The organism is Streptomyces sp. STAM6 (assembly GCF_054963715.1).
Window position 1 is genome coordinate 57480 of sequence record NZ_JBUEFZ010000016.1, and the last position, 57671, is coordinate 115150.

Consider the following 57671-nt stretch of genomic DNA (forward strand, 5'->3'; position numbering starts at 1 on the left):
CGCGGCGGGCGGGTAGCCGGCGCCGACGGCGAGGGGTGAGGACAGGAGTGTCTCGACGCCGACCTCCAGGGACCTGCCGGAGGGTTCGGTGAGGTGGACGGTGGCGCTGACGGGGTGGCGGGTGCCGGAGCGGTAGGTGATGTCGGTCCGGGGCCAGCCGAGCTGGGTGTCGTGCTGCCCGGGGCGGACCAGCAGTGCCTCGTTGAGGGTGCGGTGGCCGTCGGCGTCCTCCTGGGCGATCACCATGAGGAACCGGTCGTCGAAGCGCATGGGGATCCAGAGCCAGTGAAAGCCCTCGGGACGCTCCTCGGCGGCGCGACCCGGCTCCTCGCCGGGGAGGGGGCGTACGCCCCAGCTGCGGTCGCGGGTGCCGGTCCACTCCCCTGCCGTCACGGGTATGTCCCGGCCGGCGGCGCGGACGGTCCCGGAGCAGTGCCCGGCCTGGACGAAGCGGCGCCCTTCGAGGACGAGGCGGCCGCCGCGGCGCTGGATGTGGTGGGGTTCCCAGACGGCGGGGAAGTCCGCGGTCCAGGTCAGGTCGTAGGAGAGCGAGCCGGGGTCGGCCGGGTCGGGGTCGCAGCGCAGGGTGAAGCGGCGCAGCGGCTGGTCGACGGTGATGTGCAGCGGCCCGACGGAGAGGTTGAGGCGATCGTCGCCGAGGGCGTCGGAGGCACGGACGGCGTGCAGTACGTCTCCGGTGCGGAGGGTGGCGTAGGCGTCGATCACGCCGGTGTTGGGGTAGACACCGAGGCCGGCGACGAGGAGGGCGCGGCCGTGGTGGTCGAGGACGTGGAAGATGCAGCGGTCGTAGGCGTTGCGGTCGCCGCTGACGTGGTGCTTCATGGACAGCGGCGCCTGGTGCACCGGGTACTCGTCGAGCGGGACCGGCCGGTCGTCGGACACGCCTGACCTCCTCTTCGGCAAGGGAGGTTGACGGTACGTCAGAAATCATGCGGCGGAAAGACGCGTGCGACCGGTGGCTCCGGGGTGAGGGCGGCCGGGGAAGCCGCGAACTGGCGCCCGAATCCGCCGGGGGGTGACCAGGCGGGCCCGCCCGGCGTTGGCCTGGCATGACCTCGTTGTACCCGATGAGCGGCCATGGCCTCGGCTACCCGCTTCCGAGCACCGAAGAATCGGTTCCGCACGGGGCCGACCCGCCCATCTACCTCGCCCTGGTACGGCATTGGGCGAGCAGTGGCCGGACCGTGCCGGGCCGCCGTGACCATGAGTGGGCCAGGCTCACGGCGGCACCGGTGTGGACGCTCCCGGGCGAGGTCAGCGGCTCTCGGGGCCCGCTACGTGGCGGGCGATGACCATCCGCTGGATCTGGTTGGTGCCTTCGACGATCTGCAGCACCTTCGCCTCGCGCATGTAGCGCTCGACGGGGAAATCGGCGGTGTAGCCGTAGCCGCCGAGCACCTGGACCGCGTCGGTGGTGACCTTCATCGCCGCGTCCGTGCAGAACAGCTTGGCCATCGCGGCCTGCTTGGAGAAGGGCAGACCCCGGTCGCGCAGCCGTGCCGCGGAGAGGTAGAGCGCCCGGCCGGCCTCGACCTGCGTGGCCATGTCGGCGAGCATGAAGCGCAGGCCCTGGAAGTCGGAGATGGGGCGGCCGAACTGCTGCCGGCCCTCGGCGTACGCGACCGCCTCGTCGAGCGCCGCCTGGGCGACGCCGACGGCGCAGGCCGCGATCCCGAGGCGGCCGGAGTCCAGCGCGGACAGCGCGATCGAGAAGCCCTGCCCCTCGTCGCCCAGACGACGCGAGTCCGGGACACGCACTCCGTCGAAGTGGACCTGGGCCGTGGGCGAGCCCTTCATGCCCATCTTCTTCTCGGGCACGGCGGCGGACAGCCCCTCGGCGTCGCCGGGGACGAGGAACGCGGTGATGCCGCGGGCGCCCTCGGGGCCGGTCCGGGCGAGCACCGTGTAGAAGTCGGCGACACCGCCGTGGGTGATCCAGGCCTTGGTGCCGGTGATGATCCAGTCGTCGCCGTCCCGGACGGCCTTGGTGCGCAGGGACGCGGCGTCGGAGCCGGAGGAGGGCTCCGAGAGGCAGTACGCGCCGAGGAGCCCGCCGCCGAGCATGGCGGGCAGATGCTCGGCCCGCTGCTGCTTGCTGCCGTAGCCGGCCAGCGCGTGGCAGGACAGCGAGTGGACACTGACGCCGAGGCCGACGGTCAGGCGGGCGGCCGCGAGCTCTTCGAGCACCTGGAGGTAGACCTCGTAGGGCTGGTCCCCGCCGCCGAAGTCGGAGCCGTACGGCAGGCCGAGCAGGCCGGCTTCGGAGAGCAGGGAGAAGACCTCGCGGGGGAAGCGGCCGGTCTCCTCCTCCTCGGCCGCATGGGGAGCGATCTCCCGCTGGACGATGTCGCGCACCAGGGCGACGAGATCCCTGGACTCCTCGGTGGGCAGCTGACGTTCCACCGGCTGCGGGGCGCGGTCGGGCATGGGGGCGCTCTCCTCCCTGTCGGGCGCTACGGCGGTCGCGCGCGAAGGGTTGGGCGGCGCCGCCGGGTCTCACTGCTTCGCCGATGCTGCCTTCCCGGATCACGGAAAGAGCCTGACCAGCGGCTGTGGCGGGTTGAGTATGCCCGATCGGCGGGCTCCCGTCACGGGGTGGAGGAGATCGTTCCGCTTGACCCCTTCCGGGAGCCGATTGGTCCGCACCATTGACGCACTGGTCTAGTCCTCCTACGGTTCACACCTACGACGCGTACATGCCACGTCGGTCCCGCGGTTCCCCCCACCTGTTCCGCCCCCACGAGGAGACACGCATGCTCGCACCCTTCCGCCGGCGCGCCCGCGTCCGGACGATGATCGCCGCCACCGCCGGGCCGCGCTGACAGCCGGTCTGCTGGGTTTCGCCGGCCCCGCCGCCTCCGCCGGGGAGAGCGCCCGCACCGCCCCGGCGCACTCCGCAGCGGCGACTCCCGCGGCAGCCAGCTCCAAGGTCGTCGGCTACTTCACCAACTGGGTTGTGTACGACCGCAATTACCACGCCAGGGCCTCGCCCCCGGCACGTACGAGCAGGGCATCGACGACTACAAGGTGCTGAAGACCACGTGCCCGGCCAACGGCACGGTCGCCGGCACCGCGTACGCGCACTGCGGCAACCAATGGTGGAGCTACGACACCCCCGCCACCATCGCCGGGAAGATGGCCTACAAGAACCGGCAGGGCCTCGGCGGCACCTTCTTCTGGGAGCTGAGCGGCGACACCGCGGGCGGTGAACTGATCAAGGCGATCGGCTGACTCCTCCCCTACGGCGCCCCGCCGGTCCGTCCCGGTGTCCGGTCTCGCCGCACTCGGCCCGCGGCGGGCGCAGCCCCGGCCGGCACCGCCGGGGGTGGGCCGGGCACTCCGGGACCTGCTCCTCGATCGCGGCGAGCGTGCCGCGCAGCATCCGCACCAGCAGCGCGCAGACCGTCTCGCGCTCCGGTCCCGGCTGCCCCAGCCGGTCGAGCGTGGATGTCCTCGAGGCCGCTCAGCCGGCCGATCAGCCCGGGCCTGACCAGCGGCGGGACCACGCGGCGGCGTACGCGCCCTCGGCGATGGTGGCGACCAGCGCCTCGCGCACGGTGTGCCGGATCGCCTGGCGCACGGTGTGCCGGATCGCCTGGCGCACGGTGTGCCGGATCGCCTGCACCTCGGGGTCGAACCCGAGGCGCCCGTGACGACGGTGCGGTACGCCGCCTGATGGGTCTCGGCGTAGCGCAGACAGCCGTCGCCCGTCCGCCGGACGCGCTCGCGGGCCGGCAGCGCGACGCATGATCCGGGCAGTACGGCAGAGCCGCCCGGACAGCGGTCAGAGCAGGCCGACCTTGGTGACCAGCATGGCGATGACGACGACGAGCACCCAGCCCAGGACGTGCTCCAGCACCTGGGGCCCGTCGTCGGGGCCTCCGGTCCGAACGCGGGGGGCGGCAGCGGCGGCGGTCGTCGTCATGGTGTCTCGCTCTGTCGTCGTGCTCGGTCGTCTGGCGCGAGCGGCGTGCTGTGGACGTTCCCCCCGGTGACCAGACCACAGTGCCAGTGCGGACCGCCCCCGGGGTAGAGACGTTCATCACGCCTCAGCGGATGCCGACGGCCTCCAGAGCCAGGCGCTGGGCGGCGGTGGGCAGGGCCGGCCAGTAGAGGTAGCAGACGCCCCCACTGCCCGCCACGATCTTCCCGGAGGCGTCGTACCGCTTGGTCCGCAGCCAGATGTTCTCCCACTCGCGGCGCCGGTAGACCCGGCGTACCGCGGTGTTGCTCGGGGATGCGGGGTCGTTCGCGATCACTTCACCGCCCGCCGTGAACCCGATGACGGTCATCAGATGGCCCGCGGTGCCGTACCCCGCGCCGGTCAGCTCCTCCTTCAGGAACGACTGGGACGTGATCGCCGGGATGCCCGCGCGGACGAGGGTCTCCAGCTCGGTCAGGGACCGCAGCCGGGTGACCACCGCGCTGATGTCGTCGTACGTGGCGGCGTAGGCCGCGTTGAAGGACCAGTTGCCGCAGCCCTCGTACTGGTGGTCGTAGGTGAAGCGGGCGGCGTGGCAGACCTGGGGGTCCGCGAAGTCCGGGTTCACCCAGGCCAGGTCGGCGGCGGTGGGCCTGCGGCCCCAGTACTCGAGGATCATCTGGGACGAGGTGGGGCTGCACCACGCCTCCCCGCCGCCGGCGTACTCGGGGTACTGCCCGATGTGCGTGTGCTGCGAGTAGCGGGGTACGACCAGCTCCCGGGCGGGACCGGGCTCGGAGGCGGGGACCGTGAAGCGGTCCGGGACGTCGGACACCATCGCGCCGAGCCGCCACACCGTCGGGGTGAGCCGGGTGCCGGGCCTGCGGTACAGGGTCAGCCGCAGCCGGTAGCCGTCCAGCCGCAGCCCGCTCGCGGGCTCGTCGACGGCCAGCGTGTCCGTCCACACCGAGCTCTTGCCGTCGCTCTGGCCGTCGACCGACGTCCGGCGGATGTCCGCGTCACCGGCCGCCCAGCGGGCCATGACGTACCAGGGGGTCTCGGTGCCGTCCGAGTACCGGCCCTTCAGCTCGACCGTGAGCCAGGTACCGGCCGGGGTGGCGGCGTTCCACGAGGCGATGGCCTCGGTGGCCGGCACGGTGCCGGCGTGCTCGGGGGAGGTCCAGGTCGCGTACTCCCAGGTGGCCCCGCGGCCGGTGTGCGGGTCGGTGTGGTCGACGGTTCCCACCGGGGCGTCGATCACCAGGGCGGGCCGGCGGCCGGCGACGGCCCGGACCCCGGCGGAGGTGCCGGAGCGCCAGTCGGCGTACGAGGTCCAGAACCGGTTGTCGACCCCGCCCGCCGCGGCCGCCCGCGGCACGGAGGGCAGCCGGGGCGCGGCGGTGGCGGGTGCGGACGCGCCCGGCGCGGAGGAGGCGGCGGCGCCGGCGACGGCGAGCGCGGCCGCCAGGACGGTTCTGCGCGGGGTGGAATCGGGCATGACGGAGACTCCCTGTCGGGTGCACGGACGGGTGCGGCGGGTGCGGCGACAGCGCGCCCCACTATCCCGGTTCGGCGACCGGCCCGGCCAGCGACACGGCACGCGAGGCGGGACCAATGTGGGTCGGGTCCACGGCCGTGACCACCGGCTTTGCCGCGCCCCCCGCTTTGTAGGGTGGCGGCATGGACCTCCTCGCCCGCCGGGCAGCCGAACTGCGCGCCGTCCCGCCCTCCTGCGGGCCGGTGCGGCTGATCGCGGTCGACGGCCACGCGGGGTCGGGCAAGTCCACGTTCGCCGAGCGGCTCGCGGCGGCGCTCGGCGGAGCCCCGGTGCTGCACCTCGACGACATCGCCAGCCACGACGAGCTCTTCGGCTGGACCGACCGGCTGCTGGCCGAGGTCCTCGGTCCGATGAGCCGCGGCGAGGTGGCGCGCTTTCACCCGTACGACTGGAATCTGCGGCGCTTCGGCCCGGCCCGGCCGCTGCCGCCGGCCCCGGTCGTAGTAATCGAGGGTGTGGGCGCCGGACGCCGTGCGGTGCGGCCCCTCCTGGCACGTCTGCTGTGGATGGACCGCGGCCGTGAGGAGTCCTGGCGGCGGGGCCGGGACCGGGACGGACCTGCGCAGTCCGCGTTCTGGGACGGATGGACGGTGGCGGAGACACGCCATTTCTCGGCGGACCCCTCCCGACCCTTCGCCGACGTATTGGTGCGGGAGTGTCCCGAGGGGTACGAGTGGCTGGAGGGGCCTCGGGGGAACGCAGGCTCGAACCAGATCATCACTCACCGTGACCAGCTCTCACCACCGTACTGAGCAGTCGGGAATCAGCCGCTCAGACTGCCTCAACTTCGCTTGACCGACGGGGCGTACAGGTCTTACGTTTCCAATGTGCGGCTTTCCGGAGCCGCCGCAGACGCGAAGCCCCCGGTTGTTCCCCCGTGATCGGGGGCTTCGTCCTGTCCTTCGCGCCCCCTGTGCGCCCCTCCTCGCGCGCCGTTCACACCACGCGCGCTCACCGTGGGTCACCACCCTCGCCACACTCCCGCGCCCTTAGGCGCGCCCTCCCCGCGCGGGTACGATGCACTTCGGTTGCGGTCAAATCCCGTTTATCAGTGGGCGATTGGGAATGCTTCCGACGGGCGACCGCCCGGCGGGACAGGAACGGGGACGGCTTGTGGGGGACCCGATGGACATCGGCACGCAGGGCGTACACGCCCCGGCCGACCTCGCATGGGTGCGCGGCGTGGACGCCTACACGATGGGCGCCTATCCCCAGGCGGAGGAGGAGTTCCGCACAGCCGTGCGGATCGATCCCGCCATGGCCGACGGCTGGCTGGGGCTGCACGCCCTGCGGGTCGACACGACCACCGCGCTGCTGCGCATGTACCGCAACCGGGACCGGTTCGGCGAGCAGCGCACCCGCCACCGCCGGACCCTGAATTCCTGGTACTGGCTCGGCTGGTGGGTCCAGCCGGTCCTGGAGAGCCCCCGCGACCTGCTGCTCGCGCACGCCTCGCACTGGCTCGACGGACGCCACGTACCGGAGCTGGACCGCGCGCTGGCCGACCTGCCGCCCGTGGACACCGACCCCCAGGTGCGCTTCCTGCACGCCTGTCGGGCGTATCTCGTCAAGGACTGGGACCAGCTCGTCCGCCACACCGAACCGCTGGTGAACGATCCGCTGCTCGGCATCGAGGCGGGTCTGTTCGGCGGGATGGCCCGCGTCCGGCTGGAGATGTACGGCCAGGCCGAGCCGCTGCTGGCGGCGGCCCTCATGCGCTGCCGCAGCGAGCAGCCCCAGCGCAAGGAGCTGCGCTACTGGCTGGCCCGGGCGCACGAGGGGACGGGCCGCAGCGCCGCGGCGCTCCCGCTGTACCGGGCGGTGCACCGGGTCGACCCGGCGTTCATGGACACGGCCGCCCGGCTCGCGGCCATCGCCGAGTACGACGGCTTCGACGGCCCGGACGAAACCGGCGACCTGGCCCCGGTCTCCCTGGCCGGTATGGGGCAGGACACCGTGCCCGCCGGCCGGGACGGCACCGAACCGGCCGACGGCCCCGACGTGCCCGCCGGGGACACGCTGCGGTTCGGCGGCGGTGGCGATCCGCAGTCCTCGCCCATGCCCGCCCCTCCCCCGCTGCCGGTGTACGGCGTACGGGAGAAGGCACTCGTGCCCGGTCAGCCTCCGCCGCCGGCCTTCCCCGCGAGCGCCACCGATCCCGCGCTGCTCGCCGACGCGCTCGGCGAGCTGGAGCGCATGGTCGGCCTGGAGCCGGTGAAGCGGCAGGTCAAGGCGCTCTCGGCGCAGCTGGAGATGGCCCGGCTGCGGGCTGGGCAGGGTCTTCCCGTTCAGCCGCCGAAACGTCACTTTGTCTTCTCCGGCCCCTCCGGCACCGGGAAGACCACTGTGGCACGCATCCTCGGCCGGGTGTTCTATGCGCTCGGGCTGCTCGGCGGCGATCATCTGGTCGAGGCGCAGCGCTCGGACCTGGTCGGGGAGTTCCTGGGACAGACCGCCGTCAAGGCCAATGAGCTGATCGACTCGGCACTGGGCGGGGTGCTCTTCGTCGACGAGGCGTACTCGCTGTCGAACTCGGGATACACCAAGGGCGACGCGTACGGCGACGAGGCCCTGCAGGTGCTGCTCAAGCGTGCCGAGGACAACCGCGACCATTTGGTCGTGATCCTGGCCGGCTACCCGGAGGGCATGGACCGGCTGCTCGCCGCCAACCCCGGTCTGTCGTCGCGTTTCACCACCCGCGTGGACTTCCCGTCGTACCGCCCGTTGGAGCTCACCGCGATCGGCGAGGTGCTCGCCGCGGCCAACGACGACGTCTGGGACGCGGAGACGCTCGAGGAGCTGCGCTCGATCAGCGGCCATGTGGTCGCCCAGGGCTGGATCGACGAGCTGGGCAACGGCCGCTTCCTGCGGACGCTGTACGAGAAGTCGTGCGCGTACCGTGACCTGCGCCTCTCCGGCTACAGCGGCACACCGACCCGCGACGACCTGGCCACGCTGCGGCTGCCGGATCTGATGCAGGCGTACGGCGAGGTGCTGTCGGGCCGCGGTCCGGTGGACCGCGGCCCGCAGGAGCCTCCGGGGTCCTGAGCGGGCCTACTGCCCGGCCAGGACCTGCTCCGCCGGGGCGGGGCGCGGCTCGGTCAGCAGCGCCGCGGGCGGGGCGGGCGTACGGTGCGCCGGGTCGCGCACCTCACCGACCAGCATCTCCAGCACGTCCTCCAGTGCCACCAGGCCGAGCACCCGGCCGGACGCGTCCGCGACCTGGGCCAGGTGGGTGGCCGCCCGGCGCATCACGGTGAGCGCGTCGTCGAGCGGCAGCTCCGCCCGGAGCGTCGCCATCGGGCGCCAGATGTGCTGCGGCACGGCCCGGGACGCGTCCTCCAGGTCCAGCACGTCCTTGACGTGCAGGAAGCCCATGAAAGCCCCGCCTCCGTCCGCGCACACCGGGAAGCGCGAGTATCCGGTGCGCACGGTCAGCTCCTCGACCTGGGCCGGAGTCACCGACGGGGGCACGGTCACCAGGGACGTGCGCGGGATGAGGACGTCCGTCACCGGACGGCTGCCCAGCTCCAGGGCGTCCTCCAGCCGCTCCTGCTCGGCCGGGTCCAGCAACCCGGCCAGCCCGGCGTCCTCGACCAGCCGGCCCAGCTGGGTGCTGGTGAAGACCGCCTCCACCTCGTCCTTGGGCTCCACCCGGAAGGCCTTCAGTACCAGCTTGGCGCAGGCCCCGAGCGCCGCGGTCACCGGACGGCACAGCCGGGCGAAACCGACCAGGGCGGGGCTGAGCCACAGCGCCGTCCTCTCCGGCGCCGCCATGGCCAGGTTCTTCGGCAGCATCTCGCCGACGACCAGGTGCAGGAAGACCACGACGGCCAGGGCGATGACATAGCCGAGCGGATGGATCAGTCCCTCGGGCAGGTGCACGGCGTGGAAGACCGGCTCCAGCAGATGTGCCACGGTCGGTTCGGCGACCGCGCCGAGGGTCAGGGAGCAGACGGTGATGCCGAACTGGGCGGCGGCCATCATCTGCGGCAGGTTCTCCAGGCCGTGGAGGACCTGGCGGGCCCGCTTGGAGCCCTCCGCGACCAGCGGTTCGATCTGGCTGCGGCGCACGGAGACGAGGGCGAACTCGGCGCCGACGAAGAATCCGTTCCCGAGCACCAGCAGGGCCGCGAACAGCAGTTGGAGCACGCTCATCGCACGGCCTCCACCACCGCGTCGGCGGTGCGGACCAACCGGACGCGCTCGGCGCGGTAGCGGTCCACCTGGCGTACGGAAAGGCGCCAGCCGGGCAGCTCCGCCCGGTCGCCCGCGGCCGGGATACGGCCCAGCAGATCGGCGACGAGCCCGGCGACGGTCTCGTACGGACCGTCCGGGACCTCCAGACCTATCCGGTGGAGGGTGTGGACACGGCAGCTGCCGTCCGCCTCCCAGGCCGGGTTGCCGTCCTCCGCCGTGACGGCGGCCAGCTCGGGCAGGTCGTCGCCCTCGTCGTCGTGCTCGTCGCGGACCTCGCCGACGAGTTCCTCGACGATGTCCTCCAGGGTGACGACACCGGCCGTGCCGCCGTATTCGTCGACCACGACCGCGATCGGCTGCTCGCTGCGCAGCCGCTCCAGGAGCGCCTGGGCCGGGAGCGTCTCCGGCACGAGCAGCGGCGGAACGGCCACGTGGCCCACGGGCGTGCGCATCCGCTCGCGGGCGGGCACGGCCAGTGCGTCCTTCAGGTGGACCATGCCGACGATCTCGTCGATGCGCTCGCGGTAGACGGGGAAGCGCGAAAGGCCCGTCGCGCGGGTCAGATTGAGCACATCGGCCGCGGTCGCGTCGGACTGCAGCGCGCTCACCTTCACCCGGGGGGTCATCAGGTGCTGGGCCGTGAGCCCGCCGAGCGAGAGCGTGCGGACGAAGAGGTCGGCCGTGTCCTGCTCCAGGGCGCCGGCCCGGGCCGAGTGGCGCGCCAGCGAGACGAGCTCACCGGGCGTACGGGCGGAGGCCAGCTCCTCGGTCGGCTCGACGCCCAGCAGCCGCACCAGCCGGTTGGCGACCGCGTTGAGCAGCGAGATCACCGGCCGGAAGAGGGAGGAGAACAGGTGCTGCGGGCCGGCGACGAACCGTGCGACCTGCAGCGGCCGGGACACGGCCCAGTTCTTCGGGACGAGCTCGCCGATCACCATCTGGACCGCGGAGGCGGCCAGCATGCCGATCGCCACCGCGACGCCGGGGACCGCCCCTTCGGGCAGTCCGGTGGCGGTGAGCGGACCGTCGAGGAGCCGCGCGAGGGCGGGCTCGGCGAGCATGCCGACGACGAGCGAGGTGATGGTGATGCCGAGCTGGGTGCCGGAGAGCTGGAAGGAGAGCTCGCGCAGGGCCTTGACGACGGTGCGGGACCGCCGGTCGCCGTCCGCGGCGGCGCGCTCGGCGTCCGCCCGCTCCACGGTGACGAGGCCGAACTCGGCCGCCACGAAGAACCCGTTGGCGAGGATCAGGAGGAATGCCGCGGCGAGCAGCAGAAGGGGGATGGTCATGCCGCCGCCTCGCGGGAGGGGGCGGCGCAGGTACTACCGGACGATCCGTCCATTGCTGGAGGGAGTCACTCCTCGGGTCGCAGGTGCCCCGCCGGCGAAGTGGTGCTGCCGTACGCGCGAGGCGGTGGCGCACTCGGCGCCACCGCCTCAAGAGTAATCACGCCAGGGGCGGCTGTGGCAGGGGACGCCCTCCGTTTGGGGGCTTTGGTGGTGTTTCAGCCCAGGTCCGGGCCGGTGCCGCGGGCCTCCGCCAGGGCCCGCAGGGCGCGGGCGTCGCGGATGGCCTGCTGCTTGCCGATACCGGGCTGGATGCCCAGGGCAGGCATGCTGGTGCCGTCGCTGAGGTCGAGGAAGACCCAGGGGTCGCCCTCGCGCAGGTTCACCCGCAGGATCTCGGCCCAGGCCAGCCGGCGTGTCCGGGTGAGGTTGACGACGGTGACGCCGGCGTTGTCAGCGACCACCTTGGGGCGGCTGAGCAGCGCCAGGACGCCGAAGAAGAGCGCCGCGGTGAAGATGAAGCTCGCGCGCTCGCCCGGGCCGAGCTTCTCCAGGGCGAGCGCGACGGCCGTGATGGTCGCGAACATCAGCGTGCCCACGGTCAGCAGGACCGCCCTGGTGCGGGTGGGCCGGAAGGTGACCGGGAGCACGGGGAGTTGGGTGTCGGACATAACCGGTGTTTCAGCGTCCTTCAGAGGCGGCAGGCGTGGATCTCCGTCGTGAGGATCGCACGCGCGCCGAGGTCGTACAGGTCGTCCATGATCCGCTGGGCTTCGCGGGCGGGCACCATGGCCCGGACGGCGACCCAGCCCTCGTGGTGCAGCGGGGAGACGGTCGGCGACTCCAGGCCGGGGGTGAGCGCGACGGCCCGCTCCAGGTGCTCGACCCGGCAGTCGTAGTCCATCATCACGTAGGAGCGGGCGACCAGGACGCCCTGGAGGCGGCGCAGGAACTGCTGGATCTTGGGGTCGTCGGTGGGGGCGCCGGTGCGGCGGATGACGACGGCCTCGGACTTGAGGATCGGCTCGCCGATGACCTCCAGGCCGGCGTTGCGCAGCGAGGTGCCGGTCTCCACGACGTCGGCGATGACCTGGGCGACGCCCAGCTCGATCGCCGTCTCGACGGCGCCGTCGAGGTGGACGACCGAGGCGTCGATCCCCTGGTCGGCGAGGTGCTTGGCGACGATGCCCTCGTAGGAGGTGGCGATCGTCATGCCGCCGAATCCGGCGGGGCCGCTCGCGGTGCCGGGCTTGGTGGCGTAGCGGAAGGTGGAGCGGGCGAAGCCGAGCTGGAGGATCTCCTCGGCGTTGGCGCCGGAGTCCAGCAGCAGGTCACGGCCGGTGATGCCGATGTCGAGCCGGCCGGCGCTGACATAGATGGCGATGTCGCGGGGGCGGAGGTAGAAGAACTCGACCTCGTTCTCCGGGTCGACCATCACCAGCTCTTTGGACTCCTTGCGCTGCTGGTAGCCGGCCTCATGGAGCATCGCCGACGCAGGTCCGGACAGTGAACCCTTGTTGGGGACGGCGATGCGCAGCATGGGGCGGGCTTCCTTTGCTCTGGAGAGTGTGTCTGGCTTCGGACGTTCGGTGGGCTCAGAGGTGGGCGTAGACGTCGTCGAGAGAGATCCCGCGGGCCACCATCATCACCTGGACGTGGTACAGCAGCTGCGAGATCTCCTCGGCGGCGGCTTCCTTGCCCTCGTACTCGGCGGCCATCCAGACCTCGGCGGCCTCCTCGACGACCTTCTTGCCGATGGCATGGACGCCCTTGTCCACCAGCTCGGCGGTGCGGGAGGTGGCGGGGTCGCCGGTCTTGGCCTTGAGCTCCAGCTCGGCGAAGAGCTCTTCGAAGGTTTTGTTCGCCATGATGGACCTAAGAGTACGGGGTGTGAGAAGGCGGGCGCGCAGCGCCTCCATCGAGGGGTGGTGGGGCGGGAACTCAGCGCCAGGGTTCGCTGACGGTGCGCAGTGTGGCCGCGGTGGCGACGGCAGCCGTGACCGCTTCGTGGCCCTTGTCCTCGCTGGAGCCCTCCAGACCGGCGCGGTCCAGGGCCTGCTCCTCGTTGTCGCAGGTCAGCACGCCGAAGCCGACGGGGACGCCGGTGTCGACGGAGACCTGGACGAGGCCCTGGGTGACGCCCTGGCACACGTAGTCGAAGTGGGGCGTGCCGCCCCGGATGACGACGCCGAGCGCGACCACCGCGTCGTAGCCCCGGCCGGCGAGGACCTTGGCGACGACGGGCAGCTCGAAGCTGCCGGGGACGCGCAGCAGGGTGGGCTCGTCGATGCCCAGCTCGTGCAGGGCGCGCAGGGCGCCGTCGACGAGTCCGTCCATGATCTTCTCGTGCCACTGTGCCGCGACCACCGCGACCCGGAGGTCGCCGCAGTTCTTCACGCTCAGTTCGGGTGCGCCCTTGCCGCTCACGTACGTCTCTCCTCGTGGTTACCGCTGATCGGTTGTTACTGGTTGGTGCAGGTCGACGCGGAGGCGTCGAGCCAGGGCAGGTCGTGGCCCATGCGGTCGCGCTTGGTGCGCAGGTACCGCAGATTGTGCTCGCCGGCCTGGACCGGCATGGGCTCGCGTCCGCTCACGGTCAGGCCGTACCGGACCAGGGCGGTGATCTTGTCCGGGTTGTTGGTCAGCAGCCGCAGGCTGCGGACGCCGAGGTCGTCGAGCATCTGCGCGCCGGCCGCGTAGTCCCGGGCATCGGCCGGCAGGCCGAGTTCCAGGTTGGCGTCGAGGGTGTCACGGCCGCGCTCCTGGAGCTCGTAAGCGCGCAGCTTCGACAGCAGGCCGATGCCGCGGCCCTCGTGGCCGCGCAGGTAGATGACGATCCCGCGGCCGGCCTCGGTGATGCGTTCCATGGACGCCTGCAGCTGGGGGCCGCAGTCGCAGCGCAGCGAGTGGAAGATGTCGCCGGTCAGGCACTCGGAGTGGACGCGGACGAGGACGTCCTCGCCGTCGCCGACGTCGCCGTGGACGAGGGCGACGTGCTCGACGCCGTCCACCGTGGAGCGGTAGCCGTACGCGGTGAAGTCGCCGTGGGCCGTCGGCAGGCGGACCTCGGCCTCGCGGCGGACCGTCGGCTCGTTGCTGCGGCGGTACGCGATGAGGTCCTCGATCGAGATGATCGTGAGGCCGTGCTTGCGGGCGAAGGGGACGAGTTCGGGCAGCCGCAGCATGACGCCGTCCTCGCCGGCGATCTCGACGATGGCGCCGGCGGGGCGCAGTCCGGCCAGCCGGGCCAGGTCGACGGCGGCCTCGGTGTGGCCGTTGCGGACCAGGACGCCGCCGGGCTGGGCGCGCAGCGGGAAGACGTGGCCGGGACGGACCAGGTCGGACGGTTCGGCGCTGCCGCTGGCCAGGAGCTGGAGCGTGGTGGCGCGGTCGGCGGCGGAGATGCCGGTGGTGACGCCGTGGGCGGGCGCCGCGTCGACGGACACGGTGAACGCCGTCTTCATCGATTCGGTGTTGTCGCCGACCATCTGCGGGAGCTGGAGGCGGTCCAGCTCGTCGCCCTCCATGGGGGCGCAGATCAGGCCGCGGCACTCGCTCATCATGAAGGCGACGATCTCGGGCGTGGCCATTTCGGCGGCCACGACGAGGTCGCCCTCGTTCTCGCGGTCCTCGTCGTCGACGACCACGACGGGCCGGCCGGCGGCGATGTCGCGGACGGCCTGCTCGACGGGGTCGAGCGCGAGGTCCGTGGTGTCCCAGACGGCACTCAGCGGGACGGTGCCCGGGGCGTGCGATGCGTCGCTCACAGGAGTGCTCCTTCCAGAGCGGGAGTGCGCGTCCGGAGCCACCAGTCGCGCAGGCCCCACAGGACGAGGCCGAAGTAGATGACGTACACCAGGCCGGAGAAGGGCAGGCCGCTGCTGAAGGCGAGGGGCACGCCGACCAGGTCGACGAGCAGCCAGGCGAACCAGAACTCGACGAGGCCGCGGGCCTGGGCGACCATCGCCACCAGCGTGCCGACGAAGATGTACGCGTCGGCCCAGGGACTCCAGGACAGCGACGGGTACAGCGTGAAGAGGCCGCCGACGGCGAGCGTCCCGAGGACCGCGCCGGCCAGCAGCAGTCCGCGCTCCCTCCAGGAGGCGAAGCGGACGGCTATGGACCCGTCCTGGGCCTGCTGCCGGCCGCGGGACCACTGGCGCCATCCCCACACCGCCACACCGATGACCAGGAGCTGCTTGCCGACGCCGCCGCTGAGCTGGGCGGAGGCGTAGGCGGCGATCAGGACGACGCCGGAGAGCAGCTGCGCGGGCCAGGTGAGGATCGAGCGCCGCCAGCCGAGCGCGAGGGCGATCAGACCGATGGTGTTGCCGATCATGTCGGACCAGACGATGTGCTGGTCCAGCACGGTGAAGGCTTCGGAGTTGAGCCAGTTCACTTGGCGGTCTCCTCGGTCCGGTCGCCGAGCAGCCGCTCGACGTACTTCGCGATGACGTCGACCTCGAGGTTGACCGGGTCGCCGGGCTCCTTGATGCCCAGCGTGGTCAGCGCGAGGGTGGTGGGGATGAGGCTGATGGTGAAGTGGTCGGATCCGGCGTCGACGACGGTGAGGCTGACGCCGTCGACCGTGATGGAGCCCTTCTCGACGACGTAGCGGGTCAGCTGCGGGGGCAGGGAGACCTTGACGAGCTCCCAGTTCTCGGAGGGCGTGCGCGCCAGGATGGTGCCGGTGCCGTCGACGTGGCCCTGGACGATGTGTCCGCCGAGCCGGTCGCCCACGGCCATGGGCCGTTCCAGGTTGACGCGCGACCCGGTGCGCAGCGCGCCGAGGCTGGAGCGGTTGAGGGTCTCGGCCATCACGTCGGCGGTGAATTCGCCGCCACCGGTTTCCACGACGGTGAGACAGACACCGTTGACGGCGATGGAGTCGCCGTGCTTGGCGCCGTCGGTGACGAGCGGCCCGCGCAGGCGGAAGCGGGAGGAGTCACCGAGGTTCTCGACGGCGGTGACCTCACCCAGCTCTTCGACGATTCCGGTGAACACGCTCAGCGCTCCTTGGGGGTAGCAGTGATACGGAGATCGGGGCCGATGCGCACGGTCTCGGTGACGTCGAGCCGCAGCGCGTCGGTGATGGTGGTGATTCCGGCGTCGGCGAGGGCGGTGGGGCCCGCGCCGAGCAGGACCGGGGCGAGATAGCCGACGACCTTGTCGACGGCTCCCGCGGCGACGAACGACCCGGCCAGGGTCGGGCCGCCTTCGAGCAGGACGGAACGGACGCCGCGGTCGTGGAGTGCGGCGAGGAGGGCCGGTACGGAGAGGCCGCCGCCGGCCGCCCTGGGAAGGCGGAGGACGCCGGGAAGGCCGGTCTCGGCGTCCTCGGCGACCGCGATCAGGGTGGGTGCGGCGTCGTCCAGGACGCGGGCGCCGGGCTTGACGGCGGTGCCCTCGGTGTCGACGACGACCCGGAGCGGCTGGACCGCGTTCTCGATGCCGCGGACGGCCAGGTGGGGGTCGTCGGCGCGGGCGGTGCCGGAGCCGACGACCACGGCGTCCGCCTCGGCGCGCAGCCGGTGGACGTCGGCGCGGGAGTCGGCGGAGGTGATCCAGCGGCTGGTGCCGTCGGCGGCGGCGATGCGGCCGTCGAGGGTGGCGGCGTACTTCCACAGGACGTGGGGGCGGCCGAGGCGCACGGAGGTGAGCCATGCGGCGTTGCCGGCCTCGGCCTCGTCCGCGAGGACCCCGGCGAGGACCTCGACGCCCGCCGCGCGCAGGGTGTCGGCACCTCCGGTGGCCTGCGGGTTCGGGTCACCGACGGCGTAGACGACCCGGGCGATCCCGGCGTCGACGAGTGCCTGGGCGCAGGGGCCGGTGCGGCCGGTGTGGTTGCAGGGTTCGAGGGTGACGTAGGCGGTTCCGCCGCGGGCGAGGACGCCGGCCCGGCGCAAGGCATGGACCTCGGCGTGGGGGCCGCCGGCGCGTTCGTGCCAGCCCTCGCCGACCGGGTGTCCGGAGGCGTCGAGGATGACGCACCCGACGACCGGGTTGGGGCTGGTGGAGCCGAGTCCGCGGGCGGCGAGCGCGACGGCTCGGCGCATGGCGGCGGTGTCGGCTGCGGTGGCCACCGGGTCCTCCTGCCTCTTCGGGCGCGGACTCCGGGGCCTGTCGACGACAGGAGAGCGGGTGGAACGACACCGCACGAGGGACACCGAGGCCGGAATGCGCCGGTCGCCCAGAGCGGCGACCAGCGGACATACGGCCGGTCCCCCCAAGAGGGGTCACCCGCCGCGCACTGCCTCCCATCCGGACTTTCACCGTCGGTCCAGGAATTTCACCTGGTCAACCGGCCACTGGATGCGGCCGGGTCGCGGACTGTAACCGCCGGTTCGGAATTACACCGACCCCGGAGTGCGCTGCTGCTGATACAGGGCAAGTGTGCCACGCCGGACAGTCACCCATGCGGGTGATTGCTGTGGCTTGACTCACAGGATCACCGGCCCCCCGCAACTGGTCCAGACCTATTGACGCTCTGGTCTAGTCCTTTTAATCTCTGCGTCACCTCCACGGAGTCGGCCCGTCGGCGTGCGCACGCCAGGGGCCCAACACGACCCACCCCTCTGTCAGTTGTGTCCGCCCCTCCCCAGGAGGAACCGCCCGTGCTGTCCCCCACCCGCGCGAGAGCCACCCTGCTCGCGTCCGGCGCCGCCGTCGCCGCCCTGCTGCTGGGCTCGCTCGCCGGTGGCGTCTCGCACGCCGCCACCGACCACGAGTCCTGCCGCCCCGACGGCCTGCACAAGACGCCCGGCGTCGACGTCCCGTACTGCTCGGTCTACGACACCGAGGGCCGCGAGAAGATGGGCGCCGACCACCAGCGACGTGTCATCGGCTACTTCACCGGCTGGCGCACCGGCAAGGACGGCACGCCCGCCTACCTGGCCAAGGACATCCCGTGGGACAAGATCACCCACATCAACTACGCCTTCGGTCACATCGACTCCGCGAACAGGCTCTCGGTCGGCGCGGACGGCGAGAAGAACGCCGCCACCGGTATGACCTGGCCGGGGGTCACCGGCGCCGAAATGGACCCCGCGTATCCGTACAAGGGCCACTTCAACCTGCTGAACAAATTCAAGAAGCAGCACCCGGACGTCAAGACGCTGATCTCGGTGGGCGGCTGGGCCGAGACCGGCGGATACTTCGACGACAGCGGCAAGCGGGTGAACTCCGGCGGCTTCTACTCGATGGCCACCCATGCCGACGGATCGGTCAACCAGGCGGGGATCGACACGTTCGCCGACTCGGCGGTCGCCTTCGTCAAGAAGTACGGCTTCAACGGCGTCGACATCGACTACGAGTACCCGACCTCCATGAAGGACGCCGGCAACCCCCTCGACCACACGGTCTCCAACCCGCGCCGCGCGGGCCTGGTCAAGGGCTACGCCGCGCTGATGAAGACGCTGCGCGAGAAGCTCGACAGGGCGGGCGCGGCCGACGGCAGGCACTACCTGCTCACCGTCGCGGCCCCCTCCTCCGGCTACCTGCTGCGCGGCATGGAGACCTTCCAGGTCCAGAAGTACCTGGACTACGTCAACATCATGTCCTACGACCTGCACGGCGCCTGGAACGAGTACGTGGGCCCGAACGCCTCGCTCTTCGACGACGGCAAGGACGCGGAGCTCGCGGCGGCGGGGGTCTACGGCAGCCAGCAGTACGGCGGCATCGGCTACCTGAACACCGACTGGGCCTACCACTACTTCCGCGGCTCCATGCCGGCCGGCCGCATCAACATCGGCCTGCCCTACTACACCCGCGGCTTCAAGAACGTGCAGGGCGGCACGGACGGTCTGTGGGGCAAGGCCCCCGCGACCACGTGTCCGGCCGGTTCGGGCCTGGCCAAGTGCGGTGACGGCGCGGTCGGCATCGACAACCTGTGGCACGACAAGGACGACAACGGCCAGGAGTCCCCCGCCGGCTCCAACCCGATGTGGCACGCCAAGAACCTGGAGAAGGGGATCGTCGGCGACTACGTCGCGACGTACGGATTCCCCGCCGGCACCCGGCTGACCGGCACCTACGCCCGCAAGTACGACTCGACGCTGGTCGCGCCGTGGCTGTGGAACGCGGACAAGAAGGTCTTCCTGTCGACGGAGGACGAGCAGTCGGTCGCCGCAAAGGCGGACTACGTCGCGAGCCGCGGCATCGGCGGCACGATGGTCTGGGAGCTCGCCGGCGACTACGCGTGGAACGCCGCGAAGGGCCAGTACGAGCCCGGCTCCACGCTCACCTCGCTGATGTACGACAGGTTCAGGACGGCCGCCCCGTACGGCGCCAAGGTCTCGAACAAGGCGCTGCCCACCAAGGCGGTGAACATCGGCGTGGAGTTCGGCGAGTTCAAGCTCGGCGACTCCAACTACCCGATCACTCCCAAGGTGAAGATCACCAACAACACGAAGACGGCGCTGCCGGGCGGCACGGAGTTCCAGTTCGACTACTCCACCGCGGCCCCGGGCAATGCCTCCGACCAGTCCGGTTTCGGGACGAAGGTGATCAGCAGCGACCACACCGGCGGCAACGCGGGCGGGCTGAAGGGCGACTTCCACCGCGTCTCCCTGAAGCTGCCGTCCTGGCAGTCGCTGGCGCCGGGCGCGTCGGTGGAACTCTCCTTCAACTACTACCTGCCGGTGTCCACCCCGTGGAACTGGACTGTGAACATCGGCGGTACGACGTACGCGCTCGCCGGTGACCTGGCGCGCGGCACCACGGTGGTGGAGCCGGGCACCGGGCCCGGCCCGTCGCCGGACCCGACGGACCCGACGCCGACCCCGACGCCGGGCGCCTGCACCGCACCCGCGTGGAGCGCGGCCACCGAGTACGGCGGTGGGTCCACGGTGTCCCACGCGTCCCGTACCTGGAAGGCGAAGTGGTGGACGAAGGGCGACGAGCCCGGCACCACCGGCGAGTGGGGTGTCTGGCAGGACCTCGGCGCCTGCTGACCCGGTAGGGGATGTCACAGAGCCCGGTGGCGGAGATACGGCACTTGCCGCCACCGGGCTCCTTCGCGTGCACCGGGCGTCCCGGCCGCGCACGTCCGGGCGTCGCGAGCGCGGGGTCCCGCACCTGGCCCGGGCCCCGCCGGATGTCATCGCGGGGCGAAGATCTCCTCCTGCACCGCGTCGCGGACCGTGAGCAGCGCCCCGCGCAGGACGGCGGCGCCGCCCAGGGCGCTCGGGCGGACCTCGGTGCGCAGGGGGGAGAGCGCGGTCAGCCTGGCCTCGACGCGGGCGGCCAGTCCGGGCCCGCCGGCATGGCCGGTCTCGCCGCCGAGGACGACGCAGCCGGGGTCGAGTACGGCGCTGACGGCGGCTGCGCCGAGGGCCAGCCGGCCGGCGAGGGCGTCCAGGAAGGCGTCGGCCCCCGTGGCGAGCGCGGTGCGGACCGCGGCCGCTCCGGACGGTTCCGGGCCGCCGTCGGGCACCTCGATACCGTACTCCGCCGCCAGGGCGCGGATCGCGGCCGAGCCGGCCAGTTCGTGGAAGCCGCCGCCGCAGTCGGTCGCCGACGGCAGGCTTCCCGTCCCCGGGACGGGCAGGAAGCCGATCTCGCCCGCACCTCCCGACGCACCTCGCCGGACCCGGCCGTCCAGGACGACGGCGGCGCCGACGCCGTGGCCGAGCCACAGCAGGACGAAGGTGTCGCGGTCGCGGGCTGCGCCCACGCGCTGCTCGGCGACGGCCGCGACATTGGTCTCGTTCTCGACGAGGACCGTGGCGGGCAGCCGCTCCTGAAGGTCCGTCACAAGGCGCCGGTGCCAGGCGGGCAGCCCGGTGGAGTCGCGGAGTTCGCCGGTGACGGGGTCGATGAGACCGGGTGCCCCGATGCCGATGCTGTGCAGCCGTCGTACGCCGGCCTGCCGGACGGTGCGCTCCAGCAGCGCGGCGGCACGCTCGACGGCGGGTCCGGTGCCGGGGTCGTCTCCCATCGCGAGGGTCGCCTCGGCCAGGGTGGCGCCGAGCAGGTCGGTCACGACGACGGAAACACTGCTGGTGCGGACGTCGAGGGCGGCGAGATGGGCGCGGTCGGAGACGATTCCGTACAGCCGCGCGTTGGGGCCGCGGCGTTCGGCGCCGGTCTCCCCGACGACACGGACGAGTCCCGACCCCTGGAGCCGTTCGACGAGGTCGGCGACCGTGGGCCGGGAGAGTCCGGTCAGCGACTTCAGCTGGCCTGCCGTCAACGGGCCTTCGTCCTGGAGCAGTCGGAGGGCGAGTCTGTCGTTGATGGCCCGGGCGGTGCTGGGCGATGCGGGCATGCCGGGATCCTCTCAGAACTCGTCATATCAACTTACTATCAGGCAGGGTTCCTGATAATTTACCGACCGCCCAGAGGACCGATCCGGGGAGGGTTCGTGCCACAGGACGTGGAGTTCAGCAGGGAGCGGCTGCGGCGGGCGCGGTTCGCCGTGGCCGCGGTCTTCTGTGTGCACGGCGCGGTGACCGGCAGCTTCGCCACACGGATCCCCTGGATCCAGGACCATGCCGGAGTGGGCGCGGGACAGCTCGGTCTGGCTCTCGCCTTCCCCGCGATCGGCGCCTCGGTGGCGATGCCACTGGCGGGCGCGATCAGCCACCGCCTCGGCGCCCGCACCGCGCTGCGCGGACTGCTCGCCCTGTGGACGCTCTCGCTGATCCTCCCGTCGCTCGCGCCGAACATCTACGGCCTGTGCGGCGCCCTCTTCGTGTACGGGGCCGCCTCCGGCATGTCCGACGTGGCGATGAACGCCCTCGGCGTGGAGGTCGAGAACCGGCTCGACCGGTCGATCATGTCGAGCCTGCACGGCATGTGGAGCGCGGGGGCCCTGATCGGCTCGGCGGCCGGCACGCTCGCCGCCCACCTGGGGGCGGACGCCCGGCTGCACCACGTCATCGCGGCCCTGGTGCTCACCGGCCTCGGCCTCCTGGCCTGCCAGGGCGTCCTCGACCTGCGCGGCGCACCGGACGAGGAGCCGCCGCCGCGGTTCGCCCTGCCTCCCAAGTCGGCCCTGGTCATCGGTGCCGTCGGGTTCTGCGGGGTCTTCGCCGAGGGGGCGAGCCTGGACTGGTCGGCGGTCTACCTGCGGGACGAGCTCGGCACGTCGGCGGGGCTCGCCGCCGCCTCCACCACCGCGTTCGCGCTGACCATGACGATCGCCCGGCTGTTCGGCGACAAGGTCGTGGACCGCTTCGGCGCCGTGCGGACCGTACGGGTCGGCGGCGCCGCCGCGACGGCCGGCGGAGTCCTCGTGGTCACCGCGCCGCATCCCGCGCTCGCCATGGCGGGGTTCGGGCTGCTCGGTCTGGGCGTGGCCGTCGTCGTCCCGCTGGCGTTCGCGGCGGCCGGGCGCAGCGGCCCGAACCCGAGCCAGTCCATCGCGGGCGTCGCGACCATCACGTACACCTCGGGCCTGATCGCACCCTCGGCGATCGGTGGGCTCGCCGACGCGACGTCCCTGACGGTGTCGTTCGCGCTCGTGACGCTGCTGGCGTTCGGACTGGTGCTGGGGGCCGGTGTGCTCCGTACCGGATCACGTGAGCGCACCGGACGGGGCGCGGCGGTGACCGAGAAGACCCGGCGCTGACCCTGCGAAAGCGGGGTTCCCCTCCGCGGGAGCCGGCTGTTCACGACCGCGCCGGTTCGCTCGTGCGTCGCATTACCATTGCGGCTGGTCTTTTTCGGCCCACGCCCGGCCGGGTCACGGCCGCGCCGCGGCCGTCCGAACCCCGGAGAACTGGAGCGACCCCGATGAACCTCGGCGTGGGCTGGACCCTGCACGGCGACGGACGGACACCCGCCCCGGGAGCCGTCGTCCGGCCCGACGAGCGGCTCTCCTGGCCGCGCACGGCCGGGCTCGGAGCGCAGCACGTGGTGGCCATGTTCGGCGCGTCGTTCGTCGCCCCGGTGCTGATGGGGCTGGACCCCAACCTCGCGATCATGATGTCCGGCGTCGCGACGATGATCTTCCTGCTCGCCACCCGCGGCAAGGTGCCCAGCTACCTCGGCTGCTCGCTGTCCTTCGTGGGTGTGGCGGCCACCATCAGGGCGGCCGGCGGCAGCAGCGCCACCGTCACCGGCGCCGTCCTGGTCGTCGGTGTCGTGCTGTTCCTGTCCGGTCTCGCCGTGCAGCGGTTCGGTGCCCGGATCATCCACGCGGCCATGCCGCCGATCGTGACCGGCGCGGTCGTCATGCTCATCGGCTTCAACCTCGCGCCGGTGACCGCCTCCACGTACTGGCCCCAGGACCAGTGGACCGCGCTGCTGGTGATGCTCTTCACCGGCCTCGCCGTGGTGTGCCTGCGGGGCTTCTGGTCCCGGATCGCCATCTTCCTCGGGCTGATCTTCGGATACGGCATCTCCTGGGTCTTCGACCGCGTCTTCGGCAGGATCCACTCCACGGTGGGCGGCCCGGAGGCCGTGGACCACTGGCGTCTGGACCTGTCCGGCGTCGCCAGGGCCGACTGGATCGGCCTGCCGTCCTTCCACGCCCCGGCGTTCGAGTGGTCGGCGATCCTCGTCGCCCTCCCGGTCGTCATCGCCCTGGTCGCCGAGAACGCCGGCCACGTCAAGGCCGTCGGCGAGATGACCGGGGACCCGCTGGACGACAAGCTCGGCACCGCCATCGCCGCCGACGGCGCCGCCTCGGTGCTCTCCACCGCCGTGGGCGGCCCGCCGAACACCACGTACTCCGAGAACATCGGCGTCATGGCCGCCACCCGGGTCTACTCCACCGCCGCCTACTGGGCCGCCGCGGGCTTCGCTCTTCTCTTCGGCCTCTGCCCCAAGTTCGGCGCGGTCGTGGCGGCCGTCCCCGGCGGTGTACTCGGCGGCATCACCGTCATCCTCTACGGCATGATCGGCCTGCTCGGCGCACAGATCTGGACCAACGCCGGGGTGGACCTGCGCAACCCACTGAACCTGGTCCCGGCCGCCGCCGGCATCATCATCGGTGTCGGCGGCGTCAGCCTGAAGATCACCGAGAACTTCGAGCTCGGCGGCATCGCCCTCGGCACCATCGTCGTCATCACCGGCTACCACGTGCTGCGTGCCTTCGCCCCGGCCCATATGAAGGCCCGGATGGCGGAGCAGGAACCGCTGCTGGACTCCGGCACCAGCTCCTACGAGGGCGGCGGGGATCAGCCGGTCGCCAAGTCGTAGGCGTAGGCGGGGGTGAAGGACCCGGCCGCGCCCTTGCAGCCGTCCGACTCCCCCGGCAGCTTCACCCACAGATAGGCGTCGATGCGGGCCTCACCGGTCCTGGTCGTCGGCGTGCGCCCCAGCGCCCGGCCGGACGGATCGCACCACTGGCCGGGCGCGGGTGCTCCGTTGCCGTTGCGGCTGGTGTCGATCACGGCGCCGAGGTGCGCGGGACCGCCGAGCGCGGACAGCACCCGCCGGGCGTAGGCCGCCTCGTCGGCGGTGCGGTGGAAGTTGGAGACGTTGGTGAAGATACCGTCGCCGCTGTCCGCGACCCCGGCCTCGCGCAGGGCCGCGGCCATGGTGGCGGCCGGGTGCCAGCCGGAGTGCCCGGCGTCGAAGTAGACCTTGGCCTGCGGGTTGGCGGCCTTCAGTGCCTTGCCCGCCCGCCCGAGTGAGGCGTAACGGGCCGCCCGCTCCCCCGCCGAGAGGCAGTCGGCGAGCGCGATCGAGTCGGGCTCCAGGACGACGATGACCGGCCCACTGCCCAGGCCGTCGGCGAAGCGCTCGATCCAGCGGTCGTAGGAGGCGAGCCCGGGCGCGCCGCCCTGCGAGGCTCCGCCGCAGTCGCGGTCCGGGATCGCGTACGGCACGAGGACCGGGACCCGGCCGGCTGCGGCCGCGCCCGAGGTGACCGCGCGGACCTTGCCGGTGATGGCGTCCGGGTTGTACTCGGCGAACCACACGGCGGCCGGCTGGTCGGCGATCCGGGACTCGATGAGCGGTCGCCGCGGATCGTCGCGGTTCGCCCGCACCCAGTCGAGCACCTGGGACTGCGGATGGCGGTACAAGGTGGCGGCCGGTGCGCCCTGCTGCGCGCGCGGTGCGCTCGGCTTCGCCGACGGTGTCCCGCTCGTGGAGGGCGGCGCGGAGGACGCCGTCCGCGGGGACGGCGAGGGCGGAAGCGAGGGCGACGGCGGCGCCGGTGTGGCGCTCGGCCGCGCGGGCAGCGGCACCGGCGCCGCCGAGGCCGTCACCTCCGGCCCTGCCGTGTCCCGCTTCTGCCCGGCGCCGGTGGCCGCCAGCAATCCGCTGACCGCGCCGACGGCGACGACCGCGGTCGCGGCGGCCGCCATGGCATGCCGGCGGGCCCTGCGCCGCCGCTCGATCCGTTCCGCCCGGCGCTGTGCGCGCACGCCTGACACCGTGAACTCCCCCTCCCCCTGGTGCCCGTTCCGGCCGGGCTTCCCCCGTTCCGGGGAAGCCGAACCGGTCGGCACCACCCAGAGCCTACCTACTGAAACCCTGCACCCATGGCGCAGATCGAACAGTTCACCGGCCCCGCGGGCCCCGACCGGCTGTCGGTCGGGTCGATCGTCACGCGGATGTACACGTTCCGCTCGCTGTGGCCGGCGACGGACGGGGTGGCGGTCTTCAACCGGGTGTACCTGACGGTCACCGAGGAGCTCGGACGCCGCATCGACCGGGGGGAGTTCGCTGATCGGCGGGCCGCCGTCACGCTGGGCGTCCTGTTCGCGGAGCGCTATCTGTCGGCGGTGGACCGGGGCCTCGCGGGCGGCCGGGCGCCGGCCTGCTGGCGGCCGCTGTTCCAGTACCGCCGCCATCCCGGCGTACGACCGCTGCAGTTCGCGATGGCCGGTATCAATGCCCACATCGGGCACGATCTGGCGCTGGCGGTGGTGGACACCTGCCGTACGCTCGGCTGCGAACCCCGCGAACTCGAGGGGGAGTTCGACCGGGTGGGCGACATCCTCACGGTGCTGGAGGAGCGCGTCCGCGAGGAGCTGATGCCGGGTCCGGATCTGCTGGAGATCGCGGACCCGCTGACGCATCTGCTGGGGTGCTGGAGTCTGGAGCGGGCCCGGGACGGGGCCTGGCTGACGGCCCGCTCGCTGTGGCAGCTGCGGCGGCTGCCGGAGCTGGCCGAGGAGTGCGCCGAACGCCTCGACCACTCCGTGGGTCTGGTGGGGCGGATGCTGCTGACGCCGCTCACACGGTGCGGCTGACCGCGCTCACGCCGGCCGCTCTCGCACTCGTGTTCCGCCCCACTTCCAGAACGCCCGTCAGTCCTCCGGAAGTTCCACCGGGGCGATCTCGTCGTACACGTCGCCCGGACCGGGGTTGGTGGCGTCGGTGGCGCCGCCGAAGTGGTGCATGACGCCCCACACCGCGTTGAGCGCGGTCTGCACGGCGCCCTCGGCCCAGCCGGCGGTCCAGGAGATGTCGTCGCCCGCGAGGAAGATGCCGCGCTTGTCCTCGGGCAGCCGGTCCTGCATGAAGTGGGTGAACAGCCGGCGCTGGTAGCGGTAGTGGCCCGGCAGGTTGGCCTTGAACGCACCCATGAAGTAGGGCTCGTTCTCCCACGACACGGTCACCGGGTTGCCGATGATGTGCTTGCGGATGTCGACCTTCGGGTAGATCTCGCCGAGCGACTTGAGCATGACCTCCATGCGCTCGTTGGCGGAGAGCGGCAGCCACTTCAGGCTGTCGTCGCACCACGTGTACGACAGGCAGATCACGGCCGGCTTGTCCGGGCCGTCGTCCAGCAGGTACGTGCCCCGGGTCATCCGGTCGGTGAGCGTCATCGACATGACGTCACGGCCGGTGTCCTCGTCCTTGTCCAGCCAGAACGGCCGGTCGACCGGGACGAAGAGCTTGGAGGACTCCATGTAGTGGGTGCGCTCCATCGCCGTCCAGTGGTCGATGGGGAACAGCGAGTCGTCGCACGAGATCTTGGAGAGCAGCATCCAGGACTGGGCGGTGAAGATCGCCGCCTGGTAGGTGCGGATGTCGCCGGAGGCGTCGGTGACGGTGATGCGGTTGCCGGCCGTGCGGTGCAGGCGGGTCACGGCCGGGCGGGGGGTGCCGTCGTGCAGCGAGGACAGGGACGTGCCCTGCGCCCAGTGCACGATCTTCTCCGGCTCGCGCTCCCACAGCCTCAGCGGGAGCTGCTGGGAGCCACCGACGATGCCACGGTGGTGGTCGTCCGCCTCGGTGTAGACGACGCGGAGGATCTCCAGAATGGAGTTGGGGAAGTCGGTGTCCCAGCCGCCGGTGCCAAAGCCGACCTGGCCGAAGATCTCGCGGTGGCGGAAGGACTTGAACGCCGACGACTCGCACAGGAAGCCGTAGAAGGTCTGGTTGTCGAGCTTCTCGACGAGCTTGGCCCAGATCTCGCGAATGCGCGGGACGTCGCGCTCGCGCATGGCCGTGTTCATGTCGGAGAAGTCGGCGCCCTCCTCCAGGCAGGCGTTCCACGCGGCGGCGACGTCGCGGTAGACCTGCGGGAGGTCGTCGATCGTCTCGGCGTAGTGCGACTCGCCCTTGAGGTCGACCACGGTCGACGGGGTGGCCTCGGCGAGCGGGTTCGGGAACGGCCTGGTCTGCAGACCCACGAGGTCGATGTAGTGCTGCAGCGCCGTGGAGGAGGGCGGGAAGCGCATCGCGCCCATCTCGGCGGTCAGCTCGTCCGTGCCGGTGCCCTCGAAGCCGACGGTGCGCAGCCGGCCGCCGATCTGGTCGGCCTCGTAGACGACGGGCTTGAGGCCCATCTTCATGAGCTCGTACGCGGCGATGATGCCGGACAGGCCGCCGCCGATCACGGCGACCTCGGTGCCGTGCTCGGTCGCCGGTATCTGGCCGAGGCCGGCCGGGTGGGCGAGGTAGTCGTCGTACGCGTACGGGAAGTCCGGCCCGAACATGGTGATCGGCGGCTGCGCGTCGGTGTGCTGGACGGCGGTGGGCACCGTGGACGTCATGGGGTACGGACTCCTTGCACGGGGTGAAGAGGGGGCGGCGGGGAAGACAGGTCAGAGCAGCGACTCGTAGAGGCCGGGGCGGCGGTCGCGGAGGTACGGGTTGGCCTCGCGCGAGGCGCTCAGCAGCTCCGGGTCGGCGTCGCCGACGATCAGCTCCTCGCCACGGCCGGCGCGGGCGCGGACCGTGCCGTCGGGCCCGGCGAGGGCGGAGAGTCCGACGAACTCGAACTCGCCCTCCAGCCCGGCCCGGTTGGCGTAGGCGACGTACAGCTGGTTCTCGAAGGCACGCACGGGCACGACGGACTCGGCGACGACCTCGGCGGGGTGCATGAGAGCGGTGGGCACCAGCAGAAGGTCGGTACCGGCCAGGGCGTGGGCGCGGACGTTCTCGGGGAACTCCACGTCGTAGCAGATCATCAGGCCGATGCGCGTCCCGGCGAGCTCCGCCTGGACGACCGGCTCGTCACCGGGGGTGAACCACTTCTCCTCGAAGTCACCGTAGAGGTGCGTCTTGCGGTAGTTCGCCAGCCGGTCGCCGTCCGGGCCGATCAGCTGCGCGGAGTTGTACACCCGGTCGCCGTCCCGCTCGGGGTAGCCGTAGGCGACGGCGAGGCCGTGGCGTACGGCGACGGCGGCGACCGCATCGGCGCTGGGGCCGGCGGCCGGCTCGGCCAGGCGCGGGACGTCAGCCCCGATCGCGTACCCGGTCAGGAACATCTCGGGAGCGACCAGCAGGGCGGCGCCGGTGGCGGCGGCACGGGCCGCGGCCTCGTCGAGGACCTTGAGGTTGGCGTCGACGTCACCGGGCTGTCCCGAGCTCTGGAGCAGGGCGGTGCGCAGCGGCGTCATCGGCAGACCTCTGTCGTGTACGTGAAGGTGAGGGAAAGGCTTAAACAAGACGCTCAAAACGGTACGGTCCGGTGTTCTTTCCGGACAAGGCGTGACCGTTGCAGACCGACCGCCGATCCATTGCGCGGTTGCGGCCTCCGGCGGAGATTCGTTGCGCGCCTCTCCGCCGGTGGTCGGAGAGGGTCCCGCCCGTGCGGCGGAGGACGGTCCCGACCTGCGCGCGATGTGCCGGCGCGGGGCCGGACGGAAGAGTGAGGGGCGTTGGAAAACCGGTCCTCACCAGCCGAAAGGGCTCCGACCATGAACCGCCGTACGAAGATCGTCGCCATCGCCGCCGCACTGCTGATCACCGCCGGCACGGCGGGCTCCGCCATGGCCACCGCGACCACCGGCGTCGACGCACCCGAACGCCCCGCCATCGCCGTCACCGCGGCAGCGGACGGGGCCGCCCCGGCGGGCGGCGGCAAGCGGGAGGCGGCGGCGCTGACCGGGACGGCGATGCTCGCCCGGCCGGCCGGCGACAACGTCACCTTCACCTTCGACGCCCACCTCGACGCCAAGGACAACGGCAATCCGCTGAACGCCCACGGCACCTTCAGTTTCAGCCACTACATGGGCGACTGGGGCGGCAAGGGCAAGGCGAAGGTGGATTGTCTGATCACCGGCGGAAAGGTGGCGGTCGTGTCCGGCGTGATCACCGAGGCCGACGGCGACCTGAAGGCCGCCAAGGGCAAGCGGGTGGGTGTCACCGTGCACGACCGGGGCGGTCAGGACGGCTTCGGATACAGCTGGGCGGCACTCGGGCTGCCCCAGGAGACCCCCGACGACCTGCCGAAGTGCATCAGCTCGGCGCCCTTCGAGAAGACGAAGCCCGGCTCCGGGACCTTCCGCGTGGTGCCCTGGCAGCCGGAGTTCCCCCGGCCGTAGCGTTCGGCCGGGCAGGGCCGGCGGAACAGGGCACGCGGGCCGGCGGATCAGGGCACACGGGGCCGGGCACGCGGGTCGGCGGGCCGGACGGACGGGTCAGGCGGGCGAGCCGGAGGAGAAGCGCCGCAGCAGCGGGGAGAGCACCAGCACCGACTTGGTGCGCTCCACGAACGGCTCGCCCGCGATCCGCTCCAGCACCCGCTCGAAGTGGCGCATGTCGGAGGCGAAGACCTGGACGATCGCGTCCGCCTCACCGGTCACGGTGGAGGCGGACGCGACTTCCGGATAGCGCTCGAGGCCACGCTGGATGGCCTCGGGCGAAGTGTTGCGACGGCAGTAGATCTCGATGAAGCCCTCGGTTTCCCAGCCGAGCGCCGCGGGGTCCACCCGGACGGTGAAGCCGGTGATGGCCCCCTCCGCCCGGAGCCGGTCCACCCGCCGCTTCACGGCGGGGGCGGACAGACCGACGAGCGAGCCGATGTCGGCGTAGGACCGGCGGGCGTCCTCGGCGAGGGCGTGGACGATGCGTTCGTCGAGATCGTTCAGTCGCACTGGGGGTGGATCACTTCTCTGCGGTGGCCAATCGGGAGCGGCGCATGCCGTAGAGGAAGTAGAACACGAGCCCGACCGCCATCCAGACACCGAAGACGACCCACGTGGGGGAGTCGAGGCTGAACATGTTGTACACGCAGAAGCCGAAGCCCAGGACGGGGAACAGCGGACCGAGCGGCACCTTGAACGTGCGCGGCATCTCGGGACGCGTCCAGCGGAGCACGATCACCGCGATGTTGACCAGGCCGAAGGCGAAGAGGGTGCCGATGCTGGTGGCGTCGACGAGCTTGCCCAGCGGGATGACGGAGGCGAGGGCGCCGCAGAACAGCGAGACGATCACCGTGTTGAGGCGGGGCGTGCCGGTCTTCTCGCTGACCTTGCCGAAGGCCTTGGGCACCAGTCCGTCGCGGGACATGGCGAACAGGACACGGGTCTGGCCGTAGAGGACGGTCATCACGACGCTGGCGATGGAGATGACGGCGCCGGCCGCGAGCAGCGTGCCCCAGAACGTCTGGCCGCTGACGTCGTGCATGATCGCGGTCAGGGAGGCCTCGGAGCCCTCGAAGTCCTTCCAGTTCCACGCGCCGACGGCGACGGCGGCGACCAGGACGTAGAGCGCGGTGACGATGATCAGGGACAGCATGATCGCGCGGGGCAGGTCGCGCTGCGGGTTCTTGGCTTCTTCACCCGCGGTGGAGGCGGCGTCGAAGCCGATGTAGGAGAAGAACAGACTCGCTCCGGCGGCGCTGACGCCGGCCATGCCGAGCGGCATGAAGTCCGCGTAGTTGCCGGACTTGAAGCCCGTGAAGCCGATGGCGCAGAAGAGGACCAGCGCGGCGATCTTCACCACGACCATGATCGTGTTGGCGCGGGCCGACTCCTTGGCCCCGCCGAGCAGGAAGACCATGGCGAGCAGCACGACGATCAGGCCGGGCAGGTTGATGATGCCGCCCTCGCCCGGTGCCGAGGAGAGCGCCGCCGGGATCGTGACACCGATGGTGCCGTTGAGCAGCTCGTTGAGGTACTCACCCCAGCCGACGGCGACGGCGGCGACGGAAACGCCGTATTCCAGGACCAGGCACCAGCCGCACACCCAGGCGACGAGTTCACCCATCGTTGCGTACGCGTACGAGTACGAGGAGCCTGCGACCGGGATCGAGCCGGCCAGCTCGGCGTAGGAGAGCGCCGAGAACAGGGCGGTGAGTCCGGCGAGCACGAACGCCAGGGTGACCGCGGGGCCGGCCTTGGGGACGCTGTCGCCGAGGACGACGAAAATTCCGGTGCCCAGCGTGGCACCGATGCTGATCATGGTCAGCTGCCACATCGAGAGCGAGCGGCGGAGGCTGCCACCTTCACCCTGGCCACCCTCGGCGACCAGCGCTTCTACCGGCTTGCGCCGGGTGAGGGCGGAGAGCGCGGAGGCCTTGGGCCCGGTTGGCTCGGTGGCGGGCGCGGCTGTGCCTTGGTCAAGCACTGCGGGGGCTCCTTCATCGCTGCGGGTCGAGATCACGGCGACCTGCGGCGGTTCGCGGGCATGGCTGAGCCGCCCACGGGGGAAGGGGAACCGCCGAGCAGACGGTCACCGCCACTCCTGGTACGGGCCCTGAGCTTAACGACCCCGGCTTCGCGCTCGTAATGCACTCTTGTTGCGCATCGACGGATGATCATTGCGCGCTTGGAGCACAGACGGGGAAACATTGCGCCCCACTGCACGAATCGACACATTGGGTCCCGGAGGACCGGGTAGGAGGAAAGTCCCGCCCGACGATCGGAGCCGCGATGAATTGGCTGGAACCCGGCCCCTTCCTGCGCGGTACGGCGTGGCTGGACGAGGGCCGCGCGGTGCGCGCCGACCCGGCCGACCTGGCACGGCTGCCCTGGGACACCGGCGAGCGGGCCGCCCTGCCCATCGGCGTGCGGCTCGAGTTCACCGCCTCGGGGGGCACGCGGGCCGTCCAGATCCGCTATCGCGCGAAGGTGCCGGACGACGGTGAGGCACTGCGGGAGCTGGCGCACTGCTTCGCGCTGTGGCACGGCGACCGATGTGTGCGCGAGGCCTTCGCCGAGCCGGCCGAGGAGACCACCGTGATGTTGCAACTCCCTCCCCGCGGCGGGGCGTTCACGGTCCACCCGCCGGAGAGCCAGGCTCCGGTGATCCTGGGACTGCGCGGTGTCGGCGGCGCCCTCTCCCCGGCCCCGGCGCGCCCGCGCTGGCTGATCCACGGGGACTCGATCACCGAGGGCTGGTGGTCCACGCGCCCCGCCCACGCATGGCCGGCCGCCGCCGGGCGGGCACTCGGCCTGGACCCCGTCAACCTCGGGTACGCGGGCGGTGGCCGCGGCGAGCTGCCCACCGCGCAGCAGCTGGCCCACCTCCCGGCCGACCTGCTCACCCTGGCCTTCGGCACGAACTGCTGGGACCGCGTCCCCTATTCGGCTCCGCTGCTGTACGAGACGACCCGGGCCTTCGTCGCGCTGGTGCGCGGCGGCCATCCGGACACCCCCCTGCTGCTGCTCTCACCCGTGCTGCGGCCGGCCGCGGAGAACACGGAGAACGCCCTGGGCGCCACGCTGGCGGAGCTGCGGTCGGCGATGGAGGAGGCGGCCGCGGACCTCGTCGCGGCCGGCGACCGGCAGCTGTCGCTGCTGCCCGGCCGGGAGCTGCTGGGGCCGGACGACCTCGCCGACGGACTGCATCCGAACGACGCGGGCCACCGCAGGCTGGCGACGGCCGTCGCGGGGGCCGTCCGGGTGCTTCGTGGCCGATACTCGACGCGTCCGGGTTAATGTTCGTCGGCTGGGTATGCGAGCGATGATGACGGAGGAGGCGCCTGTGGTAGTCGTGGATTCCCCTGCCGGTGACAGCGCCTCGGCCCGCGATGTGACGGCTCGTTTCCTGGCCGAACACTGCCCCTGGGCGGACCTCGCGGCCGTGCAGCTGGTGGTGACCGAGCTGACGGCGAACGCGCTGCGCCACACCGCCGAGGGCTGGTGGCGGCTGCGGCTGCGGGCGGGGCCCGAGGAGCTGACCGTGGAGCTGGACGATGCCAGCCCCGAGCTTCCCGTCGCGCGCACGCCGGACTTCACCGGGGGCGGCGGTTTCGGCTGGCCCATGGTGCTGCGCCTGGCGGGCCGGGTGGAGGTCCGCCCCCGCCCCACCGGAAAAACGGTCCGAGCGGTGTGGGCCCGGCCCGCCGCGGCTCCCGAGCCGGGCTGATCCCCCGGCCGAACCAGGCTGATCACCCCAACGAACCGGGCTGCTCCCCCGCGAACGAATCGCGCTGTTCCCGCGAAGCTGTTCCCGCGAACGAACCGCGCTCAACCCCCAAGCGAACCGCGCTCCTCCCCCACGAACTGGGTCGGGCCGGGCCGGCCCCCTCGGGCGACCGGCTCCGGCCCGTCGGCGTTGCCCGCTCAGCCCCCGGCCAGGAGGCCTTCCCGCAGGCGCGCGGTGATGCGCGACAGCAGCCGGGACACATGCATCTGGGAGACGCCCAGTTCGGCGCCGATCTGGGACTGTGTCATCTCGTCCACGTACCGCATCCGCAGGATGAGCCGGTCGCGCTCTCCGAACTCCTCGATCAGCGGCTTCAGGGCCTGGACGTTCTCCACGATCTCCAGGTCGCGGTCGGGCTCTCCGAGCCGGTCGCCGAGCGTCTCGGACCCTCCGTCACCGCCGTCGTCGAGGGGCAGGTCGAGCGAGCCCGCGGAGTAGCCGTTGGCGGCGACGAGCCCCTCGACGACCTCGTCCTCGTCCAGGCCGAGGTGCTCGGCGAGTTCGGCGGCGGTCGGCGAGCGGTCCAGCCGCTGGAAGAGTTCGTCGGTCGCGCGGGCGATGTCGATCCGGAGCTCCTGCAGCCGTCGCGGCACGTGCACGGACCAGCTGGTGTCGCGGAAGAACCGCTTGATCTCACCGACCACGCACGGCATCGCGAAGGTCGCGAACTCCACCTCACGGCTCAGGTCGAACCGGTCGATGGCCTTGATCAGCCCAATGGTGCCGACCTGGATGATGTCCTCCATCTGGTCGGACCGGTTGCGGAAGCGCGTCGCCGCGTACTTCACCAGCGAGAGGTTCAGCTCGATGAGGGTGTTGCGTACGTACTGGTACTCCTCGGTGCCCTCCTCCAGTTCGGCCAGCCGGTCGAAGAACTGCTTAGAGAGTTCTTTCGCGTCCCTCGGAGCCACCTCTCCCGGATTCCGCACGTCCGGCAGTCGAGTTGTCGGCTGAGCGGCACCGGTCGAGATCGTGGTCGCCATGGACTGGGCCCTCCCTTTCTCTCCGTACGGTCGCAGAGCGCGTGTACCCGTGTTACGGCGAACCACGCGTGCAGAATCGCGAGCGCCGCGAAGATGCGGCCGGCAGGGCGGAAAATACGCCAGGGGCCGTCCCCGCGCTCGGCGGGAACGGCCCCTGGTTCTCGTCGTACCCGGCGGTGTGCCGGTCCGGATCTACGCCGCGTCAGCTCCAGCTGGCGTGCAGGGGCTTGCCCTCCGCGTAGCCGGCGGCGCTCTGAATGCCCACGACGGCCTTCTCCGCGAACTCCTCGAGGGAGCCGGCACCGGCGTACGTGCAGGACGAGCGGACGCCCGCGATGATCGAGTCGATCAGGTCCTCGACACCCGGACGGGACGGGTCGAGGAACATCCGCGACGTGGAGATGCCCTCCTCGAACAGCGCCTTGCGGGCCCGGTCGTAGGCGGACTCCTCGCTGGTGCGGTTGCGGACAGCGCGCGCCGAGGCCATGCCGAACGACTCCTTGTAGAGCCGGCCGCTGGCGTCCTGCTGGAGGTCGCCCGGGGACTCGTACGTACCGGCGAACCAGGAACCGATCATCACGTTGGAAGCGCCGGCGGCGAGCGCCATGGCGACGTCCCGCGGGTGGCGGACACCGCCGTCGGCCCAGACGTGCTTGCCGTACTTCTTCGCCTCGGCGGCGCACTCCAGCACCGCGGAGAACTGGGGGCGGCCCACGCCGGTCATCATCCGGGTGGTGCACATCGCGCCGGGGCCCACACCGACCTTGATGATGTCCGCACCGGCGTCGATCAGGTCCTTGACGCCCTCGGCGGCCACGATGTTGCCCGCGACGATCGGCACCTGCGGGTCGAGCGCGCGCACGGTCCTGATCGCGCTGATCATCGACTCCTGGTGGCCGTGGGCCGTGTCGATGACGAGCGTGTCGACACCCGCGTCGAGAAGCTGCTTGGCCTTGCCCGCCACGTCGCCGTTGATGCCGACGGCGGCGGCGATGCGCAGCTTGCCCCTGGCGTCGACGGCGGGGGTGTAGAGCGTCGCGCGGAGCGCGCCCTTGCGGGTCAGGATGCCGGCGAGGCGGCCCTGACCGTCCACGGCCGGGGCGTACCGCCGGTTGTGGTGGTCCAGGGTGTTGAACGCCTCGCGCGGGTCCATGTCGGCGTCGAGGAGCAGCAGGTCCGTGGACATGACCTCGGAGAGCTGGGTGAAGCGGTCCACACCGTTGAGGTCGGCGTCGGTGACGACACCGATCGGGCGCTGGTCCTCGTCCACGACCACGCCCGCGTTGTGCGCCCGCTTGGGGAGCAACGACAGCGCGTCGGCGACGGTCTGGTGGGCGTGGAGCACGATCGGCGTGTCGAGCACGTGGTGGCGGCTCTTCACCCAGGCGATGACGTCGGTGACGACCTCGATCGGAATGTCCTGCGGGATGACGACGAGGCCGCCGCGGCGGGCGACGGTCTCGGCCATCCGGCGGCCCGCGATCGCGGTCATATTGGCGACGACGAGCGGGATGGTGGTCCCGGTGCCGTCGGGGGAGGTGAGGTCGACGCCCTGGCGGGAGCCCACGGCCGAGCGGCTAGGCACCATGAACACATCGTCGTACGTGAGGTCGTACGGCGGCTTCAGGTCATTGAGGAAACGCACGTGCTGAACATCCCAGTCGTTCGGAGTTGGCCCCCGGGCATTTCAGCCGGGGGGAAAACGCACGTACTTCATTCTCCCACGGCGGGTGCCGTACGGTCCCCGGGCTGAAGCTCCAGGCCGCGCGGGTCGCCCTGGTGCGTTCCTCCAAGCCCGGGGTCGCCCGGGCCCGGGTCGTCCTCAGTTGTCCGGGTCGGCCCGGTCCAGGGCGGGGCGCGGGCCGGGCGTGAACTCGGTCAGCAGATAGTCCGCCGCCGCGGTGTCGGTGACGAGGCTCGTGACCAGGCCGGAGCGCAGGACGGCGCCGATGGCGGAGGCCTTGCGCTGGCCGCCCGCGATCGCCACCACCTCGGGGATACGGCGGAGCCGGTCGGCCTCGACGGTGATGCACCGCTCCCCCAGGTCGCGCCCGACGCGGCGGCCCGAGGCGTCGAAGAGGTGCGCCGACATCTCCGCGGCCACACCCAGTGAGGCGTAGTGGGCACGCTCCTCGTCGGTGAGCATGTCGTGGACGGTGGAGATGCCCGGCTCCCAGGAGCCGATGGAGACCGCCGCGACGGTGACCTTGTCGAAGTACTCGAAGGCGCGGGCGATGCCGGTCTGGCTGCGCAGGGCGGCCGCCGTCGCCGGGTCGGGCAGGAGCATCGGCGCGTAGATCGGGTGGGCCTCGCCGCCGGAGACCTGTGCGGCGCGGCGCACCGCCTCGACCGAGCCGCGCTCGGCGGTCCCGGCGTCGTACACACCGGTGAGCTGGACGACCGTACAGGGCGGCAGCCGGTCCAGGGCGGCCGCCATGTGGATGGTGGAGCGGCCCCAGGCGAGCCCCAGGACGTCACCCTCGGTCACGAGCTCGCCGAGCAGGTCGGCCGCGACCTCGCCCAGGTTCTCGGGGTCGGGCGACTCGTCCTCGCCCTCCGGCGGGGACTCGACGACGACCGCGTGGCGCAGACCGTAGCGGGCGCGCAGCGCGTCGGAACGCTCCGCGTCGAGCTCGGCCGGCACCCGGATCTCGATCCGTACGAGATCGCGCTCCAGGGCCGTTTCCAGGACCCGCGCGACCTTGAAGCGGCTGACGCCGAACTCCTCCGCGATCTGGATCTTGGATTTGCCCTCGAGGTAGAAGCGGCGGGCCATGGCCGCCGCCTGCACGAGCTCCGCGGGTCCCATCCGCAGGGCTGGACGTCCCGCCGACATTGCAGACACCGCGCTCTCCTCACTGCTGTTCACACTCTGACTCGTCGTTCATCCTGTCAGATCCGACGAGTCTTGATCAGTCCTGTCGGGCTGCGTTCATCTGGTCGTGGCTCAATGGCCGCATGCCCAGGCCGCCGAGGCGGTCGCCCCGTCCGCCCGGTCACGCAGGGCGCGTACGGCGGCGGCCGGGTCCTCGGCGCCGTACACCGCGGAACCGGCGACGAAGACATCGGCACCGGCCTCCGCGCAGCGCTCGATGGTGGCCTCCGAGACACCGCCGTCGACCTGCAGCCACAGCTCCAGGCCGTGCTTGGAGATGAGCTCACGGGTGCGGCGGATCTTCGGCAGCATGATGTCGAGGAACGCCTGGCCGCCGAAGCCGGGCTCCACGGTCATGATCAGCAGCATGTCGAGCTCGGGGAGCAGGTCCTCGTACGGCTCGATGGGGGTGGCGGGCTTGAGTGCCATGGAGGCACGGGCGCCCTTGGCCCGGATCTCACGGGCCAGCCGGACCGGGGCGGCGGCCGCCTCGACGTGAAAGGTGACCGATCCGGCACCGGCCTCCACGTACTGCGGGGCCCAGCGGTCGGGGTCCTCGATCATCAGATGGCAGTCCAGCGGGGTGTCCGTCGCCCGGTGGAGCGACTCCACGATCGGCACGCCCAGGGTCAGATTGGGCACGAAGTGGTTGTCCATGACATCGACATGGAGCCAGTCGGCGCCTTCGACGGCCTTCGCCTCGTCGGCGAGCCGGGCGAAGTCGGCGGAGAGGATGCTGGGGTTGATCTGGGCCATGAGCCAAGCCTGCCATGCCGCATGGCATTTCTTTTACCCGATGCCCGGGTGGGGGCCCACGAGCCCGGCACACTTGCCGCAATACCGGCGATTCACCCCGGCTTCCGGCGCGTTTTGCGCGCCGGGCGCCGGGGCTCACACCTCCTCGGAAAGGCCGCCGCGTCGTCAGGCGGTGCGCCGCAGCAACGCCAGATACATGGCGTCCGTGCCGTGCAGATGCGGCCAGAGCTGTACGTCGGGGCCGTCACCCAGCGCGGGCACGCCGGGCATCAGGGGACGGGCGTCGATGAGCTCCGCGCCGCCCTGCTTCTTCAACACGTCGTCCACGACCGCCCGGGTCTCCGCCAGGTGCGGCGAGCAGGTCGCGTACCCGACGACGCCGCCCACCCGCACCGCGCTCAGGGCCTCGGTGAGCAGGGCGCGCTGCAGCGGCGCGAACCCCTCCACGTCCTCCGGGCGGCGGCGCCAGCGTGCCTCGGGGCGGCGGCGCAGGGCGCCCAGGCCCGAGCAGGGCACGTCGACCAGGACGCGGTCGAAGGAGCCGGGGCGCCACGGCGGACGCGTGCCGTCGGCGGCGATCACCTGGTAGGGGCCGGGGTTGCCGGCCAGCGCGCGCTCGACGAGACGGGCGCGGTGCGGCTGCTTCTCGGCGGCCAGCAGGGTGGCGCCGCGCCCGGCGGCCAGCGCGCCCAGCAGGGCCGCCTTGCCGCCGGGTCCCGCGCACCCGTCGAGCCACCGCTCGTCGGGGCCGTCCAGCGGGGCGTCGGCGAGCGCGACGGCGACGAGCTGGCTGCCCTCGTCCTGGACGCCCGCCCGCCCCTCGCGCACGGCGTCGAGGGCGCCCGGCTCACCGCCCTCCGCCATCCGCACGGCGTACGGGGACCAGCGGCCGGGCACGCCCGCCTCCTCGCCCAGCGCCGCCAGGAGCTCGGCCGTGGTGGACCGTCCGGGCCGGGCCACCAGTGTCACCTCGGGCCGCTCGTTGTCGGCCTCCAGGAGGTCCTCGATACCGGCCCGGCCGCCGCCGAGCGCGTCCCACAGCGCGGAGACGACCCAGCGGGGGTGGGAGTGCACGACGGCCAGATGGTCCTCGGGGTCGTCGTCGTACGGCGGGGCGACCCGCTCGATCCAGGTGCCGAGGTCGTCCTGGGCGATCTTGCGGAGGACGGCGTTGACGAACTTGGCCCGGCCGTCGCCCAGCACCACGCGTGCCAGCTCCACGCTCGCGGAGACCGCGGCGTGCGTGGGGATGCGCGTGCCCAGCAGCTGGTGGGCACCCAGCGACAGCACGTCCAGCACCGGCGGGTCGACCTCGCGCAGCGGCCGGTCGATGCACGCAGCGATGACGGCGTCGTAGGTGCCCTGGCGGCGCAGCGTGCCGTAGACCAGCTCCGTGGCGAGGGCCGCGTCCCGGCCGTCGAAACCTTCCTGCTCGCGGGCCTTCCGCAGCAGCGGCGGCAGGACGAGGTTGGCGTACGCGTCGCGCTCGTCCACGGCACGCAGCGCCTCGAAGGCCAGGATGCGCACCGGGTCCTTCTTGGGGCGGCGGTACGGCTTGGAAGGACGGCGGCGGGACTGCTCGCTCAAAAGGTGCTCCGCTTTTCGGTGGGGCTCGTTCGTTGCGCGTTCGGGCTCGTTCGCCTCGGAGGGCTCACTCCTTTCAGCCTACGTCGGCCGTGCCCAGGTGCTCCCCGGGGGCGATCCGTACCCCGCGCGCCCAGTCGGCGCCCCGCATCGGCTTCTTGCCCTGCGGCTGGACCCAGAGCAGCTCGACGGCGTGCGAGCCGGTGCCGACGTACACGTTGTTCTTGGCGGCCGACAGCTCGCCGGGCCTCAGGTCGGCCCGGTCCGGCACGAGGGCGGCCTGGACCACCTTGAGCCGCTCGCCGCGGAAGACGCTCCACGCGCCGGGCGCGGGCGTGCAGCCGCGCACCACCCGGTCGACCCGCAAGGCGGGGGCGGTCCAGTCGAGGTGCGCGTCCTCGACGGTGATCTTCGGGGCGTGGGTGACGCCGTCGGCGGGCTGCGGCACCGCCTGCAGCGTGCCGTCCTCGATGCCGTCCATGGTGGCGGCGAGCAGCCCCGCGCCGGCGAAGGCGAGCCGGGTGAGCAGGTCCCCGCTGGTGTCGGTGGGCCGCACCTGCTCGGTGATCACGCCGTAGACGGGCCCGGAGTCCAGGCCCTCCTCGATCAGGAAGGTCGAGGCGCCGGTCACCTCGTCCCCGGCCATGATCGCGTGCTGTACGGGCGCGGCGCCCCGCCAGGCGGGCAGCAGCGAGAAGTGCAGGTTGACCCAGCCGCGGGCGGGCACGTCGAGCGCCGCCTTCGGCAGCAGGGCGCCGTACGCCACGACCGGGCAGCAGTCCGGGCCGATCTCCCGCAGCCGGGCGAGGAACTCCTCGTCCCTCGGCCTGTTCGGCTTGAGCACCTCGATCCCGGCCTCCTCGGCGCGCTGGGCGACCGGGCTGGCGACCAGGCGCCGGCCGCGGCCGGCGGGCGCGTCGGGCCGGGTGACGACGGCGGCCACCTCGTGCCGGTCCGAGGCGATCAGGGCGTCCAGGGCGGGTACGGCGACCTCGGGGGTGCCTGCGAAGACGAGCTTCATCGGTGGCTGACTGCCTGTCTGTTGCGGTCCGGTGGCGGGCAACGCACCAGTTTAGGGGGCGTACGAGTGCCGGTGCGCCCCCACGCGAATGCGGATACGCCCCGACAGCGTGACCCCGACCGCGGGTGGAGCGTTGGTCAAGGCAGATTGACCGATACGGGCCGCCGGTGCGGCCCGTCCCTTTTCAACGCCGGTTCGAGAGGCTTGTAAATGGCCGACCACGCAACCCATGACGCCCAAGCCCGGGCAAGCCTGCACCTGTTGGTGCGGGACATCGAGCGGGTCCGCCGACAGGTGGACGCACTGCGCACACTCACCGCGCAGCTCGGCAATGTGTACCGCCCGCGGCGCTCCGGTCCCTCCACGGGCTTCGTCGTCTACGGCCGGGCCCCGGCCCCCACCGTGCGGCTGGCGCAGGAGCTGCGGGACAGCGTCGAGACACTGGTGACCGCCGCGGTGGACTTCGACCGCTCCCTGGGCTTCTCCTGGGACGCCGTGGGCTCCGCGCTCGGGGTCACCAAGCAGGCGGTCCACCGCAGGTACGGCGCCCGCCGCGCGACCGCCCAGCAGCCGGGCGCCACGGACACCGAGCACCCGGCCGAGCCCACCCGCGCGCAGCCGGTGCCGGCCGTCCCGGCCGCGCGCTCCATGCCGCCGCAGCCGACGGCGAGCTCACAGTCCTTCCGGGAGGAGGTCCGCCCGAGCGCCTTCCCCGGCCCGCGCAACGGCTGACCCCACCGGCCGCCCCGCCGCCCACCGCGCCGGGGCGGCCGCCGCCGCAGCAGCACCCACCGGGCGCCTCGCTCCCCGAGTCGGCCGCGCCCCGTCCGACGACATGCCGGGCACGGGCGGACAGCACCTTCGAGACGGTGAGGGGCCCCGCAGGGGTCGCCCCCGCAGGACTCGGCGGCCCGACCGGACACCCGCGGCCCGACCGGACACCCGCGGCCCGCACGGGCAGCCGCAGCCCGCCCGGCACCTGCCGGGTCCGGGAAGTCGTGGCCGTGGAGTGACGCCCGTCGCCACGGAACGGGGCTCCGGACCCGCCACCGGAGCAGGCAGCTGACGCCACAGGGCGCTCCGCTCAGCCGATGTCCACCGGGTCCACCCGGATCCGCACCGGCTCGTCCGCACCACGGGCGCCCCGTCCACCCCGCGCCAGCCGCGCTGCCTGCGCGGCCTTCAGCGCCGCCGCCAGCGCTGCCCCCCTGCCGGGCGGCACCCGCAGCAGGGCCCGTTCCCAGATCTCCCCCGCCGGGGGGTCGCCCGCGCGCCTCGGAGCACCCGGCGGTGGGGGCGGCAGGAGCACCGGCCCCAGCACCTCCACCTCCCGGGGCAGTTCGGCCGCTTCGAGGAACGCCGCCACCGCCTCCGGGCTCCCGGTCACCGACGCCATCCGGGACACCGGCGGGAAGCCCAGCTCCGCCCGTTCGGCGAGTTCCCGCTGAGCATGGCCGACCGGGTCCCACCGCACCAGCGCCTGAACGGGCCGCAGGGTCGGCTCGGCCACCACGACGACGGTGCCGCCCTCGTCCTGCCCGCGCACCAGCGACGCGGCGTCGATCCAGCGGCGCAGGGCCTCCTCACCCGCGCGGAGGTCGGCCCGGCCGAGCATGGCCCAGCCGTCGAGCAGCAGCGCCGCGGCGTACCCACCCTCCGCGACGGGCTCGGCGCCGGGGGTGCTGACGACCAGCGTGGGGCGCCCGGGCACGGTGTCCAGGACATGGTCCCGGCCCGACGTCCGTACCGGCACCGCCGGAAACGCCCGCCCGAGCTCCTCCGCGGTGCGTCGTGCGCCCACCACCTGGGCGCGCAGCCGCACCCCGCCGCATTCGGCGCAGTGCCAGTCGGGCGCGCCGCGTCCGCACCACCCGCACCGCAGCTCCCGCTGCACGGGCGCTTCCAGCGGCCCCGCGCAGTGCCGGCACCGCGCGGGAGTGCGGCAGCGCTCGCACGACAGCCGCGGCACGTATCCCCGCCGGGGCACCTGCACGAGCACCGGACCGGACTTGAGGCCGTCCCGGACGGTCTGCCAGGCCAGTGACGGCAGTCGCGCGGCCCTGGCCGCCTCGTCGCGGGCGAGCTCCCCGTCCCCGACGGTGCGTACGAGCGGCGCCGCGGCCCGCACCTGGTCGCGGGGGGCCACGAGTGGTCTGGCCCAGCCGCTCTCGACGAGCTGCGCGGCCTCCACCGTGCAGCTCGTACCGCCCAGCAGGAATCCGCACCCGTCGTGTGCGGCGCGCAGCAGCAGTACCTCACGCGCGTGGGGCAGCGGGGCGTGCGGCTCGCTGTGGCTGGAGTCGCCGTCGTCCCAGATGGCCACCAGCCCGAGGTCGCGCACCGGTGCGAACATCGCGGCCCGGGTGCCGACGACGGCGCGTACGGAGCCGCGCCGCACGGCAAGCCACTGGGCGTACCGCTTCTCGGGGCCGGCCTCGGCGGTGAGCAGCGCGTGCCGCCCCTCGCCCAGGAGCAGGGTCAGCGCCGTGTCGACGCGGGCGGCGGCGCGCCCGTCGGGCACCACGACGAGCGCGCCGCGCCCCGAAGCGAGGGTGGCCTGTACGGCGCGGGCGAGTTCCTCGGCCCAGTGCGGGCCCGGCAGCGCGTTCCACACGGCCCGCGGGGCCCCGCCGCGGGCCAGTGCGTCGAGGAACGCGGGCCCCTGCGCGTATCGGCGCCACGTCCCGGCCTCGGGCGGGGCGGGCGGCGCCGGTGGCTCGGGAGAGGGCCTGCTCTCGGCCCGGGCGCTGCGCGGCGGGACGGCCAGCTGCAGCACATCGGCGAGGCTCCCGGCGTACCGGTCGGCCACGGCCCGGGCGAGTCCCAGCAGCTCGGCACTGAGCACGGGCTCGGGCGACACCACGTCCGCGAGGGCGGCGAGCGGCCCCGCGTAGTCGGACTCGGCGCGCCGCTCGACGAGGAACCCGTCGATCAGCCGGCCGCCCTCGCGCCGCCCGTCCCGCACCTGGTGCGCTCCGGCGCCGAAGCGCACCCGCACCCGCACCCCGGGCCGGGCGACGGCGTCGAGCTCCTCGGGAACGGCGTAGTCGAAGAACTGGTCGAGGTGGAGCACGCCCTTGTTCACCACGACCCGGGCGACGGGCAGCTCCTTGGCGAGCGGCGCCCCGCGCCACGTCCGGGGCTTGGCCCGCGGCACCTTCGCCTTGCGGACGGTCTCCCGTATGAGCGCGAGCTGCTCGGGCGGCTCGGCCCCGGCGCCGCCCTCCTGGTTCCCGTTCTCGCTGCTCACAGCTGCATTCCTACCAGACCCCACCGACAGCGCGAGGGCCCCGGACCGCACCGGTCCGGGGCCCTCGTTCAGGCGTCGTGTCCTGGCGTGCCCTACAGGCCGGCAGCCTTGCGCAGCGCGTCCACGCGGTCCGTGCGCTCCCAGGTGAAGTCGGGGAGCTCACGGCCGAAGTGGCCGTACGCCGCGGTCTGGGCGTAGATCGGGCGCAGCAGGTCGAGGTCGCGGATGATCGCGGCCGGTCGGAGGTCGAAGACCTCGGCGATGGCGTTCTCGATCTTCTCGACCTCCACCTTGGCGGTGCCGAAGGTCTCGACGAAGAGACCGACGGGCTCGGCCTTGCCGATGGCGTAGGCGACCTGGACCTCGCAGCGGGAGGCCAGGCCGGCCGCCACGACGTTCTTGGCGACCCAGCGCATCGCGTACGCCGCCGAGCGGTCGACCTTGGACGGGTCCTTGCCGGAGAAGGCGCCGCCGCCGTGACGGGCCATGCCGCCGTAGGTGTCGATGATGATCTTGCGGCCGGTCAGGCCCGCGTCGCCCATCGGGCCGCCGATCTCGAAGCGGCCGGTGGGGTTGACCAGCAGGCGGTAGCCCTCGGTCTCCAGCTTGATGCCGTCGTCCAGGAGCTGCTTGAGGACGTGCTCGACGACGAACTCGCGGATGTCGGGCGCGAGCAGCGACTCCAGGTCGATGTCGGACGCGTGCTGGGAGGACACCACGACGGTGTCGAGACGGACGGCCTTGTCGCCGTCGTACTCGATGGTGACCTGGGTCTTGCCGTCGGGACGGAGGTAGGGGATGGTGCCGTTCTTGCGCACCTCGGTGAGGCGGCGCGAGAGGCGGTGCGCGATGTGGATCGGCAGCGGCATCAGCTCGGGCGTCTCGTCCGAGGCGTATCCGAACATCAGGCCCTGGTCGCCCGCGCCCTGCTTGTCGAGCTCGTCCTCGTCGCCCTCGACGCGCTTCTCGTACGCCGTGTCGACGCCCTGCGCGATGTCCGGGGACTGGGCGCCGATGGAGACCGAGACACCGCAGGACGCGCCGTCGAAGCCCTTCTTCGAGGAGTCGTAACCGATCTCGAGGATCTTGTTGCGCACCAGCGTGGGGATGTCGGCGTAGGCCTTGGTCGTGACCTCGCCGGCGACGTGCACCAGGCCGGTGGTGATCAACGTCTCGACGGCTACGCGCGAGGTGGGGTCCTCCCGCAGCAGTGCGTCGAGGATCGTGTCGCTGATCTGGTCAGCGATCTTGTCGGGGTGACCCTCGGTGACGGACTCCGAGGTGAACAGACGACGGGACACAACGCTCCCTGGGTTTGCAGCGGCTGCTGGCTGATCATTTACGGACCGGCAGGGGGCTGCGCCCCGCGTCGTTCCGAGGACAGTTTATCGGGCGCTCTCGGCCGTTGGACCAGGTGTCTCGCACGCTGGGAGCCTGATTGGCCACAGCACCCCCCTCCGAGATCCGAGGACCGGCCTTCAATGATGACCGGAACGCCCGTTTTCTAGACTTTTCATCCGCCCGCCGGGGCGCGTCGCACTCCATTCGGACGCTACGCCAGCCGGGGGACGACCAGGTCCCACACGGTCTCGGCAAGAGCCTCCTTGGGCCCGTACGGGACGGGGGTTTCCGCGCCGTCGGCCCCGAGGATCACGGCTTCGTTCTCCTCCGCGCCGAAGGTCTTGCGCTCCCCCACCTCGTTGACCACGAGCAGGTCGCACCCCTTGCGCCGCAGCTTGTCGCGACCATTGGCCAAAACATCATCGGTCTCGGCGGCGAATCCGACGATCACCTGCCCGGGGCGCGCCCGGTCGGCGGAGATCTCCGCGAGGATGTCGGGGTTGCGGACCAGGGCGACCGGGGCGGGCTCCTGGCCCTCCCGCTTCTTGATCTTGCCTTCGGCGTATGCGGCGGGCCGGAAGTCGGCGACGGCCGCGGCCATCACCACGGCGTCGGCTTCCGCGGCGGCCTTGAGTACGGCCTCGCGGAGCTGGACGGCGGTGCCGACGTGGACGACGTCGACGCCGGCCGGGTCGGGGATGCCCGTGTTGGCCTCGATCAGGGTGACCCGGGCGCCGCGGGCGGCGGCGGACCTGGCGAGGGCGTAGCCCTGCTTTCCGGAGGAACGGTTCCCCAGATAACGGACGGGGTCCAGCGGCTCACGCGTGCCGCCCGCGCTGACGACGACGTGGCGCCCCGTGAGGTCGGGCTCGGCGAAGCCGCGCGCGAGCACCCGGCGGCAGACGTCGAAGATCTCGCCGGGGTCCGGGAGCCGGCCCTTACCGGTGTCCACGCCGGTGAGGCGGCCTACGGCGGGCTCGATGACGACCGCGCCCCGGCGGCGCAGCGTGGCGACGTTCTCCTGGGTGGCGGGGTGCTCCCACATCTCGGTGTGCATCGCGGGGGCGAACACCACCGGGCAGCGGGCGGTGAGCAGGGTGTTGGTCAGCAGGTCGTCGGCGAGCCCGTGGGCGGCCCTGGCGAGCAGGTCGGCGGTGGCGGGGGCGACCACGACCAGATCGGCGGCCTGGCCGATCCGTACGTGCGGGACTTCGTGCACGTCCGACCAGACCTCGGTCGAGACCGGGTTCCCGGAGAGCGCCGACCAGGTGGCGGCGCCCACGAACTGGAGCGCGGAGCCGGTCGGGACGACCCTGACGTGGTGTCCCGACTCGGTCAGCCGCCGCAGCAGCTCGCACGCCTTGTACGCGGCGATGCCACCGCTGACTCCCAGCACGACCTTCGGCTTGTCCACTCGCGTCTCCCGCCGGTCCGATTGCCCGTACGAGTCTCCCCCACGGGCTGGTTCGATTCCATGACACACCACAGGCCCGGCGAACGGGCCGCCGGGCCTGTGGGTGACGTACTGAAGCGCCTACTGCGCCGGGCCCTCGATGGCCTCGGAAGTCAGCAGACCCGCGTTGATCTCACGCAGGGCGATCGAGAGCGGCTTCTCGTGGACGTGGGTGTCCACCAGCGGACCGACGTACTCCAGCAGGCCCTCACCGAGCTGCGAGTAGTACGCGTTGATCTGACGCGCGCGCTTGGCCGCGTAGATCACGAGGCTGTACTTCGAGTCCGTGGCCTCGAGCAGCTCGTCGATCGGCGGGTTGATGATGCCCTCGGGCGCGGTGATGGAAGAGGACACGCTCTACCTTCCGAAAAAGTGGACAAAGATCAAACAACTCCCATCAAGGCTAGCAGCTCACGAGCCACGTCCTCGACGGAGGTGTTGACCAGGGTGGCATCGAACTCGGCCTCGGCGGCGAGCTCGATCTTGGCGGTTTCCAGCCGGCGCTCGATGACCTCGGGCGACTCCGTGCCGCGGCCGGTGAGGCGGCGGACCAGCTCGTCCCAGCTCGGCGGGGCGAGGAAGACCAGCTGTGCCTCGGGCATCGACTCACGGACGAGCCGGGCGCCCTGGAGGTCGATCTCCAGCAGCACGGGCTCACCCGCGTCGAGCCGGTCCATGACGGCGCGGCGCGGCGTGCCGTAGCGGTTGCCCGCGAACTCGGCCCACTCGAGCAGCTCGCCATTGGCGATCATCTTGTCGAACTCGTCGTCGCCGACGAAGAAGTACTGGACTCCGTGCCGCTCACCGGGCCGCGGCTTGCGGGTGGTGGCCGAGACCGAGAGCCAGACCTCCGGGTGGACCTTGCGCATATGCGCGACGACCGTGCTCTTGCCGACCCCGGAGGGGCCGGAGAGCACGGTCAGCCGCGGACGAACCTCTGCTGCCATGAAGCGATTATCCAGGTTCCCGGGACTGCCCGAGAACGCCGGGAGAACTTCGGGGCCGCGTCAGACGGCCTTGCCGCCGAACTCACGCTCCAGGGAGGCGATCTGGTTGGAGCCGAGGCCCCGGACACGCCGGGACTCGGAGATGCCGAGGCGCTCCATGATCTGCTTGGCGCGGACCTTGCCCACGCCCGGAAGCGACTCCAGCAGGGCGGAGACCTTCATCTTGCCGATGACGTCGTCCTCCTGACCCTGCTTGATGACCTCGTGGAGGGAGGCGCCGGAGTGCTTGAGTCGATTCTTCACCTCGGCCCGCGCCCGGCGAGCCGCGGCGGCCTTCTCGAGCGCGGCTGCGCGCTGTTCGGGGGTAAGGGGCGGAAGAGCCACGCCTACGTCACCTCGGATGTCGAACTGTCGGATACGGACCGGTGGGGAACCTAGTCGGCCCACACCAGCGGAGCAACGAGCAACGCAGTGCACGTTGGCTCTGCGACGGAGACTAGCGGCCAAGGCCGCCGGAGTCAGCGAGAACAGACGAAAAGTCCTGGTCAGCATCGATCCACTCGGACATTGCGGACATATCGCTCCGGTTTTCGGGCCACGAGGGAGCGCTGGAGATCACAGAGCGGTCCACCCGGCGCGCGCAAGCGGTGCCGACCGAACCGCCATGTGAGGGACGTCACACACCCTGACGTGCCTGTACGGCCACGAAAGCGTGAGCCCGCGGCCACCAAGGGTGACCGCGGGCGTCCCACGGATCCGTCCGTCGTGCGCCCGGGCGGGCCCGTCGCGTCGAGAACCGGTCAGCCGCCGACCGCGGTGCGCACCTCGTCGGCGTACCGCTCCGCCGCCGCGCGCAGCCCCGCCGTGTCCGGGCCGTGCCGCAGCACTCCCCGGCTGACGCTCGGCACCACGTTGCGGACGGCCGCCCCGAAGACGGCCGGCAGGTCGGCCGGGGTCGCGCCCTGGGCGCCGATCCCGGGGGCGAGCAGCGGGCCGTTGATGTCGAGGTCGAACGAGGACAGGTCGCCGAGCGTCGCGCCGACGACCGCGCCGAAGGAGCCCAGGGGCTCCGCGCCCGCGTTGTCCTCGGCGAGGTGCGCGAGCATGGTCCCCGCGACGGTGCGGCCGGCCGGGTCCTCGGTGCGCACCGCCCGCTGGACCTCCGCGCCCTCCGGGTTGGAGGTGAGGGCGAGGACGAACAGGCCGGCGCCGCTCTCCCGGGCCAGCTCGACCGCCGGCTTCAGCGAGCCGTAGCCGAGGTACGGGGAGACGGTCAGCGCGTCGGAGAACAGCGGCGAGTCCTTGCGCAGGAACGTCTCCGCGTAGGCGGCCATGGTAGAGCCGATGTCGCCGCGCTTGGCGTCCATGACGACCAGCGCACCCGCGTCCCGCAGATCGGACACGGCCCGCTCCAGGACGGCGATGCCGCGCGAGCCGAACCGCTCGAAGAAGGCGCTCTGCGGCTTGAAGACGGCGACCCGGTCGGCGAGGGCGTCGACGACGGTGCGGGTGAAGGCCTCCAGGCCCGCCACATCGTCGTTCAGGCCCCAGTCGGCCAGCAGGGAGCCGTGCGGGTCGATGCCCACGCAGAGCGGGCCGCGGGTGTCCATGGCGGCACGGAGCCGCGCGCCGAACGAAGTCGTCACAGGGTGGCCTTTCGGGTGTCGGCGCCGACGGCCTCGGCGAGGGTGGCGTACGGGGAGGCGTTCAGCCTCGCGGCGAGGCCCTTGTGGATGGCGCGGGCGTAGAAGGGGCCCTCGTAGATGAAGGCGCTGTAGCCCTGGACCAGGGTGGCGCCGGCGAGGATGCGCTGCCAGGCGTCCTCGGCGTTCTCGATGCCGCCGACCCCGACGAGGGTGATGCGGTCGCCCACGCGCGCGTAGAGGCGGCGCAGGACCTCCAGGGAGCGCTCCTTGAGCGGCGCGCCGGAGAGGCCGCCGGTCTCCTTGACCAGGGCGGCGCTCGACTTCAGGCCGAGGCCCTCGCGGGCGACGGTGGTGTTGGTGGCGATGATGCCGTCCAGGCCGAGCTCGACGGCCAGGTCGGCGACGGCGTCGACGTCCTCGTCGGCCAGGTCCGGCGCGATCTTGACCAGGAGCGGGACGCGGCGGTCGGTGACCGTGCGGTCCGCGGCCTCCCGCACGGCGCTGAGCAGCGGTCGCAGCGCCTCGGTGGCCTGGAGGTTGCGCAGACCGGGCGTGTTCGGCGAGGAGACGTTGACGACGAGGTAGTCGGCGTGGCGGGCGAGCCGCTCGGTCGACTTCACGTAGTCGGCGGCGGCCTCCTCCTCGGGGACGACCTTGGTCTTGCCGATGTTGACGCCGACCACCGTCCTGAAGACCGGCACGCGCGCCCGCAGACGGTCCGCGACGGCGGCGGAGCCCTCGTTGTTGAAGCCCATGCGGTTGATCAGGGCGCGGTCCGCCACGAGCCGGAAGAGCCGCTTCTTGGGGTTGCCGGGCTGCGCCTCGCCGGTGACGGTGCCGATCTCCACGTGGTCGAAGCCGAGCATGGCCATGCCGTCGATGGCGACGGCGTTCTTGTCGAAGCCGGCGGCGAGACCGAAGGGGCCGTGCATGCGCAGTCCGAGTGCCTCGGTGCGCAGCTCCTTGTGGCGGGGGGCCAGGACGGCGGCCACGAAGGTGCGCAGCACGGGGACGCGGGCGACGAGCCGGATCCAGCGGAAGGCCAGGTGGTGGGCGGCTTCCGGGTCCATCCGCTTGAAGACCAGGTCGAAGAAGAACTTGTACATCGTATGTGTCCTCATGAATGACTTCATGAAGAGGGGGACACCGGTTCTTCGGTGTCCCCCTCCCCCGTGGCTACTGGTCCTCGCGGGCCGCGATCAGGTGTTCCGCGTGTTCCTGGAGTGAGCGGACCCCCACTCCCCCGTGGTTGAGGGCGTCGATGCCCTGGACGGCGGCGGCGAGCGCCTGCACCGTCGTCAGGCACGGGACGCCGCGCGCCACGGCGGCGGTGCGGATCTCGTAGCCGTCGAGGCGGCCGCCGGTGCCGTACGGGGTGTTGACGATGAGGTCGACCTCGCCGTCGTGGATGAGCTGGACGATGGTCTTCTCGCCGTTCGGGCCCTCGCCCTCGGACTGCTTGCGCACGATCGTGGCGTTGATGCCGTTGCGCTTGAGGACCTCGGCGGTACCGGAGGTGGCCATCAGCTCGAAGCCGTGGGCGACCAGCTCGCGGGCCGGGAAGATCATCGAGCGCTTGTCGCGGTTGGCGACGGAGATGAACGCACGGCCCTTGGTGGGCAGCGGGCCGTAGGCGCCGGCCTGCGACTTGGCGTACGCCGTGCCGAAGACCGAGTCGATGCCCATGACCTCGCCGGTGGAGCGCATCTCCGGGCCGAGGACGGTGTCGACGCCGCGGCCGTGGATGTCGCGGAAGCGCGACCACGGCATGACGGCCTCCTTGACGGAGATCGGCGCGTCGAGCGGCAGGGTGCCGCCGTCGCCGTTCGACGGCAGCAGGCCCTCGGCCCGCAGCTCGGCGATGGTCGCGCCGAGCGAGATCCGGGCGGCGGCCTTGGCCAGCGGCACGGCGGTCGCCTTCGAGGTGAAGGGGACGGTACGGCTGGCGCGCGGGTTGGCCTCCAGGACGTACAGGATGTCGCCGGCCATCGCGAACTGGATGTTGATCAGGCCGCGGACGCCGACGCCCCTGGCGATGGCCTCCGTGGACGTGCGAAGCCGCTTGATGTCGAAGCCGCCGAGCGTGATCGGGGGCAGGGCGCAGGCCGAGTCGCCGGAGTGGATACCGGCCTCCTCGATGTGCTCCATGACGCCGCCGAGGTAGAGCTCGCGGCCGTCGTAGAGCGCGTCGACGTCGATCTCGATGGCGTCGTCGAGGAAGCGGTCGACGAGGACCGGGCGGGTCGGGGAGATCTCGGTGGACTCGGCGATGTACGCCTCCAGGCGCGCCTCGTCGTACACGATCTCCATGCCGCGTCCGCCCAGCACGTACGACGGGCGGACCAGGACCGGGTAGCCGATCTCGTCGGCGATGGCCTTGGCGCCGGCGAAGGTGGTGGCGGTGCCGTGCTTGGGCGCGGGCAGGCCGGCCTCGGCGAGGACCCGGCCGAAGGCACCGCGGTCCTCGGCGGCGTGGATGGCCTCGGGCGAGGTGCCGACGACGGGCACGCCGTTGTCCTTGAGCGCCTGCGACAGACCCAGCGGGGTCTGGCCGCCGAGCTGGACGACCACACCGGCGATCGGTCCGGCGAGGGACTCGGCGTGGACGATCTCCAGGACGTCCTCGAGCGTCAGCGGCTCGAAGTACAGACGGTCGGAGGTGTCGTAGTCGGTGGAGACGGTCTCCGGGTTGCAGTTGACCATCACGGTCTCGTAGCCGGCCTCGCTGAGGGCGAAGGAGGCGTGGACGCACGAGTAGTCGAACTCGATGCCCTGGCCGATGCGGTTCGGGCCGGAGCCCAGGATGATCACGGCGGGCTTCTCGCGCGGCGCGACCTCGCTCTCCTCGTCGTACGAGGAGTAGAAGTACGGGGTCCTGGCGGCGAACTCGGCGGCGCAGGTGTCCACGGTCTTGTAGACCGGGCGGACGCCGAGGGCGTGCCGGACCTCGCGGACGACGTCCTCGCGCAGTCCGCGGATCTCGGCGATCTGGGCGTCGGAGAAGCCGTGCCGCTTGGCCTCGGCGAGCAGCTCGGGCTCGAGCTTCTCGACGGCGGCGAGCTCGTCGGCGATCTCCTTGATCAGGAAGAGCTGGTCGACGAACCACGGGTCGATCCTGGTGGCCTCGAACACCTCCTCCGGGGTGGCACCGGCCCGGATGGCCTGCATGACGGTGTTGATCCGGCCGTCGGTCGGGCGGACCGCGACGCGCAGCAGCTCGTCCTTGTCACCGGGCTCACCGGTGAAGGTGAACTGCGAGCCCTTCTTCTCCAGGGAGCGCAGGGCCTTCTGGAGCGCCTCGGTGAAGTTGCGGCCGATGGCCATGGCCTCGCCGACCGACTTCATGGTGGTGGTGAGGGTGGCGTCGGCCGCCGGGAACTTCTCGAAGGCGAAGCGGGGGGCCTTGACGACGACGTAGTCGAGGGTCGGCTCGAAGGAGGCCGGCGTCTGCTCGGTGATGTCGTTGGGGATCTCGTCGAGCGTGTAGCCGACGGCGAGCCGGGCGGCGATCTTGGCGATCGGGAAGCCGGTGGCCTTGGAGGCGAGCGCGGAGGAGCGGGAGACGCGCGGGTTCATCTCGATGACGATGATCCGGCCGTCGACCGGGTTGACCGCGAACTGGATGTTGCAGCCGCCGGTGTCGACGCCGACCTCGCGGATGATCGCGATGCCGATGTCGCGCAGCCGCTGGTACTCGCGGTCCGTGAGGGTCATCGCCGGGGCGACGGTGATGGAGTCACCGGTGTGGACGCCCATCGGGTCGAAGTTCTCGATGGAGCAGACGACCACGACGTTGTCGGCCTTGTCGCGCATCAGCTCCAGCTCGTACTCCTTCCAGCCGAGGATGGACTCCTCCAGGAGCACCTCGGTGGTCGGGGAGAGCGTCAGGCCCTGGCCGGCGATGCGGCGCAGCTCCTCCTCGTCGTGGGCGAAGCCGGAGCCGGCGCCGCCCATGGTGAAGGAGGGGCGGACGACGACGGGGTAGCCGCCGAGCGTCTCGACGCCCTTGAGGACGTCGTCCATGGAGTGGCAGATGACCGAGCGGGCGGACTCGCCGTGACCGATCTTCTTACGGACCTCCTCGACGACCTCCTTGAAGAGGTCGCGGTCCTCGCCCTTGTGGATTGCCTGGACGTTGGCGCCGATGAGCTCGACGCCGTACTTCTCCAGGACGCCCTGCTCGTGCATGGAGATCGCGGTGTTGAGCGCGGTCTGGCCGCCGAGGGTGGGCAGCAGGGCGTCGGGGCGCTCCTTGGCGATGATCTTCTCGACGAACTCGGGGGTGATCGGCTCGACGTACGTGGCGTCGGCGATCTCCGGGTCGGTCATGATCGTGGCCGGGTTGGAGTTGACCAGGATGACGCGCAGGCCCTCGGACTTGAGGACCCGGCAGGCCTGGGTGCCGGAGTAGTCGAACTCGGCGGCCTGGCCGATGACGATCGGGCCGGAGCCGATGACCAGGACGGACTGGATATCGGTGCGCTTAGGCACGCTCGGCCTCCATCAGGGATACGAAGCGGTCGAAGAGGTACGCGGCGTCGTGCGGGCCGGCGGCCGCTTCGGGGTGGTACTGGACGCTGAAGGCCGGCTGGTCGAGCAGCTGGAGGCCTTCCACGACGTTGTCGTTCAGGCAGACGTGCGACACCTCGGCACGCCCGTAGGGGGTGTCGGACACCTTGTCGAGGGGGGCGTCGACGGCGAAGCCGTGGTTGTGCGCGGTGACCTCGACCTTGCCGGTGGTGCGGTCCTGCACGGGCTGGTTGATGCCGCGGTGGCCGTACTTCAGCTTGTAGGTGCCGAAGCCGAGGGCGCGGCCGAGGATCTGGTTGCCGAAGCAGATGCCGAAGAGGGGGGTCTTGCGCTCCAGCACACCCTGCATGACGGAGACGGCGTGGTCGGCGGTGGCGGGGTCGCCGGGACCGTTGGAGAAGAACACCCCGTCGGGGTTGACGGCGTAGACGTCGTCGGCGGTGGCGGTGGCGGGCAGGACGTGCACCTCGATGCCGCGCTCGGCCATCCGGTGCGGGGTCATGCCCTTGATGCCGAGGTCGACGGCGGCGACGGTGAACTTCTTCTCGCCGATCGCGGGGACGACGTAGGGCTCCTTGGTGGCGACCTCGGCGGAGAGGTTCGCGCCCTGCATCTCGGGGGCCTGGCGCACCTCGGCGAGCATGGTGCCCTCGTCGGGCAGGCTGTTGCCGGAGAAGATGCCGACGCGCATGGCGCCGCGCTCGCGCAGGTGGCGGGTGAGCGCGCGGGTGTCGATGCCGCTGATGCCGACGACGCCCTGGGCGGCCAGCTCCTCGTCGAGGGAGCGGCGGGAGCGCCAGTTCGACGGGACGCGGGCCGGGTCGCGCACGACGTAGCCGGAGACCCAGATCCGCCGGGACTCGGGGTCCTCGTCGTTCACGCCGGTGTTGCCGACGTGCGGGGCGGTCATCACGACGACCTGGCGGTGGTACGACGGGTCGGTGAGGGTCTCCTGGTAGCCGGTCATGCCGGTGGAGAAGACCGCTTCGCCGAAGGTCTCCCCCACGGCCCCGTAGGCGCGGCCGCGGAAGGTGCGACCGTCCTCCAGGACGAGTACGGCGGGAACCTTGGCGGCTCCCCTTGTGGAGGTGGTCATCGTGCGGTGCCTTCCGTCGTAGCTGTCTCAGCTGTCTGGTTCATGGAGTTGATGGCGTCGACCCAGTCGGTGTGCTCGGCCGCCCGGTCGGAGCGGAAGCCGGAGTCGATCACCGTGTCGCCGTGCGCCCAGGTGACGACCAGCAGACCGCCCTCGGCGAGGACCTTGCCGGCGATGCCCTTGTCGAGCCGGGCGCCGCGGAGCTGTCCGGCGGGGACGAAGAAGTCGGTCGCCCCGGGGCGCACCACGGCCAGGCCCGCGTCGGTGAGGGTCAGCTCGGCACGGCTGCGGGCGCCGAGGCCGTGGGCCACGATCCGGTCGAGCCACTGCCCGGCGGTGGTGGACCCGTGGTAGCGGCCGGTCATCACAGCCAGTTTCGCCTCACCGGGCGCTTCCGGCGCGGTGGGCAGGTCCGGCAGGCCGGACTGGAGGCTGCCTCGCCACTTCCATCCCTGGCGCATCAGCCAGTAGACGAACGCGATGAAGAGCAGCAGCCCGGCGACCCAGCCGAGCCGGGCGGCCCAGTCGGTCACCTCCGCCGATTTCTGCTCGGCGGCGATTTCGATCAGAGATGTCACGCCAGCTTCCCGTCCACGAGCGTTGCCCGGCCCCGCAGGAAGGTGTGGGTGACGCGACCCGGCAGCTCACGGCCCTCGTAGGGCGTGTTGCGGCTGCGGGAGGCGAAGCGCGCGGGGTCCACCGGACCACGGTATGCCGGATCGACCAGGGTGAGGTTGGCGGGCTCACCTGCCGAGACGGGGCGGCCGTGGCCGGTGGCGCGGCCGATCCTCGCGGGCGTGAAGGACATGCGGTCGGCGACGCCGGCCCAGTCGAGCAGCCCGGTCTCGACCATCGTGTGCTGGACGACCGACAGGGCGGTCTCCAGGCCGACCATGCCCATGGCGGCGGCGGCCCACTCGCAGTCCTTGTCCTCGTGCGGGTGCGGGGCGTGGTCGGTGGCGACGATGTCGATCGTGCCGTCCGCCAGGGCCTCCCGCAGCGCCATGACGTCCCGCTCGGTGCGCAGCGGCGGGTTGACCTTGTAGACGGGGTTGTAGGAGAGGACCAGCTCGTCCGTCAGCAGGAGGTGGTGCGGGGTGACCTCGGCGGTGACGTCGATGCCGCGGGACTTGGCCCAGCGGACGATCTCGACGGACCCGGCGGTGGACAGGTGGCAGATGTGGACGCGGGAGCCGACGTGCTCGGCGAGGAGCACGTCGCGCGCGATGATCGACTCCTCGGCGACGGCCGGCCAGCCGCCGAGTCCCAGCTGGGCGGAGACGACACCCTCGTTCATCTGGGCGCCCTCGGTGAGGCGCGGCTCCTGGGCGTGCTGGGCGACGACGCCGCCGAAGGCCTTCACGTACTCCAGGGCGCGGCGCATGATCACCGCGTCGTCGACGCACTTGCCGTCGTCGGAGAAGACGGTGACGCCCGCGGCGGACTCGTGCATGGCGCCCAGCTCGGCGAGCTTCTTGCCCTCCAGGCCGACGGTGACGGCGCCGATGGGCTGCACGTCGCAGTAGCCGGACTCCTTGCCGAGGCGGTAGACCTGCTCGACGACGCCGGCGGTGTCGGCGACCGGGAAGGTGTTGGCCATGGCGAACACGGAGGTGTAGCCGCCGCTGGCGGCGGCGCGGGTGCCGGTCAGGACGGTCTCGGAGTCCTCGCGGCCGGGCTCGCGCAGATGGGTGTGGAGGTCGACGAGGCCGGGCAGGAGGATCTGGCCCCCGGCCTCGACGACGGTGGCGCCCTCGGCCGGGACGTCCGTGCCGACCAGGGCGATGGTCTCGCCGTCGATCAGCACGTCCTGGGCCTCGCCGCCCAGCACCTTCGCACCACGGATCAGGATCTTGCTCATGTTTCTTACTTCTCCTCGGTACGGGTGTGGGTGACGGCGGGCTCGTTGCCGCCGAGAAGCAGGTAGAGGACCGCCATGCGGATGGAGACGCCGTTGGCGACCTGCTCGACGACCGTGCAGCGGTCGGAGTCGGCGACCTCGGCGGTGATCTCCATGCCGCGGACCATCGGCCCGGGGTGCATCACGACGGCGTGCTCGGGCATCCGCGCCATGCGGTCGCCGTCCAGGCCGTAGCGGCGCGAGTACTCACGCTCCGTGGGGAAGAACGCGGCGTTCATGCGCTCGCGCTGGACGCGCAGCATCATCACGGCGTCGGACTTCGGCAGGGTGCTGTCGAGGTCGTACGACACCTCGCAGGGCCACGTCTCGACGCCGACGGGCACCAGGGTGGGCGGGGCGACCAGGGTCACCTCGGCGCCCAGGGTGTGCAGCAGGTCGACGTTGGACCGGGCGACCCGGCTGTGCAGGACGTCGCCGACGATCGTGATGCGCTTCCCGGCCAGGTCCTGGCCGAGACCGGCGTCCCGGCCGACCAGGCGGCGGCGCATGGTGAACGCGTCGAGGAGGGCCTGCGTGGGGTGCTGGTGGGTGCCGTCGCCCGCGTTGATCACGGCGGCGTCGATCCAGCCGGAGGTGGCCAGGCGGTAGGGGGCGCCGGAGGCGCCGTGCCGGATGACGACGGCGTCGACGCCCATCGCCTCCAGGGTCTGGGCGGTGTCCTTGAGGGACTCGCCCTTGGAGACCGAGGACCCCTTGGCGGTGAAGTTGATGACGTCGGCCGAGAGCCGCTTCTCGGCGGCCTCGAAGGAGATGCGGGTCCGGGTCGAGTCCT

General features: G+C 72.0%; 50 protein-coding genes, 1 pseudogene and 1 riboswitch (2 of these 52 cut by a window edge). Of the genes and pseudogenes, 11 read left to right on the top strand and 40 right to left on the bottom strand.

Going from position 1 to position 57671, the window contains the following annotated elements:
* Together ACY34K_RS20000 and ACY34K_RS20005 are read right to left on the bottom strand one after the other, a co-directional pair.
* Window positions 1-903, bottom strand: partial view of a hypothetical protein gene (locus ACY34K_RS20000; RefSeq protein ID WP_462748908.1) — the 5' portion only. Its footprint begins 219 nt before the window's first position; only the first 903 of its 1122 coding nucleotides appear in the window; the start codon lies at window positions 901-903; its stop codon lies beyond the left edge, outside the window.
* Between the two features lie 372 nt (window positions 904-1275).
* Window positions 1276-2448 (bottom strand): acyl-CoA dehydrogenase, encoded by a 1173-nt coding sequence (locus ACY34K_RS20005; RefSeq protein ID WP_462748910.1) that lies wholly within the window; start codon window positions 2446-2448, stop codon window positions 1276-1278.
* Window positions 2449-3003: 555 nt separating this feature from the next.
* Between ACY34K_RS20005 and ACY34K_RS20010 the strand changes: the two are divergent.
* Window positions 3004-3252: pseudogene (locus ACY34K_RS20010) on the top strand (glycosyl hydrolase family 18 protein); the annotation flags it as partial.
* A 244-nt stretch (window positions 3253-3496) separates the two neighbouring features.
* Here ACY34K_RS20010 and ACY34K_RS20015 read toward each other — a convergent pair.
* From ACY34K_RS20015 to ACY34K_RS20025, 3 genes are all read right to left on the bottom strand, one after another.
* The gene (locus ACY34K_RS20015; protein ID WP_462748911.1) at window positions 3497-3625 is read right to left on the bottom strand and encodes a hypothetical protein; all 129 of its coding nucleotides are present in this window, start codon (window positions 3623-3625) and stop codon (window positions 3497-3499) included.
* A 180-nt stretch (window positions 3626-3805) separates the two neighbouring features.
* The gene (locus ACY34K_RS20020; RefSeq protein WP_462748913.1) at window positions 3806-3946 is read right to left on the bottom strand and encodes an SCO1431 family membrane protein; all 141 of its coding nucleotides are present in this window, start codon (window positions 3944-3946) and stop codon (window positions 3806-3808) included.
* Window positions 3947-4070: 124 nt separating this feature from the next.
* Window positions 4071-5441 carry a peptidase C39 family protein gene (locus ACY34K_RS20025; protein ID WP_462748915.1) on the bottom strand — a complete coding sequence of 457 codons (1371 nt, stop codon included), beginning with the start codon at window positions 5439-5441 and terminating at the stop codon, window positions 4071-4073.
* Between the two features lie 182 nt (window positions 5442-5623).
* Here ACY34K_RS20025 and ACY34K_RS20030 point away from each other — a divergent pair, with 182 nt between their 5' ends.
* Both ACY34K_RS20030 and ACY34K_RS20035 read left to right on the top strand, forming a co-directional pair.
* On the top strand, window positions 5624-6253 hold the full coding sequence (locus ACY34K_RS20030) for a uridine kinase family protein (protein ID WP_462748917.1): 630 nt from the start codon (window positions 5624-5626) through the stop codon (window positions 6251-6253).
* A 373-nt stretch (window positions 6254-6626) separates the two neighbouring features.
* Entirely contained in the window at window positions 6627-8549 is a 1923-nt protein-coding gene (locus ACY34K_RS20035) for an AAA family ATPase (protein ID WP_462748918.1), read from the top strand.
* Between the two features lie 6 nt (window positions 8550-8555).
* On the opposite strand, the gene ACY34K_RS20040 is transcribed toward ACY34K_RS20035, so the two are convergent.
* From ACY34K_RS20040 to ribD, 10 genes are all read right to left on the bottom strand, one after another.
* Window positions 8556-9659: a hemolysin family protein gene (locus ACY34K_RS20040; protein WP_462748919.1), complete on the bottom strand. Its 1104-nt coding sequence runs from the start codon at window positions 9657-9659 to the stop codon at window positions 8556-8558.
* Window positions 9656-10990, bottom strand: coding sequence for a hemolysin family protein (locus tag ACY34K_RS20045; protein WP_462748920.1), 1335 nt, complete (start codon window positions 10988-10990; stop codon window positions 9656-9658). Before ACY34K_RS20045 ends, ACY34K_RS20040 begins: the two co-directional genes overlap by 4 nt.
* A 215-nt stretch (window positions 10991-11205) precedes the next feature.
* Complete coding sequence (locus ACY34K_RS20050; protein ID WP_462748921.1) at window positions 11206-11658, bottom strand: PH domain-containing protein; 453 nt, start codon at window positions 11656-11658, stop codon at window positions 11206-11208.
* A gap of 20 nt (window positions 11659-11678) precedes the next feature.
* Complete coding sequence (hisG, locus tag ACY34K_RS20055; RefSeq protein ID WP_462748922.1) at window positions 11679-12527, bottom strand: ATP phosphoribosyltransferase; 849 nt, start codon at window positions 12525-12527, stop codon at window positions 11679-11681.
* 55 nt (window positions 12528-12582) lie between these two features.
* Window positions 12583-12855, bottom strand: a complete 273-nt coding sequence (locus ACY34K_RS20060; RefSeq protein WP_031078175.1) for a phosphoribosyl-ATP diphosphatase — start codon at window positions 12853-12855, stop codon at window positions 12583-12585.
* Between the two features lie 73 nt (window positions 12856-12928).
* Complete coding sequence (gene ribH, locus ACY34K_RS20065) at window positions 12929-13414, bottom strand: 6,7-dimethyl-8-ribityllumazine synthase (protein ID WP_462748924.1); 486 nt, start codon at window positions 13412-13414, stop codon at window positions 12929-12931.
* A gap of 35 nt (window positions 13415-13449) precedes the next feature.
* Window positions 13450-14754, bottom strand: a complete 1305-nt coding sequence (locus tag ACY34K_RS20070; RefSeq protein ID WP_462748926.1) for a bifunctional 3,4-dihydroxy-2-butanone-4-phosphate synthase/GTP cyclohydrolase II — start codon at window positions 14752-14754, stop codon at window positions 13450-13452.
* Window positions 14751-15326, bottom strand: coding sequence for a nicotinamide mononucleotide transporter family protein (locus ACY34K_RS20075; protein ID WP_462749038.1), 576 nt, complete (start codon window positions 15324-15326; stop codon window positions 14751-14753). Before ACY34K_RS20075 ends, ACY34K_RS20070 begins: the two co-directional genes overlap by 4 nt.
* A 56-nt stretch (window positions 15327-15382) precedes the next feature.
* On the bottom strand, window positions 15383-15991 hold the full coding sequence (locus ACY34K_RS20080) for a riboflavin synthase (protein ID WP_462748927.1): 609 nt from the start codon (window positions 15989-15991) through the stop codon (window positions 15383-15385).
* A gap of 2 nt (window positions 15992-15993) precedes the next feature.
* A complete protein-coding gene (gene ribD, locus ACY34K_RS20085) occupies window positions 15994-17070 on the bottom strand; it encodes a bifunctional diaminohydroxyphosphoribosylaminopyrimidine deaminase/5-amino-6-(5-phosphoribosylamino)uracil reductase RibD (protein WP_462748928.1) in 1077 nt (358 codons plus the stop codon).
* 160 nt (window positions 17071-17230) lie between these two features.
* Window positions 17231-17361: riboswitch (FMN riboswitch) on the bottom strand.
* Window positions 17362-17601: 240 nt separating this feature from the next.
* Between ribD and ACY34K_RS20090 the strand changes: the two genes are divergently transcribed.
* The gene (locus ACY34K_RS20090; RefSeq protein ID WP_462748931.1) at window positions 17602-19938 is read left to right on the top strand and encodes a chitinase C-terminal domain-containing protein; all 2337 of its coding nucleotides are present in this window, start codon (window positions 17602-17604) and stop codon (window positions 19936-19938) included.
* 146 nt (window positions 19939-20084) lie between these two features.
* Here the strand turns inward: ACY34K_RS20090 and ACY34K_RS20095 are convergent, their stop codons facing one another.
* The gene (locus ACY34K_RS20095) at window positions 20085-21254 is read right to left on the bottom strand and encodes an ROK family transcriptional regulator (RefSeq protein WP_462748933.1); all 1170 of its coding nucleotides are present in this window, start codon (window positions 21252-21254) and stop codon (window positions 20085-20087) included.
* Window positions 21255-21350: 96 nt separating this feature from the next.
* Between ACY34K_RS20095 and ACY34K_RS20100 the strand changes: the two genes are divergently transcribed.
* Both ACY34K_RS20100 and ACY34K_RS20105 read left to right on the top strand, forming a co-directional pair.
* Entirely contained in the window at window positions 21351-22559 is a 1209-nt protein-coding gene (locus tag ACY34K_RS20100) for an MFS transporter (protein WP_462748935.1), read from the top strand.
* Between the two features lie 164 nt (window positions 22560-22723).
* A complete protein-coding gene (locus tag ACY34K_RS20105; RefSeq protein ID WP_462748937.1) occupies window positions 22724-24133 on the top strand; it encodes a uracil-xanthine permease family protein in 1410 nt (469 codons plus the stop codon).
* On the opposite strand, the gene ACY34K_RS20110 is transcribed toward ACY34K_RS20105, so the two are convergent.
* Window positions 24112-25317, bottom strand: coding sequence for a glycoside hydrolase family 6 protein (locus tag ACY34K_RS20110; RefSeq protein WP_462748939.1), 1206 nt, complete (start codon window positions 25315-25317; stop codon window positions 24112-24114). The genes ACY34K_RS20105 and ACY34K_RS20110 overlap by 22 nt on opposite strands.
* Before the next feature lie 108 nt (window positions 25318-25425).
* Here ACY34K_RS20110 and ACY34K_RS20115 point away from each other — a divergent pair, with 108 nt between their 5' ends.
* Window positions 25426-26139 carry a DUF5995 family protein gene (locus tag ACY34K_RS20115; RefSeq protein ID WP_462748941.1) on the top strand — a complete coding sequence of 238 codons (714 nt, stop codon included), beginning with the start codon at window positions 25426-25428 and terminating at the stop codon, window positions 26137-26139.
* Between the two features lie 57 nt (window positions 26140-26196).
* Here the strand turns inward: ACY34K_RS20115 and ACY34K_RS20120 are convergent, their stop codons facing one another.
* Both ACY34K_RS20120 and ACY34K_RS20125 read right to left on the bottom strand, forming a co-directional pair.
* Window positions 26197-27891, bottom strand: coding sequence for a flavin monoamine oxidase family protein (locus ACY34K_RS20120; RefSeq protein ID WP_462748943.1), 1695 nt, complete (start codon window positions 27889-27891; stop codon window positions 26197-26199).
* Window positions 27892-27942: 51 nt separating this feature from the next.
* Window positions 27943-28740: a carbon-nitrogen hydrolase family protein gene (locus tag ACY34K_RS20125; protein WP_462748946.1), complete on the bottom strand. Its 798-nt coding sequence runs from the start codon at window positions 28738-28740 to the stop codon at window positions 27943-27945.
* A gap of 300 nt (window positions 28741-29040) precedes the next feature.
* Here ACY34K_RS20125 and ACY34K_RS20130 point away from each other — a divergent pair, with 300 nt between their 5' ends.
* The gene (locus ACY34K_RS20130; RefSeq protein ID WP_462748948.1) at window positions 29041-29667 is read left to right on the top strand and encodes a Repetin; all 627 of its coding nucleotides are present in this window, start codon (window positions 29041-29043) and stop codon (window positions 29665-29667) included.
* A 96-nt stretch (window positions 29668-29763) separates the two neighbouring features.
* On the opposite strand, the gene ACY34K_RS20135 is transcribed toward ACY34K_RS20130, so the two are convergent.
* Window positions 29764-30219, bottom strand: coding sequence for an Lrp/AsnC family transcriptional regulator (locus ACY34K_RS20135; protein WP_462748950.1), 456 nt, complete (start codon window positions 30217-30219; stop codon window positions 29764-29766).
* A gap of 10 nt (window positions 30220-30229) precedes the next feature.
* Window positions 30230-31693 (bottom strand): amino acid permease, encoded by a 1464-nt coding sequence (locus ACY34K_RS20140; protein ID WP_462748951.1) that lies wholly within the window; start codon window positions 31691-31693, stop codon window positions 30230-30232.
* Between the two features lie 305 nt (window positions 31694-31998).
* Here ACY34K_RS20140 and ACY34K_RS20145 point away from each other — a divergent pair, with 305 nt between their 5' ends.
* Window positions 31999-33006 (top strand): GDSL-type esterase/lipase family protein, encoded by a 1008-nt coding sequence (locus tag ACY34K_RS20145; protein ID WP_462748952.1) that lies wholly within the window; start codon window positions 31999-32001, stop codon window positions 33004-33006.
* Window positions 33007-33052: 46 nt separating this feature from the next.
* A complete protein-coding gene (locus ACY34K_RS20150) occupies window positions 33053-33436 on the top strand; it encodes an ATP-binding protein (protein ID WP_462748955.1) in 384 nt (127 codons plus the stop codon).
* 197 nt (window positions 33437-33633) lie between these two features.
* Here ACY34K_RS20150 and ACY34K_RS20155 read toward each other — a convergent pair whose 3' ends face one another.
* The 6 genes from ACY34K_RS20155 to fmt form a co-directional block, all read right to left on the bottom strand.
* Window positions 33634-34479, bottom strand: a complete 846-nt coding sequence (locus ACY34K_RS20155; RefSeq protein ID WP_462748956.1) for an RNA polymerase sigma factor SigF — start codon at window positions 34477-34479, stop codon at window positions 33634-33636.
* A 202-nt stretch (window positions 34480-34681) separates the two neighbouring features.
* The gene (locus ACY34K_RS20160) at window positions 34682-36124 is read right to left on the bottom strand and encodes a GuaB1 family IMP dehydrogenase-related protein (protein WP_462748958.1); all 1443 of its coding nucleotides are present in this window, start codon (window positions 36122-36124) and stop codon (window positions 34682-34684) included.
* 177 nt (window positions 36125-36301) lie between these two features.
* Entirely contained in the window at window positions 36302-37348 is a 1047-nt protein-coding gene (locus tag ACY34K_RS20165) for a sugar-binding transcriptional regulator (protein WP_462748960.1), read from the bottom strand.
* Between the two features lie 78 nt (window positions 37349-37426).
* Window positions 37427-38110, bottom strand: a complete 684-nt coding sequence (gene rpe / locus ACY34K_RS20170; protein WP_462748962.1) for a ribulose-phosphate 3-epimerase — start codon at window positions 38108-38110, stop codon at window positions 37427-37429.
* A gap of 165 nt (window positions 38111-38275) precedes the next feature.
* A complete protein-coding gene (locus tag ACY34K_RS20175; protein ID WP_462748964.1) occupies window positions 38276-39697 on the bottom strand; it encodes an RsmB/NOP family class I SAM-dependent RNA methyltransferase in 1422 nt (473 codons plus the stop codon).
* 73 nt (window positions 39698-39770) lie between these two features.
* Window positions 39771-40715 carry a methionyl-tRNA formyltransferase gene (gene fmt, locus ACY34K_RS20180; protein ID WP_462748966.1) on the bottom strand — a complete coding sequence of 315 codons (945 nt, stop codon included), beginning with the start codon at window positions 40713-40715 and terminating at the stop codon, window positions 39771-39773.
* Between the two features lie 210 nt (window positions 40716-40925).
* On the opposite strand from fmt, the gene ACY34K_RS20185 reads away from it, so the two are divergent.
* Window positions 40926-41447, top strand: coding sequence for a hypothetical protein (locus ACY34K_RS20185; protein ID WP_462748968.1), 522 nt, complete (start codon window positions 40926-40928; stop codon window positions 41445-41447).
* A gap of 352 nt (window positions 41448-41799) precedes the next feature.
* Here ACY34K_RS20185 and ACY34K_RS20190 read toward each other — a convergent pair whose 3' ends face one another.
* The 13 genes from ACY34K_RS20190 to ACY34K_RS20250 form a co-directional block, all read right to left on the bottom strand.
* On the bottom strand, window positions 41800-43965 hold the full coding sequence (locus ACY34K_RS20190; protein ID WP_462748970.1) for a primosomal protein N': 2166 nt from the start codon (window positions 43963-43965) through the stop codon (window positions 41800-41802).
* Between the two features lie 92 nt (window positions 43966-44057).
* Entirely contained in the window at window positions 44058-45266 is a 1209-nt protein-coding gene (metK, locus tag ACY34K_RS20195; protein ID WP_462748972.1) for a methionine adenosyltransferase, read from the bottom strand.
* 251 nt (window positions 45267-45517) lie between these two features.
* Window positions 45518-46720: a bifunctional phosphopantothenoylcysteine decarboxylase/phosphopantothenate--cysteine ligase CoaBC gene (coaBC, locus tag ACY34K_RS20200; RefSeq protein ID WP_462748974.1), complete on the bottom strand. Its 1203-nt coding sequence runs from the start codon at window positions 46718-46720 to the stop codon at window positions 45518-45520.
* A 120-nt stretch (window positions 46721-46840) separates the two neighbouring features.
* The gene (gene rpoZ, locus ACY34K_RS20205; protein WP_005319902.1) at window positions 46841-47113 is read right to left on the bottom strand and encodes a DNA-directed RNA polymerase subunit omega; all 273 of its coding nucleotides are present in this window, start codon (window positions 47111-47113) and stop codon (window positions 46841-46843) included.
* 29 nt (window positions 47114-47142) lie between these two features.
* Complete coding sequence (gene gmk / locus ACY34K_RS20210) at window positions 47143-47706, bottom strand: guanylate kinase (protein ID WP_462748976.1); 564 nt, start codon at window positions 47704-47706, stop codon at window positions 47143-47145.
* A gap of 60 nt (window positions 47707-47766) precedes the next feature.
* Complete coding sequence (locus ACY34K_RS20215; protein ID WP_219665980.1) at window positions 47767-48090, bottom strand: integration host factor, actinobacterial type; 324 nt, start codon at window positions 48088-48090, stop codon at window positions 47767-47769.
* A gap of 416 nt (window positions 48091-48506) precedes the next feature.
* Window positions 48507-49352: an orotidine-5'-phosphate decarboxylase gene (gene pyrF / locus ACY34K_RS20220; RefSeq protein WP_462748978.1), complete on the bottom strand. Its 846-nt coding sequence runs from the start codon at window positions 49350-49352 to the stop codon at window positions 48507-48509.
* The gene (locus tag ACY34K_RS20225; RefSeq protein ID WP_462749040.1) at window positions 49349-50458 is read right to left on the bottom strand and encodes a quinone-dependent dihydroorotate dehydrogenase; all 1110 of its coding nucleotides are present in this window, start codon (window positions 50456-50458) and stop codon (window positions 49349-49351) included. Before ACY34K_RS20225 ends, pyrF begins: the two co-directional genes overlap by 4 nt.
* A 70-nt stretch (window positions 50459-50528) precedes the next feature.
* Window positions 50529-53843, bottom strand: coding sequence for a carbamoyl-phosphate synthase large subunit (gene carB / locus ACY34K_RS20230; RefSeq protein WP_462748980.1), 3315 nt, complete (start codon window positions 53841-53843; stop codon window positions 50529-50531).
* Window positions 53836-54978, bottom strand: coding sequence for a glutamine-hydrolyzing carbamoyl-phosphate synthase small subunit (carA, locus tag ACY34K_RS20235; protein ID WP_462748983.1), 1143 nt, complete (start codon window positions 54976-54978; stop codon window positions 53836-53838). Before carA ends, carB begins: the two co-directional genes overlap by 8 nt.
* Window positions 54975-55556 (bottom strand): PH-like domain-containing protein, encoded by a 582-nt coding sequence (locus tag ACY34K_RS20240; RefSeq protein ID WP_462748985.1) that lies wholly within the window; start codon window positions 55554-55556, stop codon window positions 54975-54977. Before ACY34K_RS20240 ends, carA begins: the two co-directional genes overlap by 4 nt.
* Window positions 55553-56839, bottom strand: coding sequence for a dihydroorotase (locus tag ACY34K_RS20245; protein WP_462748987.1), 1287 nt, complete (start codon window positions 56837-56839; stop codon window positions 55553-55555). The genes ACY34K_RS20240 and ACY34K_RS20245 overlap by 4 nt, the downstream gene beginning before the upstream one ends.
* A 5-nt stretch (window positions 56840-56844) precedes the next feature.
* Window positions 56845-57671, bottom strand: partial view of an aspartate carbamoyltransferase catalytic subunit gene (locus tag ACY34K_RS20250; protein WP_462748989.1) — the 3' portion only. 151 nt of this gene lie beyond the right edge of the window; only the last 827 of its 978 coding nucleotides appear in the window; its start codon lies off the right edge, out of view — the gene reads right to left on this strand; it ends in the stop codon at window positions 56845-56847.

Bases quoted from the DNA above. Each gene is read 5' to 3' on its own strand.
- ACY34K_RS20005 (WP_462748910.1), bottom strand. From the start codon at position 2,448: ATGCCCGACCGCGCCCCGCAGCCGGTGGAACGTCAGCTGCCCACCGAG.
- ACY34K_RS20020 (WP_462748913.1), bottom strand. From the start codon at position 3,946: ATGACGACGACCGCCGCCGCTGCCGCCCCCCGCGTTCGGACCGGAGGC.
- ACY34K_RS20025 (WP_462748915.1), bottom strand. From the start codon at position 5,441: ATGCCCGATTCCACCCCGCGCAGAACCGTCCTGGCGGCCGCGCTCGCC.
- ACY34K_RS20030 (WP_462748917.1), top strand. From the start codon at position 5,624: ATGGACCTCCTCGCCCGCCGGGCAGCCGAACTGCGCGCCGTCCCGCCC.
- ACY34K_RS20035 (WP_462748918.1), top strand. From the start codon at position 6,627: ATGGACATCGGCACGCAGGGCGTACACGCCCCGGCCGACCTCGCATGG.
- ACY34K_RS20040 (WP_462748919.1), bottom strand. From the start codon at position 9,659: ATGAGCGTGCTCCAACTGCTGTTCGCGGCCCTGCTGGTGCTCGGGAAC.
- ACY34K_RS20045 (WP_462748920.1), bottom strand. From the start codon at position 10,990: ATGACCATCCCCCTTCTGCTGCTCGCCGCGGCATTCCTCCTGATCCTC.
- ACY34K_RS20050 (WP_462748921.1), bottom strand. From the start codon at position 11,658: ATGTCCGACACCCAACTCCCCGTGCTCCCGGTCACCTTCCGGCCCACC.
- hisG (WP_462748922.1), bottom strand. From the start codon at position 12,527: ATGCTGCGCATCGCCGTCCCCAACAAGGGTTCACTGTCCGGACCTGCG.
- ACY34K_RS20060 (WP_031078175.1), bottom strand. From the start codon at position 12,855: ATGGCGAACAAAACCTTCGAAGAGCTCTTCGCCGAGCTGGAGCTCAAG.
- ACY34K_RS20075 (WP_462749038.1), bottom strand. From the start codon at position 15,326: ATGATCGGCAACACCATCGGTCTGATCGCCCTCGCGCTCGGCTGGCGG.
- ACY34K_RS20095 (WP_462748933.1), bottom strand. From the start codon at position 21,254: ATGCCCGCATCGCCCAGCACCGCCCGGGCCATCAACGACAGACTCGCC.
- ACY34K_RS20105 (WP_462748937.1), top strand. From the start codon at position 22,724: ATGAACCTCGGCGTGGGCTGGACCCTGCACGGCGACGGACGGACACCC.
- ACY34K_RS20115 (WP_462748941.1), top strand. From the start codon at position 25,426: ATGGCGCAGATCGAACAGTTCACCGGCCCCGCGGGCCCCGACCGGCTG.
- ACY34K_RS20120 (WP_462748943.1), bottom strand. From the start codon at position 27,891: ATGACGTCCACGGTGCCCACCGCCGTCCAGCACACCGACGCGCAGCCG.
- ACY34K_RS20125 (WP_462748946.1), bottom strand. From the start codon at position 28,740: ATGACGCCGCTGCGCACCGCCCTGCTCCAGAGCTCGGGACAGCCCGGT.
- ACY34K_RS20130 (WP_462748948.1), top strand. From the start codon at position 29,041: ATGAACCGCCGTACGAAGATCGTCGCCATCGCCGCCGCACTGCTGATC.
- ACY34K_RS20145 (WP_462748952.1), top strand. From the start codon at position 31,999: ATGAATTGGCTGGAACCCGGCCCCTTCCTGCGCGGTACGGCGTGGCTG.
- ACY34K_RS20155 (WP_462748956.1), bottom strand. From the start codon at position 34,479: ATGGCGACCACGATCTCGACCGGTGCCGCTCAGCCGACAACTCGACTG.
- rpe (WP_462748962.1), bottom strand. From the start codon at position 38,110: ATGGCCCAGATCAACCCCAGCATCCTCTCCGCCGACTTCGCCCGGCTC.
- fmt (WP_462748966.1), bottom strand. From the start codon at position 40,715: ATGAAGCTCGTCTTCGCAGGCACCCCCGAGGTCGCCGTACCCGCCCTG.
- ACY34K_RS20185 (WP_462748968.1), top strand. From the start codon at position 40,926: ATGGCCGACCACGCAACCCATGACGCCCAAGCCCGGGCAAGCCTGCAC.
- gmk (WP_462748976.1), bottom strand. From the start codon at position 47,706: ATGGCAGCAGAGGTTCGTCCGCGGCTGACCGTGCTCTCCGGCCCCTCC.
- ACY34K_RS20225 (WP_462749040.1), bottom strand. From the start codon at position 50,458: ATGTACAAGTTCTTCTTCGACCTGGTCTTCAAGCGGATGGACCCGGAA.
- carA (WP_462748983.1), bottom strand. From the start codon at position 54,978: ATGACCACCTCCACAAGGGGAGCCGCCAAGGTTCCCGCCGTACTCGTC.
- ACY34K_RS20245 (WP_462748987.1), bottom strand. From the start codon at position 56,839: ATGAGCAAGATCCTGATCCGTGGTGCGAAGGTGCTGGGCGGCGAGGCC.